Annotated in this window: 51 protein-coding genes and 4 pseudogenes (1 of these 55 only partly in view); 44 read left to right on the forward strand and 11 right to left on the reverse strand. The window is 58.2% G+C overall.

Annotated elements, in window-relative coordinates; translation table 11 throughout:
* Positions 1-873: the 3' portion of a restriction endonuclease gene (locus tag AC4NMM_RS05625; RefSeq protein WP_491923765.1), read on the forward strand. It extends 258 nt beyond the left edge of the window; only the last 873 of its 1,131 coding nucleotides appear in the window; its start codon lies off the left edge, out of view; it ends in the stop codon at positions 871-873.
* 27 nt (positions 874-900) lie between these two features.
* Here AC4NMM_RS05625 and AC4NMM_RS05630 read toward each other — a convergent pair whose 3' ends face one another.
* Both AC4NMM_RS05630 and AC4NMM_RS05635 read right to left on the reverse strand, forming a co-directional pair.
* Positions 901-1,881: a hypothetical protein gene (locus tag AC4NMM_RS05630; protein ID WP_491923766.1), complete on the reverse strand. Its 981-nt coding sequence runs from the start codon at positions 1,879-1,881 to the stop codon at positions 901-903.
* A 125-nt stretch (positions 1,882-2,006) separates the two neighbouring features.
* Positions 2,007-2,639 carry an SIR2 family protein gene (locus AC4NMM_RS05635; RefSeq protein ID WP_491923767.1) on the reverse strand — a complete coding sequence of 211 codons (633 nt, stop codon included), beginning with the start codon at positions 2,637-2,639 and terminating at the stop codon, positions 2,007-2,009.
* 192 nt (positions 2,640-2,831) lie between these two features.
* Here AC4NMM_RS05635 and AC4NMM_RS05640 point away from each other — a divergent pair, with 192 nt between their 5' ends.
* Entirely contained in the window at positions 2,832-4,052 is a 1,221-nt protein-coding gene (locus AC4NMM_RS05640; protein ID WP_491923768.1) for a competence protein CoiA, read from the forward strand.
* Positions 4,053-4,083: 31 nt separating this feature from the next.
* Here the strand turns inward: AC4NMM_RS05640 and AC4NMM_RS05645 are convergent, their stop codons facing one another.
* A complete protein-coding gene (locus AC4NMM_RS05645) occupies positions 4,084-5,016 on the reverse strand; it encodes a hypothetical protein (RefSeq protein WP_491923769.1) in 933 nt (310 codons plus the stop codon).
* A 72-nt stretch (positions 5,017-5,088) separates the two neighbouring features.
* Between AC4NMM_RS05645 and AC4NMM_RS05650 the strand changes: the two genes are divergently transcribed.
* The 13 genes from AC4NMM_RS05650 (at position 5,089) to AC4NMM_RS05710 (ending at position 20,720) form a co-directional block, all read left to right on the forward strand.
* Complete coding sequence (locus AC4NMM_RS05650) at positions 5,089-5,256, forward strand: DNA-binding protein (protein WP_004048632.1); 168 nt, start codon at positions 5,089-5,091, stop codon at positions 5,254-5,256.
* 75 nt (positions 5,257-5,331) lie between these two features.
* Positions 5,332-6,387 carry an exodeoxyribonuclease VII large subunit gene (gene xseA, locus AC4NMM_RS05655; RefSeq protein WP_491923770.1) on the forward strand — a complete coding sequence of 352 codons (1,056 nt, stop codon included), beginning with the start codon at positions 5,332-5,334 and terminating at the stop codon, positions 6,385-6,387.
* 2 nt (positions 6,388-6,389) lie between these two features.
* Positions 6,390-6,572 (forward strand): exodeoxyribonuclease VII small subunit, encoded by a 183-nt coding sequence (gene xseB / locus AC4NMM_RS05660; RefSeq protein WP_491923771.1) that lies wholly within the window; start codon positions 6,390-6,392, stop codon positions 6,570-6,572.
* A gap of 203 nt (positions 6,573-6,775) precedes the next feature.
* Positions 6,776-7,054, forward strand: coding sequence for a hypothetical protein (locus AC4NMM_RS05665; protein WP_008458695.1), 279 nt, complete (start codon positions 6,776-6,778; stop codon positions 7,052-7,054).
* 6 nt (positions 7,055-7,060) lie between these two features.
* Positions 7,061-7,480 (forward strand): DUF7985 family protein, encoded by a 420-nt coding sequence (locus tag AC4NMM_RS05670; protein ID WP_491923772.1) that lies wholly within the window; start codon positions 7,061-7,063, stop codon positions 7,478-7,480.
* A gap of 27 nt (positions 7,481-7,507) precedes the next feature.
* The gene (locus AC4NMM_RS05675) at positions 7,508-9,244 is read left to right on the forward strand and encodes a DUF8186 domain-containing protein (protein ID WP_491923773.1); all 1,737 of its coding nucleotides are present in this window, start codon (positions 7,508-7,510) and stop codon (positions 9,242-9,244) included.
* The gene (locus tag AC4NMM_RS05680; protein ID WP_491923774.1) at positions 9,241-10,098 is read left to right on the forward strand and encodes a hypothetical protein; all 858 of its coding nucleotides are present in this window, start codon (positions 9,241-9,243) and stop codon (positions 10,096-10,098) included. Before AC4NMM_RS05675 ends, AC4NMM_RS05680 begins: the two co-directional genes overlap by 4 nt.
* Before the next feature lie 2 nt (positions 10,099-10,100).
* On the forward strand, positions 10,101-11,162 hold the full coding sequence (locus AC4NMM_RS05685) for a TrbL/VirB6 family protein (RefSeq protein ID WP_008458701.1): 1,062 nt from the start codon (positions 10,101-10,103) through the stop codon (positions 11,160-11,162).
* Positions 11,163-11,168: 6 nt separating this feature from the next.
* The gene (locus AC4NMM_RS05690; RefSeq protein ID WP_491923775.1) at positions 11,169-12,290 is read left to right on the forward strand and encodes a TraC-like domain-containing protein; all 1,122 of its coding nucleotides are present in this window, start codon (positions 11,169-11,171) and stop codon (positions 12,288-12,290) included.
* Positions 12,283-14,508: a VirB4 family type IV secretion system protein gene (locus tag AC4NMM_RS05695; RefSeq protein WP_491923776.1), complete on the forward strand. Its 2,226-nt coding sequence runs from the start codon at positions 12,283-12,285 to the stop codon at positions 14,506-14,508. Before AC4NMM_RS05690 ends, AC4NMM_RS05695 begins: the two co-directional genes overlap by 8 nt.
* Positions 14,501-18,322 carry an ATP-binding protein gene (locus tag AC4NMM_RS05700; RefSeq protein ID WP_491923777.1) on the forward strand — a complete coding sequence of 1,274 codons (3,822 nt, stop codon included), beginning with the start codon at positions 14,501-14,503 and terminating at the stop codon, positions 18,320-18,322. Before AC4NMM_RS05695 ends, AC4NMM_RS05700 begins: the two co-directional genes overlap by 8 nt.
* A complete protein-coding gene (locus AC4NMM_RS05705; protein WP_204749970.1) occupies positions 18,319-19,203 on the forward strand; it encodes a bifunctional DNA primase/polymerase in 885 nt (294 codons plus the stop codon). The genes AC4NMM_RS05700 and AC4NMM_RS05705 overlap by 4 nt, the downstream gene beginning before the upstream one ends.
* Positions 19,200-20,720, forward strand: coding sequence for a primase-associated protein (locus AC4NMM_RS05710; protein ID WP_491923778.1), 1,521 nt, complete (start codon positions 19,200-19,202; stop codon positions 20,718-20,720). The genes AC4NMM_RS05705 and AC4NMM_RS05710 overlap by 4 nt, the downstream gene beginning before the upstream one ends.
* Before the next feature lie 77 nt (positions 20,721-20,797).
* On the opposite strand, the gene AC4NMM_RS05715 is transcribed toward AC4NMM_RS05710, so the two are convergent.
* Together AC4NMM_RS05715 and AC4NMM_RS05720 are read right to left on the reverse strand one after the other, a co-directional pair.
* Positions 20,798-22,267: a hypothetical protein gene (locus AC4NMM_RS05715; RefSeq protein WP_204749968.1), complete on the reverse strand. Its 1,470-nt coding sequence runs from the start codon at positions 22,265-22,267 to the stop codon at positions 20,798-20,800.
* Entirely contained in the window at positions 22,260-23,543 is a 1,284-nt protein-coding gene (locus tag AC4NMM_RS05720) for a hypothetical protein (protein ID WP_204749967.1), read from the reverse strand. The genes AC4NMM_RS05715 and AC4NMM_RS05720 overlap by 8 nt, the downstream gene beginning before the upstream one ends.
* Positions 23,544-24,200: 657 nt before the next feature.
* On the opposite strand from AC4NMM_RS05720, the gene AC4NMM_RS05725 reads away from it, so the two are divergent.
* The 6 genes from AC4NMM_RS05725 (at position 24,201) to AC4NMM_RS05750 (ending at position 27,223) form a co-directional block, all read left to right on the forward strand.
* Positions 24,201-24,641, forward strand: a complete 441-nt coding sequence (locus AC4NMM_RS05725; RefSeq protein ID WP_204749966.1) for a DUF8030 family protein — start codon at positions 24,201-24,203, stop codon at positions 24,639-24,641.
* 182 nt (positions 24,642-24,823) lie between these two features.
* Positions 24,824-25,369 (forward strand): hypothetical protein, encoded by a 546-nt coding sequence (locus tag AC4NMM_RS05730; protein ID WP_204749965.1) that lies wholly within the window; start codon positions 24,824-24,826, stop codon positions 25,367-25,369.
* Between the two features lie 73 nt (positions 25,370-25,442).
* The gene (locus tag AC4NMM_RS05735) at positions 25,443-25,697 is read left to right on the forward strand and encodes a DUF8069 family protein (RefSeq protein ID WP_491923779.1); all 255 of its coding nucleotides are present in this window, start codon (positions 25,443-25,445) and stop codon (positions 25,695-25,697) included.
* A gap of 35 nt (positions 25,698-25,732) precedes the next feature.
* Positions 25,733-26,068 carry a DUF7558 family protein gene (locus AC4NMM_RS05740; RefSeq protein WP_204749963.1) on the forward strand — a complete coding sequence of 112 codons (336 nt, stop codon included), beginning with the start codon at positions 25,733-25,735 and terminating at the stop codon, positions 26,066-26,068.
* 49 nt (positions 26,069-26,117) lie between these two features.
* Positions 26,118-26,717: a DUF7437 domain-containing protein gene (locus AC4NMM_RS05745; protein ID WP_491923780.1), complete on the forward strand. Its 600-nt coding sequence runs from the start codon at positions 26,118-26,120 to the stop codon at positions 26,715-26,717.
* A complete protein-coding gene (locus tag AC4NMM_RS05750) occupies positions 26,714-27,223 on the forward strand; it encodes a PIN domain-containing protein (protein WP_491923781.1) in 510 nt (169 codons plus the stop codon). The genes AC4NMM_RS05745 and AC4NMM_RS05750 overlap by 4 nt, the downstream gene beginning before the upstream one ends.
* 2 nt (positions 27,224-27,225) lie before the next feature.
* Here the strand turns inward: AC4NMM_RS05750 and AC4NMM_RS05755 are convergent, their stop codons facing one another.
* A complete protein-coding gene (locus AC4NMM_RS05755; protein ID WP_004048617.1) occupies positions 27,226-27,486 on the reverse strand; it encodes a MarR family transcriptional regulator in 261 nt (86 codons plus the stop codon).
* A 121-nt stretch (positions 27,487-27,607) separates the two neighbouring features.
* Here AC4NMM_RS05755 and AC4NMM_RS05760 point away from each other — a divergent pair, with 121 nt between their 5' ends.
* The 15 genes from AC4NMM_RS05760 to AC4NMM_RS05830 all read left to right on the forward strand — a co-directional run bounded on the left by AC4NMM_RS05760 (position 27,608) and on the right by AC4NMM_RS05830 (position 40,319).
* Positions 27,608-27,868, forward strand: a complete 261-nt coding sequence (locus AC4NMM_RS05760) for a HalOD1 output domain-containing protein (RefSeq protein WP_017342075.1) — start codon at positions 27,608-27,610, stop codon at positions 27,866-27,868.
* Between the two features lie 583 nt (positions 27,869-28,451).
* Positions 28,452-29,318 (forward strand): DNA-binding protein, encoded by an 867-nt coding sequence (locus AC4NMM_RS05765; protein WP_491923782.1) that lies wholly within the window; start codon positions 28,452-28,454, stop codon positions 29,316-29,318.
* A gap of 261 nt (positions 29,319-29,579) precedes the next feature.
* Positions 29,580-30,692, forward strand: a complete 1,113-nt coding sequence (locus AC4NMM_RS05770; RefSeq protein WP_491923783.1) for a winged helix DNA-binding protein — start codon at positions 29,580-29,582, stop codon at positions 30,690-30,692.
* Entirely contained in the window at positions 30,685-31,398 is a 714-nt protein-coding gene (locus AC4NMM_RS05775; RefSeq protein WP_491923784.1) for a hypothetical protein, read from the forward strand. The genes AC4NMM_RS05770 and AC4NMM_RS05775 overlap by 8 nt, the downstream gene beginning before the upstream one ends.
* An 8-nt stretch (positions 31,399-31,406) precedes the next feature.
* On the forward strand, positions 31,407-32,252 hold the full coding sequence (locus AC4NMM_RS05780) for a hypothetical protein (protein ID WP_491923785.1): 846 nt from the start codon (positions 31,407-31,409) through the stop codon (positions 32,250-32,252).
* Complete coding sequence (locus AC4NMM_RS05785) at positions 32,252-33,337, forward strand: CBASS oligonucleotide cyclase (protein ID WP_491923786.1); 1,086 nt, start codon at positions 32,252-32,254, stop codon at positions 33,335-33,337. The genes AC4NMM_RS05780 and AC4NMM_RS05785 overlap by 1 nt, the downstream gene beginning before the upstream one ends.
* 23 nt (positions 33,338-33,360) lie before the next feature.
* Positions 33,361-34,005 carry an SLATT domain-containing protein gene (locus tag AC4NMM_RS05790; RefSeq protein WP_491923787.1) on the forward strand — a complete coding sequence of 215 codons (645 nt, stop codon included), beginning with the start codon at positions 33,361-33,363 and terminating at the stop codon, positions 34,003-34,005.
* A gap of 52 nt (positions 34,006-34,057) precedes the next feature.
* Positions 34,058-34,879: an IS5 family transposase gene (locus AC4NMM_RS05795; protein WP_491923788.1), complete on the forward strand. Its 822-nt coding sequence runs from the start codon at positions 34,058-34,060 to the stop codon at positions 34,877-34,879.
* Between the two features lie 296 nt (positions 34,880-35,175).
* Positions 35,176-35,715, forward strand: a complete 540-nt coding sequence (locus AC4NMM_RS05800; protein ID WP_491923789.1) for a hypothetical protein — start codon at positions 35,176-35,178, stop codon at positions 35,713-35,715.
* 79 nt (positions 35,716-35,794) lie between these two features.
* Positions 35,795-36,703 (forward strand): nucleotidyltransferase domain-containing protein, encoded by a 909-nt coding sequence (locus AC4NMM_RS05805; protein ID WP_491923790.1) that lies wholly within the window; start codon positions 35,795-35,797, stop codon positions 36,701-36,703.
* Positions 36,704-36,892: 189 nt separating this feature from the next.
* Positions 36,893-37,819, forward strand: coding sequence for a transcription initiation factor IIB (locus AC4NMM_RS05810; RefSeq protein ID WP_491923791.1), 927 nt, complete (start codon positions 36,893-36,895; stop codon positions 37,817-37,819).
* 94 nt (positions 37,820-37,913) lie between these two features.
* Complete coding sequence (locus AC4NMM_RS05815; protein WP_491923803.1) at positions 37,914-38,795, forward strand: biosurfactant protein 1; 882 nt, start codon at positions 37,914-37,916, stop codon at positions 38,793-38,795.
* 132 nt (positions 38,796-38,927) lie between these two features.
* The gene (locus AC4NMM_RS05820) at positions 38,928-39,116 is read left to right on the forward strand and encodes a DUF8012 family protein (RefSeq protein WP_491923792.1); all 189 of its coding nucleotides are present in this window, start codon (positions 38,928-38,930) and stop codon (positions 39,114-39,116) included.
* A gap of 92 nt (positions 39,117-39,208) precedes the next feature.
* Complete coding sequence (locus tag AC4NMM_RS05825; RefSeq protein WP_491923793.1) at positions 39,209-39,589, forward strand: hypothetical protein; 381 nt, start codon at positions 39,209-39,211, stop codon at positions 39,587-39,589.
* Positions 39,590-39,656: 67 nt separating this feature from the next.
* Complete coding sequence (locus AC4NMM_RS05830; protein ID WP_491923794.1) at positions 39,657-40,319, forward strand: DUF6735 family protein; 663 nt, start codon at positions 39,657-39,659, stop codon at positions 40,317-40,319.
* Positions 40,320-40,465: 146 nt separating this feature from the next.
* Here AC4NMM_RS05830 and AC4NMM_RS05835 read toward each other — a convergent pair whose 3' ends face one another.
* Positions 40,466-45,370, reverse strand: a complete 4,905-nt coding sequence (locus AC4NMM_RS05835; RefSeq protein ID WP_491923795.1) for a sacsin N-terminal ATP-binding-like domain-containing protein — start codon at positions 45,368-45,370, stop codon at positions 40,466-40,468.
* Positions 45,371-45,539: 169 nt separating this feature from the next.
* On the opposite strand from AC4NMM_RS05835, the gene AC4NMM_RS05840 reads away from it, so the two are divergent.
* The 6 genes and pseudogenes from AC4NMM_RS05840 to AC4NMM_RS05865 form a co-directional block, all read left to right on the forward strand.
* Positions 45,540-45,956, forward strand: a complete 417-nt coding sequence (locus AC4NMM_RS05840) for a DUF8025 family protein (protein ID WP_204749952.1) — start codon at positions 45,540-45,542, stop codon at positions 45,954-45,956.
* A 104-nt stretch (positions 45,957-46,060) separates the two neighbouring features.
* Positions 46,061-46,552 carry a DUF7995 family protein gene (locus AC4NMM_RS05845; RefSeq protein ID WP_204749985.1) on the forward strand — a complete coding sequence of 164 codons (492 nt, stop codon included), beginning with the start codon at positions 46,061-46,063 and terminating at the stop codon, positions 46,550-46,552.
* Positions 46,553-46,555: 3 nt separating this feature from the next.
* The gene (locus AC4NMM_RS05850) at positions 46,556-46,921 is read left to right on the forward strand and encodes a DUF7568 family protein (RefSeq protein WP_204749951.1); all 366 of its coding nucleotides are present in this window, start codon (positions 46,556-46,558) and stop codon (positions 46,919-46,921) included.
* 71 nt (positions 46,922-46,992) lie between these two features.
* Positions 46,993-47,388, forward strand: a complete 396-nt coding sequence (locus AC4NMM_RS05855; protein ID WP_491923796.1) for a DUF7567 family protein — start codon at positions 46,993-46,995, stop codon at positions 47,386-47,388.
* Between the two features lie 121 nt (positions 47,389-47,509).
* Positions 47,510-49,072, forward strand: coding sequence for an ATP-binding protein (locus tag AC4NMM_RS05860; protein WP_491923797.1), 1,563 nt, complete (start codon positions 47,510-47,512; stop codon positions 49,070-49,072).
* Between the two features lie 202 nt (positions 49,073-49,274).
* Positions 49,275-49,463: pseudogene (locus AC4NMM_RS05865) on the forward strand (hypothetical protein); the annotation flags it as partial.
* Positions 49,464-49,598: 135 nt separating this feature from the next.
* Here AC4NMM_RS05865 and AC4NMM_RS05870 read toward each other — a convergent pair.
* Together AC4NMM_RS05870 and AC4NMM_RS05875 are read right to left on the reverse strand one after the other, a co-directional pair.
* Complete coding sequence (locus AC4NMM_RS05870; RefSeq protein ID WP_491923798.1) at positions 49,599-49,862, reverse strand: MTH865 family protein; 264 nt, start codon at positions 49,860-49,862, stop codon at positions 49,599-49,601.
* Positions 49,859-51,457 carry a globin-coupled sensor protein gene (locus AC4NMM_RS05875; RefSeq protein WP_491923799.1) on the reverse strand — a complete coding sequence of 533 codons (1,599 nt, stop codon included), beginning with the start codon at positions 51,455-51,457 and terminating at the stop codon, positions 49,859-49,861. Before AC4NMM_RS05875 ends, AC4NMM_RS05870 begins: the two co-directional genes overlap by 4 nt.
* A 108-nt stretch (positions 51,458-51,565) precedes the next feature.
* Between AC4NMM_RS05875 and AC4NMM_RS05880 the strand changes: the two are divergent.
* Positions 51,566-51,724: pseudogene (locus AC4NMM_RS05880) on the forward strand (IS5/IS1182 family transposase); the annotation flags it as partial.
* A 43-nt stretch (positions 51,725-51,767) separates the two neighbouring features.
* On the opposite strand, the pseudogene AC4NMM_RS05885 reads toward AC4NMM_RS05880, so the two are convergent.
* Positions 51,768-52,502: pseudogene (locus AC4NMM_RS05885) on the reverse strand (arsenic resistance protein); the annotation flags it as partial.
* Here AC4NMM_RS05885 and AC4NMM_RS05890 point away from each other — a divergent pair.
* Entirely contained in the window at positions 52,439-53,014 is a 576-nt protein-coding gene (locus tag AC4NMM_RS05890; RefSeq protein WP_491923800.1) for a hypothetical protein, read from the forward strand. The pseudogene AC4NMM_RS05885 and the gene AC4NMM_RS05890 overlap by 64 nt on opposite strands.
* Before the next feature lie 13 nt (positions 53,015-53,027).
* Here AC4NMM_RS05890 and AC4NMM_RS05895 read toward each other — a convergent pair.
* A pseudogene (locus AC4NMM_RS05895) lies at positions 53,028-53,426 on the reverse strand (restriction endonuclease); the annotation flags it as partial.

Raw genomic sequence — 53,426 nt, forward strand, 5'->3', positions numbered from 1 at the left:
GTGGTATTCGTAGTAAACCAGCTCCCGGAACCACCGCGCGTCATTGATGAAGTCCGAGATCGACTCCAAGAGGAGTTCGGCTTTCCCACAACAGTTCTTACACGAGCCGACCTCCGTACACAGCTGACGACCCGTAACCCGTATCTCGCTGAAGAACACCTCGGCATCGATGCCGCGAAGCCCACGACTGATCCCGTGGAGGAGATGGAGGCCCTCAAGGACGAACGCCTCTCGATGATAGCGTCGCGGTCCAATTCCCTCCCGAATGCACTGCCAGGCGGTCCCTGTGCAGTCCTCCATTTGTTCCCGGTGGGGATGTTCAGCACAGATTATGGGGTGTCTCCATCTAAGCTTCCATCACCGCCACTATTTGGGGGTGGCCGAAGTCACCTAGCCGGGAGACCAGTTGGTGATGGGGTCGTCTCCATCAATAATCGAATACAGGAAGAGCACCCGGAGTACGTGTTTCTGGCAGAAGACGGCTACATCGAGGCCGTCACCACCCTTACATTCGAGCGGACTACCGTAGATGCGTTCACCCCAACCGAACCGAACCGCGTCGACCCCGAAGTTGGGAAGCATCTGATGCAGATTGTTCCAGGGTCACTTGAGGTACTGGCTGAATTGGGGGCACAGCCACCTGTATACGCGTTCGTCACGCTCCTCGGGGTGGAAGACTACCAATTCCCCACTTCATATGCTGGAGTCTCGCTGGCCGCATCACTCCGACCGTTCAGCGACCGTGAAGAACCAAAACACAGCATCCTCGAGACGATGGACGACGATGGAACCGGGCTACGACCGAGTTTAGATCGGCTATGGCAACGCGCTGGCCGACAGAAAGGTTCCCCTCACTTCTCAAACGACACCTGACGTTCATAGACATCCAACGTCGCCCGTTCAGTGCAGATCCTCTCGAATAGTATCCAGCACCTCTATGGCTTCACCGTGGTCTATCTCTAAAACCCCTTCTCGGATTAACGGCCACTCTGTTCCTTGTTGCTCGATCTCAGCTTCGAGCTCATCGATGCTTTCCCCCCAATACGTGGTACCAAGGGAAACAACATCCTCGCCATTACCTTGAGCATACCAGAGTAAATCCAGGATCACTTCGAAGCGCTTGAATTCTCGTTCATACATGGGTTCTGACGTAAAGAACTCTAGTGCTGGCTCACGGAGCGTTTCATTCATTGAGGAACGCAACGACTCCTCAGCACTTTCTCGATCAAAACCACGTCCCCATTCACGGGTTAGATAGCGAGGATGGAGAGCTTCAACGGGATTCTTCTCGACGGGGCGTCGTCCCCTTGAACGAGAGACTTCGATAGGCTGGGTCAACAAGTGAGAGATTAATGACCAATTTTCAGCCGCTATGCTGGTGAGCCCGACACCATACAGTCCGAGAGTGGCAGGATAACGGCGTAGATCTCTCAGGTGCTTATTCGAGCCACCATCTGGACTCTGACTGGGAGCAAGTGTAGAAAGAGCATTTGAGACGGGTTTCTCCCCTGAATTAACTGTATCATCACCCCAATACGCACAAGTCATCAATACCGTAATTATCGTCGGCATCAAGTTCCCATACTCTCGAAACCGATCATCTGCAGTGAAATCATCCGCTAAATCTTCGCCGTAGAGTGGCAACCGGTCTTCATCGAAAATGTCCTCTCTTGTCTGTTGTGCCGTTTGGCGAATGAGATCAGAGAGATCGATTTTGTGCTCTTCTCGGGTAAGATATCGCTTGACGCGTTCGCGAGCGATTGGGGTTGTTAATGGTTCGCCGTCTTCAGCATCCTCGAGTGCTCGCACCCGATCTCGGAGGTCGGCAAACAGCGAGGTTGCGCCGTCATGATGAACGGTAAAGCCGCCGCGAGCAGCCACGATCTCTTGAGCGGCGTCTCCGAGGTCACTATAGTACGTCCAGTATGTCGAGTACCGATGTGTTTCGCATTCCTGAAGGGATATTCGGAGGCGCGTATCGTACTCCCCAGACCATCCACAAATGATCAATCCGTACTCGTGGAAGACACGGTCGATGATCTGTTGTATCGGGTCAGAATACGATTCAAGTTCCGAACTGAGGTTCTTGACGTTTGTCTCCTTGTGTCCCCATTTACTTTGACGACGACCGCGTCCTGGTGTTGTAGCGGTTCAGCACCTCGGGCTGATTCAGGCCCCGAAATCACGACAGGATTAACGCCTTGATCGCGAAGGGCCTTCTCGATGAGCTTATCAAAATTTGTCGTTAGGATGACGTCAACGTATCCATTATCAACCAGCCATGCGATACTTTCGTGTGCGTCGGTGGGCTGCTTTTCACCGCGTTCAGCTTCCTGATCTGAGGGCTCGAAGAATTCTTCGAGCAGTTTCCTTCGTTCGGTCTGCGTCTTCGCGAGTCCTTCGATGAGGTTCTCGTATGTTGCTGGCTCATCGTAGGTTTCTTCGTACCATTCGATGGGGTCAGTATCTTCCTCGATCGATGTATCCTCAGCAGTGGCAACCCGTTTCACGAGTTCATTGACAACCGCCCAGCCGGTCGGAATCTCCGCCTCCGTGGAGACCCCCGACCCAAGGAGAAGTGCATAGCGGCCTGGATTGTTACGGACAGAGAACGTCATCGACATTCGCTCATCTACCATATTGGACCCTCCGCCCGAAGATATCGAGACATGAATCAACCTTGTCGGCAAACCGAACTAAATGTTGTCGTGGGAAAGACTAGTCCGAGACGGGCGCTTTCCGTTTATGAGCGAATCGCAGCGGAATGGTCGGATCTGAACGGTATAATAGCGGTGCGTTCAAGCGACTAAAGTGTCTCGATAAACTGGACCATGCCGTTCCGAGCACTGGACGACGGGAAGGTTGTCACCCCTACACAGGTCGACGATCAGCAACCCGTTGAATGTCCTGAGTGCCGAGGTATCCTTTATCCTCGCGACGGCAACCACCGTGCCCGTCACTTCTTTCACGCTGCCGACGACGCAGCTGAGTCCTGTTCAACGGCGAGCCAGGGAGAATCAGATACCCACGCTCGCTGTACGGCACTGGCGGTCGCTACGCTTGCTGACCAATATCCGAATGCAGCACGCGTCGGGGCTGAAATCACAATAGACGCGACAGGGACGCCGACAACTCCCGAGACCCGACGTGCCGACGCCCTCGTTGAGTTCGATGAGGAAAACCCCTTCTTCGGACGCGGCCTTATCATCGAGGTTCAACACAAGCACCACAGCAAGGACATCGAAGGAACCACCCACGATTATCTTTCAGTGGGGTACTCAGTCGCGTGGTTAGAGTCTGAGGACTTTGGTGACGAGCAACTGGACTATCAGGTCGTCGATGAGGCGTTTCAAGCCGACAACGGTCGTGCTTTCAGCATCCGTGAGTATGACCCGTCGGAGTTCGACACTCGTGTTGAAGCGAATCTCGACTGGGAGGAAAAACCTCGAGGCTGCCATTTCGTCGAAGAATACGGGAGCCACAATTGGAGCCAAGTCCCAGGATATGCGCATCCGGACGGGTACGAATACGAATACTGCTGGTGGTGCGGATCACGCCGGCGCTACGATCACGAACTAACTAGGTTCGTGTACGACTACGAGGGGGTGCTCGCACCAGAGATCGACATCGAAGTTCTTCGTGACGCTGTTATCCCCTATCCAGATGTTGCGGACGATTTTGACGACTGGAAGAACGGCGACTCGTTTGGTCGTGAACGGTCGTTTGAGGGAGCATTAGCAAACCGTACTGATGTCGCACCGTGTCGCGGACCACACGGCATTCACGAATGGACGAGAAAGGAAGTCATCAAACGAAGGTACGATGATCGCGTCGACGTCGCGCTCTGGGAATGCCAGCACTGCCCTGTTCACCTTCTTACGAACCATACCAGGCAGGGGGAGACGGAGGCGGCAATTCTGTTCGGAAAAGCTCCAAACCCGGATTGGGGATTGGACCACCTAAACGGAAATCCGCGAAAGTGTAACAACCGCTCTCACCACGAACAGGCGGACTGGGACTATTGCCCGGACTGCTTTCAGATAGATCCATAGAGGCTGGATATCGAGAGCTCCAAAATAGAACTCACGTAGGCTTCTCTACCTGGAGACTCATCGTAATTAGATGCTCTAAGGTCTGAATTGAGTAGACATCTGTAGAACTGGACTGCTCTATTGCCTCTGACATCGGTTCTACTATAGTTTGTCCGCCTTCTCGTCCCATAATCAGGTTGTAGATAAGATTCAAAATCACCTTCGACATCTGCTTGCACACCTCACTGTTCACATGGTAGAGGTTCAACTCAGCGTCGTAATGTCGGTTCCCCAGCGACTCCGTTTGGAGTCTAAGGAAAAAGAAGCCCCATTGGTCCTGCTGTACAGCTTCCATGTCGTCTATTAGGTCTTCAACTTCGGTATCCAGCTGTCCGAAAAGCCCCTCTTCCCAAAGCCACTCGATATCCGCGATCGTGACTGGTAGAACACGAAAACCGTGCTTCAAATCATTCAGTAGCGGTCGGAATCCTCGCCAAAAATTGAGGGCGGCATTCGCAGCTGCGATATGTAGGTCGGGATCTTCAACGAAGTCTAATTCATTTGTTTCCTCGTCGTAGACTGCGGAACACCCCAAGAACTCTCGTGCGATCATCTCCCGGTCTGTTGCATCTATTTCGTCGATGACCTGCTCAAACTCAATTAGATCCTCCGGCTCCTCCGCTAAGCGGCTAACTGAAACCATCTCGCCGTCATCCATTTCGACTGTAAGCTCATCAAGGACACTGGCGATATCCCGTGTATAGGTATCCTCTTTCACCATCATCCAGGGCTGCTCTGGATTCCGAGCATTCACCGCGAACAGGTGGGCATATAGATCGGATAACTGAGCTAGAATATAGAGCGAGTCTATCCCGTCGTAGCGATTGTAGGGGTTGAGTTTCTTGATTCGATTATCCCAGTAGCCAAATGCGAAATTACGACGCCATAAGTCTGCCAAAGGGTTCTCCAAATCGAGTTCTTCCATACTAGTCTCCAAGATGTGTGGTCGACACAAAGAATGACCGTTTATATAGTAGCTGGTGAATCCTATTACGCAATGTCTGACCTCATCGTCAAAGCAGCCGTGAAGGACGCACTCTCGGACCACAACGTCTCGGCAGATTTCTACGACGCCCTCAACGAAGAGGTCGCCGAACTGCTCGACGACGCCGCAGAGCGTGCTGAGGCCAACGACCGGAAGACGGTCCAGCCCCGCGACCTGTAGGCCTGCGTAACGGAGCCAACCCCGGCACTCGAACGTAGCTTTTTGAGGTTCCTGTTCAGAAGTTAGGAAACGGGAATGGCGGACGCACCGGATACCGAACGGCAGGCGGTCGAACCCGATGCGAGAGAGGTCCTTAGCGTGTCACAACTGAACGACCGGATCGCGTCGGTCGTCCAGGACACGCCTGCCCTCAACGGCGTCCGCTGTATTGGCGAAGTCACTGACCTCCACCAGAACAGTACGGCGCTCTACTTCACACTCACCGACGGCGACGCCGAGCTCCCCTGTATGATCTGGGCGAACCGTTACCGGGAGATGGACGTCGACCTCGAGGACGGGACCGAAGTCATCCTCGAGGGCGATATCGATTACTGGGTCGAAGGTGGGAAAATCGACCTCAAACCGTGGGAGGTGATCGTCGTCGGCGACGGCGACCAGGCGGCCGCCGTCGAGCGACTGCGAAGCGAACTCGAAGAACGTGGTTGGTTCGACGATGAGCAGAAACAGCAACCGCCGGCGTTCCCGGAGCGGGTCGGTGTCGTCACGTCCCTTCGAGGAGACGCCCGGTACGACATCCAGAACGCGATTCACGGACAGGACCCCACCGTCGACATCCTGGTGAAGGACGTAACCGTCCAGGGGTCGAACGCGCCGCCGTCCATCGCGAACGGCATCCACCATCTCGACCGCTCGGAGGACGTCGACGCCATCATCGTCGGCCGCGGCGGTGGGAGTGATTCGAACCTCCAAGCGTTCAACACCGAACGGGTCGCGGAGGCGATCTTCACCGCCAATACCCCGGTGGTCACCGCGATTGGCCACACCGATGACCGGCTCATCGCAGATCAGGTGGCGGACGTCGCGACGATCACGCCGACAGCCGCCGGCGAGTATATCGTAAACTCTCGCCAAGAGTTCCTTGCGAGCGAGATCGAGCCGCTGGAGCAACAGCTCGACGCCGCGTACGAGACCTTCCAGCAGGAACACGAACACGAACGGGAGCTCGCCGAAGCAGTCGGCGAGGCGGCCGCTCCCGAGGGTCTTCCGCCGATCTACTATAAGGCCGCCATCGGTGTATTGCTGTTCTTGCTGCTGTTAATCATCACTGCGTTGTGGCTTGGGGTGATCTAAGCGTGGCAAACGATTCAGCGATCCACGACCGCTTGAGCCGCGTCGAGGAGATAATCGAGCAACTCGATGCGGACGAGTGTGACCTCGAGGAGGGTACGCGGCTACACGACGAGGGTCAGGAACTCTTGGCCGAGGTGCGGGAAATCCTCGACGAGGGTAGTGGGGACGTCGTCGAAATCGAGTAGAAATTCGCACCAACCTTAACCAACACTCTGTTCGCACCATCCGCTTTTGTTGGTTAAAATCATTTTTCCTGGTGAACGAGTCTATCGATTATAATTTACTTTAAATTATTGCGCCCGTGTTGGCCAGAAAGTATTTACTAGCGTTCCAGCTATCGTGTCAACATGTACCGGGATTCAGCCGGTGCATACCCATACCCGCACGTATGATTACACGGTCAGTCACCATCGAGGAAATCGATGACCTGTACCTGATGTGGAACGACCACATCAACGCCTCTGCCCTCTATCGTCGCGCCCTCCGCGAGGAAATGGACGTCCGCGGTGTCGACCCTGATGAACTCCGCGACCTCCTCGACCGGGCCCGCGAACAGGGCTACACACTCGAAGAGATCGCAGAGGAGACGAACCGCTTCGATGATCTCCAGTCGCTCGTCGAGGAGCCACGGGGCTGCTCACCGGCTGGAGAAGCTTCCAACGACTAACCCGCTATGACACAGGATAGTACTCCCTCCGACCCTGAGCGTAGCTCCGAAACAGACTCGTCGTCGGGAAGCAGGCTTCACAGGCAAGCCGTACTTACGGTTGTCCTCCTGAGCCTGTTCGCCGTCCAACCCGCTGCCGCACAGACCAACGCGGTCTGCAGCGCGGATAACCTCCCGAGTATGATTGAGGGATTCTTCCAGCTCACCACCGCGCTGGGGATCGTCGGCCTCGCCATCGTCTGGCAGGCTGACTCTCTCATCGAGATGTTCACCCTCAATCCTGAACAGAAGAAAGGCCTCAAGCGCCACAAACGCTCCGCGATGAAGTCCGCGGTCGTCCTCGTGGTGCTCGGCCCGCTGTACACCGTCGCCGGGTCGATGATGGGCCTCCCGCTGGCTCAGTGTGTCGACCTCGTCCCCTGGTAAACCGCTCCCACCCCCGCTGTGAGCCCTATGGAACGTCGAGAGCTCTCCATAATCATGGCCGCGCTGTGCGTGACGAGTGTAGTCACGGGTATCGTCACGGCTGCCCCACCACGGCCAGGAACGGAGGATAACGGGCTCACAGAGAACGAATCGGCGACGCTGTGGTCTCGCGACGCGGACGACTACATCAGCCAAGAGGCGTACCAAGAGCGGTATGGTGAGTCTCGGACTGCGATGCAACAGCTCGCAAACGGGACGGACATTACGTTCAAGCGCCCGCCTGCGACTGCGGCCACGTGGACCCAGAACGACTTCGAGGACCTAAACGCCGGCGGGTCGGACACCTCAGTTCACCCACCTCACGCCTCGCTGGAGGACGGCATCTACATCGAGGATGCACACGCCACGATATTCGCCGTCCAACCATCGACACGAGGCCACCTGGAGTCGGGTGAAACTCCGCTCTACATCGCCCCGAACGGGACGATGCGTGGGTTCGTCGACTACCGTGTTCGTGTCCCGAATGGGAGTTCGTCCGGCAATCGGACGGTCGAGTGGTCGCTGACGAGCCACGAGGTCGACGCGGTCCGACTCATCAATGATGGATCGACCATTGTCGAGAAGGGCGGCTCGCACACCCCTGCATTGGAGTACCAGATCGAGGACGACTGGAGTACGACACTCACCCTCGAGGCTGAGATAGACGTTCGGTTGAAGAAGACCGTCCGGATCGACCGAGGTGATGAGACGGATGTCGATGTCACGTACCAGACCGAGTCGCTCAACGTCACGGACTCGATCGATGTCGAGATCTACGATCTTACGGCGTACCCCTACTACGCCGAATACCCGAACGGCGATGCCGGGGTGGCGATCTTCCAGTCCCGCCCCTGGCAGGGCTACACGCTAACCGAGAACGGGAGTGCTCGCGTTCGCGGTGTCTGGCGGTTCTACACCGCACGGAACACGAACTGGGATACGCTCGTACAGTCCAGCCGGACGGGGAGCTCGACCGTCGAGTCCGATGCGATTCCCGTCTACGTCCACGCGTATCCCTCCCGGATCGGGCCCCGTGCTGAGCCAGTCCGTGATGGGCCCGAGATCATCGATACCTGGGGGACGGACCGTCCGTCGCCAGTAGGAACCCTCGGCGAGAACATCAACATCGAGATCGTCAACCAGTCGTACACGACGACGTATGGTCTCGCCGTCCGCGCCGAGACAGTCGACCGTGAGGACCTCCACGTTTCAGGCATCGTCCGCGGTGTGAACGCCTCTATCGTCGCCCCTGACGCCGGTTCTGAGCGACAGCTCCGGCGCAGTAACCTCACCGTCGAGGTCATCCAGCAAAATAAGTCACAGGCGACGCTCCGTATCGAGCTTCGAGATAACCAGACGGGGACTCCGATTGGACTCGGCGGAGGCGGTCGTCGGTATCCGATCGGTGGTGGGGCCCGGAACGGATACATCACCATCGCGGACCAGCGGGTCGAAACGAACGCGTCTGGCGTGGCAATTGTGACGGTGGAGCAGCCGGGGATCTACACTGCCCGGTATCACCCTGGGTCGTGGCTTGGCCACAATCCGGCCTACGTGAGTGATACGGCGACGGCCCGCTGGCATCCACTCGGGACGATCGAGGGCTGGTTTGCCCTCTTCGTCGAGGTCGGATGGCAGCTGCTCCCCTTCTTCGTGATGTTCTACGCCGGGAAGCGGCTCCTGCGAATGCTCGGCCCCGAAGACATCTTCCAGAACAATCCATGACTCGAGACAATCACCACCTCAGCAGACGGACCGCCCTCCGAACAGTCGCCGGCGCCGCGCTCGCGAGTGTGGCCGGGTGCCTGGACAGTAACGGAAGCACCACTCCGAATGGGAGCGAGAACCCCGCAGATGGGTCGGGAGTGTTCCAGCAGGTGACCGTCGATGGAACAGCACTCGTCGTCGAGTTCGCCGCCGACTCAGAGTTCGACCAGATCAACCTCATTCAGCCGAATGGGGAGCTGTTCGGTCAGCGGGAAGTCGCTGCGGGGTCACAACAGGTGTCCTTCGATCTCGGAACGAGCTACGCACCCGGCGAGTACGAGGTTGTTGCTCTCAACGGTGAGGAGACGGTTGGTGAGAGTTCCCTCTCTGTCCAGCCGAACTTAGAAATCGTCGAGATGGGAATTGGGAGAAACCAACCCGATGAGATGTGGGATGGATCAGAAGACAAGATCGAAGAAGAGGCCTTTGTCACCGTCGCAAATCGGGGAAGTGGACCTGACGCGGTAACGAAACTACTCTTCATCGGTGATGTTCCCTACCCATCTGACGAGGAGGGTACGAACTACGCAGACGATGAAGATGTGAGCGGGATCTACGACCCTGAATCAGATTCGGAGGTCGAACAGGTCACTATCGCTCCAGGGGCCCAAGTCACGATTTACAGTTCACGCTCGCCATTCGCCTTCGTTCCTGGAGCAGGAAGTTCCTGCTCGGACGAGGCGAAGTCTGGCAAGTTTGAGCTGATCCTGGAAACACGGGTGGGTGGAGATCGGATTACGAAAACGTACAGCATCCAGTACTCAGCGTCTCAGGACTCAGATAGCTGTGATATTTCCATCAGTGAGGCCTAATCATGGTTGATCTAATCGACGTCGTACTGGAGGGGTTCAAAGAGGTCGTCGATTGGTTTGTCGGCCTCTTCATGGACGGTCTCCGCTCTGGCTACGAGACCCTCACTGAGGAAATGTTTGGAACACCGACACCAGACACCAACGGAGCGTTCGTCTTCGGTGAACCCCAAAATGCTCCCTGGCCTGCAATTCAGGATGCACTAGTCGGGGGTGAGATCATGTTGATCTCACTTCTCCTCCTCGTAATGTGCGTCCAAGGCCGACACACGGTTCGAATCTTCAATATCGGTAGTGCATACGAGGCCAGGCGCACCAAGAAAACCGCTTGGGTCGGTGCGTTCCTAATCATCACCTGGTACTGGGTGAGTATCCTCGGCCTCTACATCGTTGATGGGTTCACCGTCGCCCTGATGCCGAGTCTGAGTTCTTTGGGAGAGGCGATGCTAAACTTCCTCGAAGTCTCCCTTACGAACCCCGGACTTTCGCTCGTCTTCGCCCTGATCGGTGGTCTTTCGATGTGGGCCTTGGAGGCTCTCTACTACATTCGAGAGGTTCTACTCTACGTCTACGTGTACGGAATGCCGATTGCGTTCGCTCTTGCATATGGCAATATTCCGGTTCTCTCCGATATCGCGATGGGATTCAGCAAGCGATTCGTGCCATTAGCCGTCCTGCCTCTGCCGGCAGCGGTGGTTTTCAAAGGATACGATCTACTGTACTCGCAGAACGCTATCGCCCCGAGTAGCCCATTTTTACGCTACTTGGTCGCAGCGTCACTCCCCCTGATTGCGCTGTATCTGACTTGGAAGACGTTCAAGTACGCAACCCCACTGACAGCGAAGGTTCTGGGTGGCGCCACGAAGGGTGCGGCTCTCATCGGCGGCGTAGCTGCCGGGGCCTACGTTGGTGGGGCTGGCGTCGCGACGACCGCAGCCCGATGGGGGCCCAAGGCCGCCGCAGGGCACGCGGTCGCCCAGAAAGCAGCAGCTCGAGGGACGAACGGTGACGAAGACAACGGGACGCCGTCCTACCGGCGGACCGAGAACGACCCTGGAAGCTACTAACAACCCATGTCGATAGATCAAGACGCAGCCGCACGGCGCATCATGGACCAGTTCGGTGAGGAGAGTCGTATCCCCTACCTCAATATCGAGGAGGGCGACGTGGGCGTCCTGATCGCCTTCCCGATCGTCGGCCTGTTCATCGCTGGCCTCACGGGAATCGAATCGCTTGCGCTTCCGTTCGTCGCCGGCGGCTTCGGCTTCGGCGTCGCCATCGTCTACGTCTCTCCCGATCACCTGAATGCGTGGACGTGGACCAAGGACGTCTATCGGTACGTCAAGCGGCCGCAGATTACGTTCAGTGCTCCCGAAGACGCCGACGGGAGCACCAACGAAACAGAGCGCAACGAGGGCGGCCTGTCGAACTACACGCCCTTCAAGCCGGACGAGCGAACGCAGGACCTCACGAACATCGAGCGGGCGTGGACGGGCGCAGGAGCCATTCAGCGGGACGACGGGACGATGGAGGCGTTCATCGAGATCGACCCCGACAACATGGACTTCGCGATGTCCGACGACTGGGCCCAGCTCCAAGACGCTGGCGAGGACTTCGCCAACAAAGAGCTGGACTCGAAGCTCAAACTCCACGCGACGACCCGCTCGTTCCCGGTCAAACAGATTACGGAGAACATCGAAGACCGCCTCAACGACGAAGACGTCACGGAGAACCCGATCTTCAAGGAACTCCTCGAGGAGTACCGGGAGACCCGACCGAAGGAGATGCGGGAGCGCGGCATCCAGCAGGTGCGATACTACATCGGCGTCCAGGTCAGCCCGTTGGAGGTCTACGACCGCTTCCGCGACGAGGGCACGCCCGCCGAGAAGCTGACGCAGTTCCCCGTCATCGGCTTCCTGTTCAACCCGTTCGTCACCCGCCGCGAGGACCTCACCGACGTCGAGCGGCGCGCGCAGATGTTCGAGAAGCTCGACAGTCGGGTGAACGACGTGCGATCCGAGTTCATCCAGCAGGCGTCCGGATGGTCCGCACGGCGGCTCAGCACGGTCGAACTGTTCGTCCTGAATATGGACTTCTGGAACGGTCGCGAACACGACTACGACGAGGCAGAGCGTGTCGTTCGCGAACAACCGATCATCGGCCAATCGCGCCGGGAGGATGCGTTCGATGCGTAGCGCGATCCTTCAAGCGGGAGGCGGCGTGGGCAGTCAGCTCGTCAGGTGGCTCTCCAGTCCGACCTCTACGGAGGGCGCAGCGCTCTATCTCCTCATCGTTGGCCTGCTCGGTATCGGTGGGAAACTCCTCTGGGACTGGTACACCGAAGACGACACGGAAGAAGTCGAGTTCTCCGACGTACTCGACGAGGAGACACTCGAACAGGGCGAGGCCGAACGCCAGCTCCTCGACGACATCGCCGAGTCTCACAAGACGGTGACCGCGCCGGCTGCCGCCGAGTGGGAAACGCGAGCCGCACGAGTCGGCGAGCAGTGGACGACGACGCTGTACATCGCCGACTACCCGGACTACCCCAACGACGGCTACCTCAGCGATCTCTTCGAGATGACCGACGTGCAGTTCGACCTGACGGCCCACATCACGCCGAAAAACCAGGAGCGGGCCCGGAACGAACTGCAGGACATCGCTGACGACCTCCAGGTCGACGCTGACCTTGAACAGAGCGTCCGGAGTGCCTACCTCCAAGAGCGGGCCAACGAGGCTGCAGCGACCTACACAGCTGTCGAGAACGGCGCGAGCGTTTTCGACCAGGGGATGTTCATCACCGTTCGGGCCGACGAGAAGGACGACCTCAGAGACGCCGTCCAGAAGGTCAAGAGTGCGCTTCGTGACGATCCGGCGAACCTCACGCCGAAGACCGCAATCTGTCGGCAGGACCTCGCCCTTCAGTCTGCCGCGCCCATCGGCGACAACGAGTTCGGCCGAACGTCAATCGCGCTCGGCGGCGCCGTCGGCGCGCTGCTGTCCTCGCCGCACAACGCGACGATCCTCGAGGAGGGCGGCGTCGAGTTCGGGATTCACAAGGACAACCAGAGCCCTGTGGTCATCGACCCGTTCGCCCGAGACAACGGGTACGCGATGTTCACTGTCGGCGACACGGGCTCGGGGAAGTCGTTCAGTTCCAAGCAGAACTTCATCCGGTCCATCGAACAGAGCAAGGACCGTATCGGCATCATCCTCGAGCCGCTGAACAACTGGGCCGGTGTCTCGGAAGCCCTCGACGCCAAACGGATCACGGTCGGCGGGACGCTCGGTCTGAATCCGCTGGAAATCCGAGAGACGCCGGAGCACGTCCAGCGGGCGATGGGTGAGGACGCGAGCCCGTTCAACGAGAAGCTCGACGACGCGATGAGCTTCCTCACGAACTTCTTCGCCCTCCGCGGTATCTCGCTGGGCGACCGGCGGACGACGCTCGAACTCGGGCTCAAGCGCGCCTACAAGCGCCAGGACATTACGGACGACATCTCCACGCACAGCAACCCGAGCCCGACCATCCGCGACATGATGGACGTCTTCGAGGATATGGTCGACGACCCCGAGGAGTTCGTCGTGCGGTCCGACGAGGAAGCCGGGAAGATCAAGGAGGACGCAACGTGGCTGCTCGATCAGCTCCGCCCCTTCGAGGACGACGGTCGCCACGCGAATCTCGGGCAGGAATCCGATTTCGACATCCGGGACGAGAAGGTCATCTATCTCGATCTCGCCCAGCAGGAAGGGAGCGTCGACAGCAGCACGGCGCTGACGATGCAGCTCCTCATCTCGCTTGTGTACGAGCGAGCGAAGGTCTCGGACAAGGAGGTCGTGTTCTACATCGACGAGGCGCGCTACATTATGCAGGACGCCGCCAGTCTGGCGTTCCTAGAGACTGTCTTCCGGCACCACCGTCACCACGACCTCTCGATCCGGCTGGTCACCCAGACGGTCGACGAGTTCTTCGAGCACGCCGAATCCGAAGCGATCCTTGATCAGTGTGCCGTCAAGCAATTCCACCGCCTCGATGGGATGGACGAGGAGTGGGCCGACGAGTTCGGTCTGAACTACGCACAGATGCGGTTCGTCCAGGATGCGGTGCCCGGCAACGAGGACGCTGGCTTCTCCGAGGCACTGGTCGGCGTCGACGGCGAGTGGCGCGGCATTCAGGTCAAAGCGATGCCCAAGGAGAAACAGGTCATCGACTTCGACCCGACTGCCCAGGTCCGCTCCTCGCTCCCCGGCGCCGGCGACAGCGCAGTCGATAGTGAGATGGAGGAATTCCAAGCGGACCTAGAAGAGCAAGTAACGAACGGAACGAGCGAAACGAACACCACCAAGGATGAATCCGACGCCGTCGCAGCCGAGCCAGACGGCGGGTCAACGGAGGGAACCGACGATGGCTGACTACCTGCGCGTCACCCCGACCTCCGAGCAGCTCGATGCCGAAAGCATCCCCCGCGTCCTCGACAGCCTCCACAAACTGACTACGCCGGGGTCGTCAGGCCTCGGAGCAAAGCTGAACCCGCTCAACAGTGAGACACCACCTCGCTTTGAGTTTCTCGCGATCAGTGATGGGCCGGATGAGCCGGTGGAGTTCTTCTACGGCGCCGATGCTCACCTCGATACTGTCGAAAAGCGGCTCCGCTCGATCTACCCGTCCACGTTCGATATCGAACGCGTCGACATCGACGTCGCCGACCGTCTCATTCAGCCGGTCGAGTTGACACCAGAAGAGTTCGTCGACCACTACGAAGCCGGGCGGCTTCAGTACGAGTTTGGTCCAGGGGAGCAGTACGAGCACGTCGACGAAGGGCCGGCTGACGCCGACGCAGCCAATACGGACCCGGTCGTCGACGGCGGCACGGTATCCGCCACAATTCCCGACCATCACGTTGTCGTCGGCGACTCCGTTCTCGAACTTGCCTCCCCCGAGACACTCCCTGAGGATGAGCAGCAGCCATCGATCGAGAAGCCGACGATGACGCCGAGAGGTACGATCCTGGCACGGCCAGCCGAGGACGCCATCTCCCCGCTCGGTGTCCAGTGGTGTGGGTCCGTGTCTCGGAAGCAGGACTGGATGACGTCGCTGACGCCGTTCACAGCGGACGAGTCAGACGGGAATCTCTCCTCGGTCGACCAACCCGGTGCCGCGCTCGCGACGCTCATCGACCACCTGATGGAGGCGACAGCCCCGACCGCGTTCCAAGTCGTCTTCACACGACGCAGCAGCTGGCAGTCCGACGCGGAAGTACGGAAAGAGGACCTCGTCGACGGCCGAGACACGTTCTTCCAAGAGGTCGTCGGGTCGTTCCTCGAGGTCGAGGACCATCGGAGCGACCAGGACGAACGGCAGATCAGTGAGTCCGTCGAGAAACGGATCGAGTACATCGATGCGAAGAACGCCAGACGGTCGTTCACGGCGAACATCCGCGCCGTCGGCGTCCCTACTGATGGCACTCGCGACGACCTCGATGCTCGCATGGATTCGCTCCTCCCGGTGTTTGACCCACTCGACGGGCCGTTCTACGAGGTCGAGGGACAGCGGTTCCGAGAGAGTGGTTTTCGTGAGGAAACCAAGGAGAAGAACGCACGGGCCGCGCTCCAGCGTTTGCTCAACCGAGAGCTAACGACGGGCCGGGGGAAGACCCGGCCTGAGTTAGTTCTCTGTGGGACGGAACTCGCGAACTTCGTCCTCGTCCCCTCCTCCGAACAGTTGACCGTTGAGGGAACACGGGGGACTCGCGCCGAACAGCAGAGTCGCAATCCGCTCCCGTGGCCGAATCCCGACCTGATCCAGCAGTTCCAGGACGGAATGAAAATCGGGTATGCCCTCGACGATAACGGGGAGCCGCGACCGGATCCGATCCAAATCCCGCCGGACCTGTTGCCCACGCATTACGGGCGGTTCGCGTCGACTGGGGGTGGGAAGTCGAAGGCCATCATCAACGACGCCCTCTCCCTGCGCGAGTCAACTGGTGGGCCCGTCGTCATCGTCGATCCGAAGGGTGACGGGATGTGTGAGAACTACCTGCGCTGCCACTACGAGCGGTTCGGTGGCTTGGACGACGTCTACCACTTCCGCGTCCCGGAGACGATCCCCGCGTTCTCGTTCTTCGACATTCGGCCGGCGCTCGAAGCGGGCCGTAACCGGGAGGACGCGATTCAGGACAAGGTCGACCACTTCCACGACATCCTCCGGATGATCATGGGCCGCGAGCAGTACGGCCAGGCGTTCGTCGCGAACGAGATTCTCAGCTACCTCATCAAGGCGCTGTTCGACGAGGAGTACGGCAGCGACGTGTTTGGCCTGGACGACCTCTTCGCCGCCGCCCTCCGGATGCAACGCGACCAGACGATTCCGCCGGTCTCGGCGGACAACCAGAACATCGAGGAGTCGCTGACGCGCCACTTTGCGAAGGACAACCACCAGTTCCAGGTGTCGATGGACGCCGTCGGGAACCGACTCGACAAGCTCAAAGAGGACGCGCATCTCCGGCGCATCTTCAGTCACGTTCCCGAACAGAACGACGCCGGCGAGTACGTCGACAACCGCTTCGACTTCCGCGAATTCCTCGCTGAAGACGCGACCATCATCTTCGACCTCGGGGACCTCCGTCCGGAGGCCCAGCGGGCGATCACCTTGCTCCTGTTGAGTAACCTCTGGGACGCCGTCCAGGTGCGCCGACGCGACGGCCAGACCGACTACGAGAAGCTCACCAACCTCATCATCGAGGAGGCGGCGCCGGTCGCGTCGACGAAGCTCGTCTCCGAGCAACTACTGCCGCAGGGCCGGTCGTTCGGCCTGAGTATGGGGCTCGTGATGCAGTTCCCCGAGCAGGTGCGGAATCGGAACGAACGGGCCTACGACGAGGTGCTGAACAACATCAAGACGAAGCTCATCGGCAACATCTCGATTGAACGCGATCTCGCGGAGTCGCTCGCCCACGAGGACCTCAGTCCGACCGAACTTCGCAACCGAATCAACACGCTCCCGAGCGGTGAGTGGATCGCCCAGCTCCCGAGCCCCTCGTTCGGGGAAACTGGCCCACCGCCGTTCTCGCTGAAGCCGCTCCCCATCGCGCCGGGGCATCCAGAAAGCGACCAGCCGCTCACAGAGCCGCAGGAAGACCATTTCGAGTCCGTGTCCCGGCCACGGATGGTCGAACGGACACAGGCCCAGTACGGGCTGACAGCGACGACTGAAACGAGCCCTGCCCCGGAGGAGGCGGGCTGGGGAAGTTCAGGAGCCGACACGACGGGCTCATCGGTTGATGGAGAGACGGGGAGCGATCCGACCCAGTCCGCGTTCATCAGCCAAGCGACGACCGAGGACGGGTCGACGTCGACGACTCAACCCGAGACGGACAGCGAGTCAGGTGGAGACCACAGGGAGATCAGTTCGTTGTTCGGGGAACCCGCTGCTAGCGATGGTGACCCAGCTCCCGACCAAGCAGCGCAACCGGCGAACGGATCAACGCCCGTTCAGGACAGCGGTGTACCCGTTCCCGATGACGAGCTTCGAGAACGCGGGCTCAGTCGCGACGATGTCCGATTCCTGAGCCGAGTCCTCGACGTGATGAACAGAGAGGACGACGAGTACACGCTCTTGAAGAGTATGCGCCAGCTGCGGGACGACTACGAGGACCTCAATCTGGAGCGGCTCACGGAACAGGAGCTATTGGACGAGGGATCCGCCGCTGGGCGCAAGTACTACACCGTGCTTCCGGCCGGGCGTGACCTCCTCGGCAAGGAACTGAACGCCGGCCCCGGCGAGGGTGACCTCGGCGAAAAAACCCCGCACAAGGTCGGCGTCCGGCTCCTCGAGTCGTGGCTCCAGCAGCAGGACGACGTCGTTCGCGTCGAACCGTACTACGAATACGACGATGGAACGGTGCTGGATGTAGCCGGGTTCGACGATGAGGGCAATCTGGTCTGGGCAGGTGAAGCGGAGCTCGCGAGTAACAACAGACACGCCCCGGTCGAGGATTACGACAAGCTCAGCGCCGTGGACGGCGACGCAGTTTGGGCGTTCAACACTCGGGAGACAGCCATCGGCGTGCTCGACGCGTTGGCCGACGCCGACAGGATCGACGAGCCTGTCAGTGGGCGGTCGGCGCGGTCGTTCGCGAACATTAGAGACGCTGTCGAGGAACTCAGTGCTGACGGCCTGACCACCGTTCGAGGGTTCAAAAATCTCAAAGAGGAACTCGAGTCATGACGTGGCGACAGGCAACGCGTGAGGAGATCTATGCCTACTACGCTGAGGAATTTCCCCGCTATGTCGACGACCTGCCGGAGTTCATCACGGGGACCGGTCCGAAACAGTACGCTGTCGCCTTCCGCGAGGACCATCCGGTGCGCAACGATGAGGTGCCGGACAAGGACTTCATCCGGCGGGATACGTGGCAAACGAATCCATCAGGCGATCGGACGACGGCGGAGTTCAACAGCTTTGAGGACGTCGTTGAGTTCGTTCGCCATCCCGCACGGAACGACCCGCTGGGCCGAAGCGAATTCGCACTCGCTGATCCAGAAGTCTTGGAGCAACCGGATCCACGCCCCGATGCCGTCTACTACGCACTCGACCACTGGGAGCGGCCGTGGGTCCTCCTCGTCGACATCGATGCCAAGGAGATCGCTCGCGAACGAGCCGCGGATGCTGTCTCGGACAACATCGACGACCGGGACGACGAGGCACTCCTCGACGCCGCCGGCATCCTCGACGCCGAGCCAACCGGGTATCCGTACGCCTTCGAAGACGTCGACCAAGCCATCGAGTACGGGTTCGAGGTGCGCGACATCTTCGAGGACGATTTCGGTGCCGAGGAGACGATGGTGGTGTACAGCGGGCAGGGCGTCCACGTCTACCTGCTGGATACCGACCCGGCTCACCGGTACGACGAGCAGAGTCGCGAGGTGTTGAACGACCTCCTCCTCGAGACGTACGACATTCCCATCGATCCGGTCGTGACGGCCGACCGCCGGCGTGTTGCTCGCCTCCCCTACTCGCTCCACGCCGACGTCTGTAGCATCGTTCAACCAATCGAGAGCCCGGCGTTCGACGTTCGGTCGGCGACACCCGAGGTGATCGACGAATGAGTCCGAGTACGCCCACCGACGACGAAGACATGGCGTATCGAGTTGCGGCACTCCCGCTGGAGTACGGTGAGACCCGCATCAACCAGCTGTTTACGCGTGGCTACAACCGATACGTCGTCGACGGCGAGGACCAACCAGAGGACCTCGTGAACGACGTCGAGCGGTTCGGGACGGCGGCGTTCAAAGAGGAGGTTCGTGCCGATGCCGCCGAGGAGCCGTTCGTCGACGAACCGGGGACGCTCGCTGTCCTCGCGACGTTGAGTGCGATCTGTGTGAAAGAGCACCCGAAGTTCGAGCACGCGTCACCCCGGAACATCCAGGTGCTCTACGACATTCGAGAGCTGTACGTCAACAATCTCGCCTCCCTCATTCGGGCCCACGGCGATGGGTCACTCCAGCAGGACATCGCCGACGTGCTGTACAGCAAGGAGCCCGGTGAGGATGGCCCACATCCGGGTCGGGTCTGTACGGGCATCACAGAGATGCCGGAGTTAGGGGAGGGCCTGTACCTCGAAATCCCGATGGCGGCGGCGTCACGCAAATGCCTTGTTCGGGAGGACGATGCGGCGACGAGGAGTGACGACGGAGAGATACTGACGCGAGTGAAGGACAACAACCAGTACGTCCCAGTGGGTGATTTCGACAGCAAGTATCGGGACTACGCCGAGCGGGCGTTCAAGAAGCTCCTGCGGGTGCAAGAAGACGGGCTCTCCGACGACCAGCTGACGTGGCTGACCACGAACGAGTCGGCGATAACTGAGCGAATCGATCGCTTCCTCGAGACCGGCCATCACGAGCGTATCTGGCGGAACTGGGACCGTGGGGAACGGACGATCCGCGTCCTCCGACGGGCCCTGAGTGACTCGCCCGACGACGTCGCCCAGAAAGGGGAGTTCCACACGGCGAAAGAGCTCTATCGAGCGGTCGAGGCGTACGAGGCCGAGGATGAGTGGGAATCCTCTGTAACGGACTGGATATCGAGTCCGAGCAGTCTTGCGAAGACGCTGGCCGACCACGAGTCCCACTCGGCCGTCACCATCGACCGCGACGGGCGCGTCAATACGTACCGAATCGGACGAGCCGGAACCGGCGCCGAACAGATCGAAGTGCGAGAGATCGAGGACCTCTTTGAACTCCCCTGTATGGCGAATATGGAGGAGCGGCTACACGAGAAGAAGCCGGTGCGAAAGGACCTCTACAACTTCGCGCGGATGGTGATGTGGCTCCCGCAGTACCAAGACAGCAGCCTCGACGAGATCGTTGCGGACCTCAAGGACGTCTTCTCCCGGTGGCCGTGGTATGACGAACAGGAAACCGAGTATCAGGTCCGCTACGAGTTCTCGAACACCATCGACGGCGACACGCCGCTACCGATGAACTGCGATAACGACGATCTACAGCGGTACTGCATCGGCCAAGACCAGTGTCCCTACTCGATCTGGGGCAGTCTCCCGTTCCCGGATGAGATGTACGGGCAAGTTGACGAGGAATCAGCTGGGCCCACTGAGCAGTTCTGACTGGGTAGAATCCGTTGAACCCACTTGATTCGATATTATTGATGCAAAAAAGACAGTAGATTGATGCGGAAGGACTTCTACGCTAATAGATATCCCTCTAATATGTGCTCGATTCGTCCCTTTGTGTCGATAGTGTTCCTAAAGTGAGAATCAACCATATCCCCAGTTACAACGATCAGTTGTTCTTTTTCAATATACTTCTGCACATACTCGTCCCGTAGATGATCTGGGTAGTCTGAATCCACATCAAGCCGAGTCCTTCTCCTGTCGTCAGTCGTGAGGTCTCCATAGAATCTATCTCTGCTGAAGAAGGGCCGAATAACATCCGTGAATTCACCCTCCGCTAGTTCCAACTCGTTCGCTGTGACTGCTGAAAAATACGCTGCTACGATATAGGCTAGAGCTTCGGAAGTGAGGACGACCATTACGGTATCAGCATCGTAGTATTGCTGCATCGCGTTGTAGAACTCAATTTCCTGATGACCATCTACATCAAAGACAACGAAGGTGTGTGCTACGGTATGATCACGGAGAGAGGGCTGACGCTGAACACGCTCAATGTACCCCCTGTGTTTCCGTTCGATTAACTCCTTAGCAAAGTTGGCGTCCGTCCCGGACTTTGTATCAACTAAGGCCAAGATCGGGTCGTAACCCTTCGCCTCGTCCTCTGGCAGGCGGAAAATGTTGTCTGGAAGGGATTCACCTGAGTCATCTTCTCCACCCACACCTGGTAGAACAGTCGCGATGTGCGAGAAAGCGGCTGAACAAATCTCTTCTAACCGAGACCCATCAGCTACCGACAATTCTCCATTTTCGCGAAGTAACCGCATATACGCCAATTCAGTAGCAATGTAGAGGGGGTTTTTATCCCCTTTCTTCAGGAAGCTATCTGCCTCAATACCTCTTTGCTGTTCAATTTGATGAGTGAGATCACGGCTTCGTTTTGCGTTGATAACCGACTCCTTGATCGAATCAGGGCGTTCTAGATTCTCAAAGGGGACTGGACATACCAAAGGGCCGACTGCAAAGACTTCGGTTATCTCGAATATCTCCTTGACCGAAGAACGAGGAGTAAAAAGAAGCGTTACTTGTTCCCGGCGAATGGCCTGGTCAAAAACCTCCTTAATCGTCTTCTCATAACGGTTCTCTGTATGGATTAGGCAGATATCGATGTCTTCTGCTGTGTGCCCGATGAGATATCTTGGGAGTGTACTTCGAGAGTCGAACTCTAAAAACTCCCATCCAAATGATTCACAAATACAGCTGAAGACAGTTTCATAACTAAGTTCATACCGTATCCGTTCTTCACGGGGCGTCCGCTCTATATGCTCCCGTCGCTTCTTACACTTGGTAACAAAGACACCATCACTGTCTTCTGGCCGTCCGATAATTTTGATCGGTCCATCGCATTTCGGACACTGATTTGGATCAGATAAAACCTCTCTGACGAACTCAGTGTTTCCAAGCGGAGTAGGAACCTCCTCCTGCTTTAATCGGAACCCCTTCTTGAGGAACTGATTTACTCCCTCTATTTGTCCTTCATTCATCCCTGATTGTATCGAAGAAGAGTCGGAGAGTCTCTAAGTTCTCTGTGCTCATTTTCCCGTAGAGTGGCGACCACGTATCCCCCTGGATCCTCACTTTCTCGTCCTCAATCTCAACTACCACTTGTACGTTTTCGTCATCAGCTTCCTTTAGATACGCTTCTAGACCATCATCCATACTGTCAACAGAATTTAAGAAACCTGAGAAATTATCCGAGACAAGACGGAAGTCGTCTGTCTGGGTATTTTGATCGTCCGAGATAACGAAGCCGGCTAGACGAACCGTTTCAAGACGCTCCTCTGTCTCTGCAACTTGGTCCTCATCCAAATCCTCATCCTCTCTAAGTTGCTCGACCAATTCCTCTCTTCGGGCACTAAGACTTTCCTCAACCGTTTCAACTGCGTCTTCATCGTTTTCGGCAGCTTCCTTCGCTACCGAACGGATTTCACCAGCGACTTCAGATTCTCTTCTCTCCAAGCGGTCGAAGACATCTGTAATTGAGAACGTTCCTTGAAAGAACTCCTCCAAACGAGTCTTCCAACCATCAAGCGGATCTTTTGAGAACACAACCTCAACCCCTTCGGGGATTTCCCGCAGCTCCAATTGGATGGTTTTGAGTGGGTACGACGGCTTATACTCGACTTCTGGGTCACTCGGCGGACTTTCAGTTCCGTCTTCTCTGAAGCTGAAGCTGACGTATGGTTTTCGACCGTATTCAGAGAATAACTTGATTTGAACTCCTGATTCCTTTGGGTGGACTCGAGCACCCAAGGCATGCCGATGATGATTGTTCGTTTCGGAAAGATGACTCTGGACATCCTCCTCTACATCTTCCAAGTCAATATCCTCCTCTAGAATATAGACCTCCTGGCTCTTTTCCGCAAAGATACTGGAGTAAGCGATTAGAGTAGAAAAGCCCGCAGCATCAATTTCACCGGAGTACTTCAATTCGTACAAGGTAAGAACCAGATCAAGGGTCCCCTCAATTTCTTCGACTGTGTCCCTCTCTAGTCCATAGTGCTCGTGCAGGTGATCTTTAGCCCGGTTCAAACTAAGTCGTTCACTCCGCATTCGCTCCAGATCAATCAAAAACTCTTCAGTCTCCTCTCGGTATTCTCCAGCCAACCATTCAGCCATTCGATCCTTCGTTTCACCCTCTATGGAGTCTCCAGTGAATATCTCGAGAAGCCGCCTCAGTCTCTCGTTTTTGAATTTCTGGGCCTTCAGCTCCTCTTTCATTTCTTGGTTCAGTTTGTAACCAAACTCCTCCGAAGACATAGCAGTTGATTGTGATATGTATTAACACCACTTCAATGTGCGGTAAAAAGGACATCGTGAATCATGATATTTCTAATAAAGAGTATAAATCGATGTCCACACCGATATATCACTCTACGTGAATCATAGTCATCAGTCTTGTTGGCGCCTGTGGATTAAAGCGAAGGTAGTCAGAAGAAGATTCGTCGAGCAATTTTCAGCGGCTAACGCGCCAGGCTTCGTGGTAATAGGGCGATTTCATAACCTAAAGGCAGGCAGGAGAGCATTTCAAGTCTCCTTGTTTAATTGTGGAACTCACCGGATATGAGTCGAGTACGGCCGAAATCAGCCTCATTACCCCTTCGTCGAGCAATTTTTGAGATCACAATCCTGTTCACGAACTCGTCGAGGTACTTTCTACACTCTCAAATCGGCCCGACGGGGTTATTCTTCGATTTGAGGGCGTCATAGTATCTTGCATATCGCGGTTTTCGTCCAAAGAAAGAGGCGATATGCAGTGTGCGAAGGCCGCCGGCTCTCTCAGGCCGAGGGGCCGTCACAGAGGTAGCGGAACTACGGACATGTCAGGTCTAGCTCATAGATTGAACGGGTGCGTTTCGGTGGTGTCTGTTACCCCCGCGAGGGGTGGCGGGGCGCATCACCTGCCCCCGATAGACGATGGCTTCGGAACGACGCAGCGAAACACGAGCAGCGCATCAGGCAGGAACTACCCCCGGCGATGAGGCACCGTGGGCAGACCTCGAGATGACGGTTCCGACCGACCGAGATCACGCGTCGGTTGTCGCGCTCGTGGAGTGTGCTCTCGTCGAGCTCACGCACGAGGCCGTGGGCGCCGTCTTAATCTCCCGGCAGGTCGGGCGGTCGACGCGGACGCAGTACGTTGCCCGCGACGATGTCGGCGAGCAGTTCCAGAAACGGCGCTTCGACGACCGGCTGGGTTGGCAGGAGACCACCATTCCTCGACGAACCGTTCGCGACGAGCTCATCACCCAGCTCACGCGGTCGCCCTCGACGCCGGTGGAGCAGTCAGGTGAGAGAGCAGCCACCGAACCAGACACCTTCGTCGTGAAGCCAGTTCGAGAGCTTCAAACGCCGTAGCGGTTAGGCTTAACCAACATCTTCGGCCGATATCGACACGATGTTGGTTAACGCAGGGGTTGGGTCCACTCCCTCGCCCCCACCCACCGCCCGACTCCTCGAGTGCGTGTATCCTAGCGACCGGTGGGCCCGAACGGCCGTCGCGACGGGTTTTATCGGGCCACTGTTCGTCGAGAGCGAGTATGGTCGTCGTCGAGGAGGTCACAAAACTGAGCGAGCGCCGTACCCAAACCTCGTCCGAGGCGTTTCCGGATGATTCGTTGGCTTCGATTCGGTCGGCCGTCGAGGCCGTCCCAGCAAGCGTCTTCGACGGCTCGACGAAACACACGGAGGTCGGCGGGTTCGATGCTGCAATCGCCGACGGCCTCTCGCAGTACGAGTACGAAGGGGATGCCGCCGGGGGCTACAACCCGAACTGCAAGCTCTGGTCGCATCAAGGGTTTAACTACAGCGTCGACCTCTACGACGCCGACGACCGCATCGCCATCGAGGTCGAGAAGAGCGAGCGGAAGAACGTCAGCGACGACCTCCTCAAGTTCCAGAAGGGGTACCGCACCCAGAAGGACGGCCGGCCGAAGATCGAGTTCGGCTGTCTGGTGGTGCCGGTGAACTATCTCGGCCGGCATAACCTGTACCAGCACAGCCTGACCAAGCTCGACTTCATGAAGGGCGTCTTGTTCATCGACGACGTCGCCGTCATCGGCTATCGCGACCCGCGACCGGACTGACGCTGTCACTCCCGACTGTTTGTCGGCGCCGGGAGGCGTGCAGCGCACAATAGTGTGCGCTGCGTGAATCACCATGCCTGGTCCCGATCCGCACGACGACACGAGTCGCGACTACGAACGGTTTGAGAAGGAACAGCTCGCCCAGGACCGCGACGCCGCCGGCGTCGACACGGCGGACGTCGACGACACGACGGCCCAACGCCTGGTCAGCGACCTCGTCGACGCGGACGTCGTCACTCCGGTTCCCGAGGACCAAGTTCTGGTTCACGAGCCGAGCGGCACCGCGTTCGACTCATCGACGCAGCTGGCCGTCTTCCACCGTGGCTGAACGGCTGGCCGCGACGCCGACACGGAGGGCGAGTGATGCAGCAGACCCTCGTCGGCTGTGCGTTTTGCGACGCCCCGCCCGGTACCGAGACTGGCGAGGCGCATACTTGGGGGCAGGACGAACGGGTCACCCACCCGATCTGCGTCGACTGCGCGATTCAGACGGAGCCGAATCCCGACGAGCGCGATCACGTTGCCTGTGACGGTTGTGGACTGGTCGTCGACACGCTCGCGGCGCTCACGCGATTCCGGGTCGAACTCGGCCATCTGGAAGGCCCGTTACAGTTGTGCGCCCGCTGTAGCCCGGGCGGCCTCGCGACGTACTGGACGCGCGACCTCGAAGAGCATCTCGTCGCGACGCCGGCAGAGTGACCCAAACACTCTTTACTGTTTCGCTGTAAACTGTAATCAAGAACGACCCGTGTCACGCACCTCAAATCGCGCCGACGGCGACATCGTCCAGGACTTCCTCTCGGTCGCGGATCTCCTCGAAGAGCCACAGCTGGCTCAGCTGTACGCGTACCTCGCTCGGGAGGGCGAGGCGACCGTCCAAGACGTAATGGACGACCTCGAGCTCGCCCAGGGGACCGCCTACAGCTACGTGAACCGGCTCGTCGACGCCGGCGTCGTCGACGTCACCGACGACGAGCAGCCACGCCGGTACGCCGCCCGGGAGATCGACCTGACCGTGACGACGGCCGCCGGTGACCGCGAGTACACGATCACGCCGGCGCTCATCGACGCCGTCGGCCGCCGCGAGACGGACGCCGACATCGACACCTACATCGACCGCCACGGCGTCGCCGGCCTCGCGACCGCGCTCACCTACGCGGTCGCCCGCGAGCGCGGCGAGGTGACCCACCGGCTGATGGCGGAGGATCTGGACATCTCGCCGTTGGCTGCGGAGATGATCCTCCAGGCGCTCCGGCCCGTCGTCCACGAGCACTACGACATCGAGGAGGCGGGGGCAGGACTCGACGAGTTGAACATCGACGACGGCGACGCAGCTGACGACGCGTGAGCCGGCTCCACATCGCCGACACCGGCCTGTTCGTCGCGATGGGGCAGCCGTCGAACAGTCGGTACCAGGCCGTTCGGCGGTTCGCTCGCCGGAACGACGTCACCTTCGTACTCCCCGAACGAGTGTACGAGGAGCTGACCGTCGACGACCCCAACGTGGAGGAGGTGCCGATTGACGCCGCGATTGACGAGGGCTGGGCGACAGTCACGCCGTCGCTCGAGTTTTCAGAGCCCATCGTCTCACGGGCGATGGACGGTGTCCAGCGGTTCATCGCGAACGCCGACGACCGACCCGCCGACGAGGTCGAGCGGGCCGACGCCGCCCTCGCCGCCTTAGCTGCCCAGCACCTCAGTGTGGGGACGACGACCGAGGTCTATATCTACACGACCGATGTCGCGGCCGGCGAGGGAGCCGAAACCGTGCTCGCGAGCGAGGGCTACGGTGACTCGGTGACGTTCGTGAACGGGTTCCGGTTTATCGAGGACCTGGTCGACGGCGACAGCTGACGCTATTCGGGGTCGAGGCCACGAGCGTCGAGGTCGCCGGCGAGATACTGCTCTCCCGTTCGCGTGATGTCGTAGACGCCGTTGCCGAGGTGGACGAGAAGGCCGTATTTGACCAGCGTCTTGCAGCGTGCATTGATGTGTTGACGGGAGAATCGGACCCGATCGCTGTCCGCCATCTCCTTCGGGGTGTCGGGGCCGGCTTCAGAGAGATGCTCTAGAATGCGGTCATCGGCGCGAGACATCCAGTCGGCGTCAAAGCGCATAATCGCTTGTGGTTGCGCCGACGCTATCCCGAACGCGCTAAGTCAAGTATCAAAGCGCTGCGCTTCTGTGGTTGACTCCTAACGTTTTAAACGCCTGCCACCCTAACCCCCGAGCGTTCAGATGCATTCCCCTCCATCGGACAGTTCGGGCGGACCGAATGACCTTCTCGTCGAGATAATTGAGACGCTGGAGACGTGTGGACTCGAGGACGATTCCTACCAGCTCCACGATTACGTCGACCCCGATGCGCTCGAACAGGTGATCGCCTCCGCCGATGAGAACATCACCGTTCAGTTCACTGTCGAGGGGATCCCACTCGATGTATCACCGGACGGTGTGGACGTCATCGTCGAGGACGAATCGCAGTCCGTCGGCGAATAACGACGTGCGGGTCCGAGATAGGGATCGTTCCTGAAAGCCCTCGGCCGCTCGACGTCCCGCGACCGCCGCTGCGCGCCTCGTCCCCGCGGTGCTTGCGGGGTCGGGGGATGGCCGAGACGGCCTCGCCCTTTCTGAGTCCGCCAGGAGTGTCGATGGCCCACCCAGCGACGTGATCGGCTGGGCAGGTGTCTACGTGACGGCCCGCCCCGCTCGCCGCTGCCGCCCTCCGCGTCGCTCGCGACCGACCATTCCGGGCGTGCGGGCGCTCTCCGCACCGCCCGCGCCCGTTCCGGGCTAAAGTGAATCTGGTCTCGACGCCAGCGGGTAAGCGCGAGGGGTTGCGCGGCGTGGCTGCTCACCCCCCACGCTTACTCCGCTGGCCGCTCGCTCCGGGCGGGTCGGCGCGCGGTGCTGGTTGGGTGGCCTCCCTATGGCGCGCTCTCGCTCGCGCCCGGTAGGGCGCTCGCGAAGGCGCGAGCGAGAGCGCGCAGATGGTTCTGTCGGTCGTTATCGTCGGAAAACCGCGATGTAGGAGCATCGCGGAGTCGGCGCGTGAGCGCCTTCGGAATCTGGTGTGATTCCAATGTCTAGTAACAACGCTAGCGGAAAGGTCGTTTCGGTCGATGAACAGGCATTCGAAAAAGCGGGCGGTCAGGCGGTCGATGAAGACGGCTTCCCGGTCGTCGACGAGACGCCGGAGTTCGAGGCCGCGGTCGAGCAGGAGACGCAGGCGAAGGTGGATGCGAACCACCCGGACGGGATCGCGGACACGAGCGAGGACCGGATTCACGGTGTCACCCTCGAACAGGAGGAGCGTATTCGGGCGCGGGAAGCCGAACTGGAGCGCATCAGTGCCCAGGCCGAGCTGGGAACGCAGGAGGGCCGGGAGCAGCGCACGCAAGAAGTCGTCAGCGAGCTGTGTGGCCGTGACGAGCCGGCGTCGGTGGAGCGCACGGATCCCCGGGAGAAGCTGACGCAAGACGAACTCGCGGAGGTCAACGAGCAGGCGATGCGGATCAGCGACGAAGTGAAAGGCGGCTGGTCGAGAGCAGTCGTCGCGAAGCAGTTGGCCGAGAAGGTGCAGCGCGGGCGGGACGTCCCGAAGGCGGTGCTGGAGACGCTCGAGGAACTGAAGGCGGCGCCGGGGGCAATCGTGCCCATCGCGGACGTGCCGGACGTCCCGGTCGGTGAGGTGACGGTCGAAGGCACAGTGAGCGAACTCTGGGATCCTAGTTCCCCAGCAATCGCCCAAGTCGGACTCATCGAAGACGAAAGCGGGCAGACGAAATTCACGATTTGGGAGAAGAGCGGAAAGACGGTGGTTCGAGAAGGGCAGACAGTCCGGTTCAGAGCGGTCAAGAAAAATTGGTACCAAGGACGGTGCAGTCTCGCCATCACGGGCTGGAGCAGGATCGAGTTCCCGGAGCGCGGCCGGTGGTGGGAAGAGTAGCCAGCTGACGCAGTCTTCTTTTTTGTGGTCGCCGGACCGGCCCTGACCCCGCCGCCCCACCCTCCGCTCCGTGCTCGCTCCCTACGGTCGCTGCGCGCGCAGCCACAACCGTGGGTTGAATCGGTCCTACTGTGCGAAATTAGGTCTGTAAGGTGGTGTGTTTGCGGAAGGAGTTGTGATTAGACGTGTTATTGACCCTAGTGTTTTATTACTTTGGGGAGAGTACGACAGTTTGAATAGAAGGGGCACTGTACGAAATACATGGTTAATTCCGATAAGCAGCATCGATTCGAAGAAGCATTTGCACGCGGGCAACAGGGCGATATCAGCAACTACGAGGCCTGGCTACAAGACCAGAATATTCGCCCCGACCGTGTGACAGAAGAGTTCGTGTCACGGCATTTCCGGGAGCAACCGGAACACGCGCCCAACCACGACGCTCAGCTTGAGGAGATCGCTGAGTTCCTCGGGTTTTTCTCTCGACGAGAGGGACCTCATCATATCCCCATTGTCGGAGTAACCGGTATCGGGAAAACCCAACTTCTTGCGACAATCCAGCATATGCTGGACCAGTTAGAAACCGGATTACCGTCCCGAGAGTATTCCGCGGCCCAATTCAAGGAGGATACTGAGGAGGGCAAGCCATATTGGGACGGTGTTCTTGCTGAACTCAGCGACTTGGAGAAAGCAATCATCCTATTAGATGATTGTGAGGAAGATAAGCGGATTGAGCATTCGCTGGGAACGATTAGTAGCCGCGTTGCAGATGTGTTCGTCGTCACGACATGGACGCCTGAACGATGGAATATGGTGAAAGACAAGATCAACGACACGCTCACGGTCTCACAGGTGGTGGAGCTTTCACCGCTGGATGAACCGACCACGGTCGCGGCATTGGATGCGACGATGCAGGCGTTCAGTACAGCCCCAATCGAAGTATCCACAGACCTGTACCAACGTATCTACGAGTACAGTTCTGGTATTCCAGGCCTGTTCCACCGACTTCTCCGGAAAACACTAAAAGAGACCTTTCTCAACGACCTGGAACTTGGTGACGTTGGTGCAGTTGATACAGCGGCACAGACGCTCCACCTAGACGGCGCAGCGGAACGTATCTACGAGTTATCGGAAAAACAGGTGCTAATCCTCAAACATGTGCTGTTGGCCCGACATCCGCAGGGACGTCGACCTTCGGAATTGGTCGAACTCCTAGATCGAGACAAGTCCACAATCTCGTACCATCTCCAGAATCTCTTCGATGACTCGTTGTTAGAGAAAGAGAAGTCTGGTCGGTCCGTATTTTACCGGGTGGCTGCCCCGGTGAAACCCTTAGTGCAGCGCCGCATTGCACAGGAGGGCGAATTCCATGCCTAGTTACAAATTGATACCAACACCCCACGACGACCTCGATACGGACGACGTCGAGGATCGAGTTGCACAGCTCTCAGCCCGAGAATCAAACGCGGACTTGGGCCGGGGAACACTTCCGGAGACGTTAGACAGCGTAGCGACTGACGTCTTCTGGTTCGAGTACGCGATTGAACGGGAGTTTAAGTACGAAACACTGGGAGGTGAACACGAAACGAAGATTCTAGAGAAACACCCCGTTGTGTTCCTAGGCGGTGACTTCGTTGCCATCGGTAACTGTAACAAGGAAGTCGAAAGCGAACTCCAGGAGTTCCTTGAAACCAATTTCGTCCCCGGCTACTCCCTCGAAACCCTCAGCTTCGAAGAAAGCACGCTCCAGCAGATCATCGAACAGGCGCCGGACATTGTCAAAGCAGACCTCAACCCGACGCAGACCTCAGAGCCAGAGCAAATCTCAGGTCGAGACCGGCGCAGCCTGAAAGCCACGGACTTCTGGGACCGGTACGAAGGCGAACCCGTCTCCAAAGTCAAGGTCAAGCTGCCGAACGAAGGGACTGAAATCACGGTCGGGTTCGATAAACGCGGCATCGTCATCTTGTATGAACAATCGCTGACCATGCGGGAACAGGTGGAGGCGTTACAGTACGTTGCAGACAACGTCCTCTCCCGGTTCATCGACCCGCATTACCAGACTACGCTCCTCGGAGAGTGATCTAACCAATGACACAACACCAGATCCCCACTGAAAACCACCAGGGATTCAACATCGTATCGACAGACGAAGCACCAACTGGGCCTGTCTTACTCATCGAACGACAGGAAGCCCACGATCGCTTCCACAATGACCACCCCCGCCAGTTGACGGTACTCCTTCGGATAACCGCTGTAAAAACATTAGTCAACAAGGGAGAAACAGCTGAGTCCTATTTCGGAGAGCGTATCACCGTCATTACGACCACGACGATCAACGACCGCCTGCTCTCCGACCTCGGGTGGGACGACGAACTCGCGTTGATCAAGCAATTCCAACCGGACTTTCACATCCCGTGCGACTACCCCGTTTACAAGGAAAACGACCCGCTGATTCGGCGAAAGCACGTGCTCAAATGCCTCAAAGGAACGATCTGGATGGCCAGCAATCTCTACGGCGCTAAAACCCGAGTCATCCCCCTGTTGAAAGGTGAGACGCCGCATGAACGCCGGCTCTGCTACCAGGTCTTCCAGTATCTCGGGGCCCGGTATTGTGTGTTCTACGGTACGCAGTACTTTACGGCGAACATTGGATTCTACCAACTCCAAGAGGATCTGCGAACTGTCGTTTCTGAAGCACCCAATCTCCAAGTGATGCTCATCGGTCTGCAAGCCACGCATCGACTGGAACAGCTTCCCCCACAGATCGTGGCCGCTGCAGGCCAACGCTGGATTGACGAAGTCCAGCTCCGTGACATCCCCTACAAACAATCGCAGGAACGCTACACACAGATGGAGGCCAACATCAACGGTGCACTCGGGCAGGGACAGATGCCGATCATGGCCTGGTCGCGCAGTGAGGAGGTGACGGCCTGATGGGTGGCGGCTACAACTCCACCGGCGGAACGTACTCCCACAGCGACCGTGAGGCTGAGGATAGTGGTGGGGCCGGACAGGTCCTGATGGATGCTATCTCGGACGACGACGTGGTGGAGGAGCAGAAGCCGAAGAAGGATGAGATTGAGGAGAGTTACGAGGACCACGCCGAGAAGACCGAGATTACTGATCGGCAGGCTAAGACGATTTCCGATCGGCGGGACGTCATCGTCGATATCCTCAGCGAGGACATGGAGATTGAGGACAGCCAACTTATCGGTTCCTACACACGTGGCACGATGACGGGCCCGCTCAAGAAGGACTCCGACGCGGACGTGATGATCGTCCTCTCGGCAGAAGAGCACCGGCAGTGGACGGAGCAGAAGAATGGGCCGCAGAACTGTTTGCGGTCGATTAAGCGGCGTATTCAGAACGATCCCCGGTTCTCGCAGACGGAGGTCACGGTTGACCAAAATGTGGTGAAGGTGAAATATCACGATTCGACCATTGAGGTTGCACCTGCCTTCCGGTACGGTGAGGTACCACACGCAAATCACCCAAGCGGTGGTATCTCTGGCCTATTTACCGATGCGAGTGACGGGTATGCGATTCCCGACACGCATGGTAGGCAGTCGTGGCAGGGCACGAATCCGCGTAAGTATAAGCAGATGTTCGAGGCGAGGGATAAAGAACACAACGGGAAGGTGTCGGCCTTGACGCGGACAATGAAGAAGTGGTCGGAGAACAACGACTCGGGTGTCCGGTCGTACCACATGGAGACGATGGTCTACAACTACTTCGAGGAGAAGGCCCGGCGGGGCGAGAAGGTCCCTGATTCCCACGAGGAAGTGACCCGTGACTTTGTCCGTACGCTTCCCCGTCGGATGAAGAAGGGTGGTGCGAAGGAGCCTGTGTACGATGAGAAGGTTAGTAGTGGTATGGGTTGGCGTGAACGTCGTCAGGCCGCGAAGAAGGCGAAGCGGGCGAGAAAGAAGCTTGAGGAGGCGAAGCGGCTGAAAGATGAGGGGCGTACTGAGGATGCTAAGGAGAAGCTGAAAGAGGTCCACGGGGAGAGCTTCAAATGAGGTATTTGGCGGGATAGAAGACTATGACAGACGATTTCGATTACGAAGCACATGAACGATTACGTGAGAGAGTAGCAAATGAGGCGGATAGTGTTCTTTGGACGTTCAAAGCCTACTATGTTGGAGCTGACTGGTACTCTAAATGGAACCGACGTTCGGATTGGGCGGTTTTCGGTATTGCAGGTCTATTGACTATTACTTTGATCTGGGATTCTTTACCGACGATTATCCCGATCGCCTTAGCGATCACTACGGCAGTTATCTCTGGGTATCAGCGAATGGCAAATCCGGGAGATACCGCGGAGAACTATTACCGGGCGGCACACGCCTACCAGCGTCTATTTGACGATTTTCGGGATTTCATCAAGCTAGAGTTGGCGAAGGAAGGGACGGGTCTGGATGAGATGGAGGAGCGATATCATGAGCTTGCGGCGAGGCGCAGGAACCTCAATGAGGATATGCCGGATGTTACCGAAAAATGGTATGACGAATTAGACGATTCCATCTATGATGAAGTAGGAACCCATGAAGAGGCCAAAGAGAGGCTGACCGGGGAAGCAAAATTAATTGGCAAACTACCGAATCGAGATCTGGATGACTCCGTTACCGACCGGATTGCTGGAGAAGCCAAACTCAGCGACGAAGAGGAAGACGACAAGCAAAAATGAGGCTCTGTTGAAATCCTCAGAGCGTTACAGGTTCGCCCGGTAGTTTGACCGAATGCAGGCCCTTCCAAAGTCGCGCTTACTCCGGTTTGTTGAGCAGGCGTATCACTTGGCTCGGCGAGCTGTCGCTCGGTACTCCTCGAAGTTCTCGAAACGCCGGTACACACTCCACCAACACATCGTTCTGCTGTGTCTCAAAGTTCGGAAGAATACGACGTACCGAACGCTTCTCGACGAACTCATCGAGATGCCCCGGATTCGGAGTGCCATCGACCTTGAGGAACTTCCGTCTCCCTCGACGCTGTGTAAGGCGTTCAATCGGCTTGATATGGCGGTTTGGCGTGTCCTACTCAACCTTTCTGTCACACTCCTCCCGACCAACGGTGTCGTTGGTATCGACGCCTCCGGCTTCGACCGGAGTCACGCCTCAAAGCACTACACGAAGCGAACAAAGTTGACGATTCAGCAGTTGAAAGTCACGCTTCTCGTAGACACGAAAGTGAACGCAATTATCGACTTACACGTGACGACCACGCGAAAACACGATTCGCAGATTGCGCCGTCGCTGATCAAGCGAAACACCGGAGAAGTAGCGGTTCTTCTTGGGGATAAGGGATATGACGACCAGAAGATTCGGGCGTTAGCCCGTGAAACCGGTGTTCGTCCGGTCATCAAGCATCGAGAATTTTCGTCGCTTCGCAAGGCGTGGAACGCTCGACTGGACGCCGATCTCTACGGTCAGCGCAGTCAGAACGAGACCGTAAATTCTCGCCTCAAACGCAAGTACGGGGCATTCATCCGCTCACGGCGCTGGTGGAAGCAGTTCCGTGAACTCGTTGTCGGCTGTCTCACTCACAACATCGACAAGGTACCCTGAACGTTAGATACAGACTGGAAATATGTCGATCGAGTTGGCTTCGATCATGCAGCGAGCAGAATTATCCGCCTATCGATGACAACGCCATTTGATATCTGCGTTTACAGCCTTTGGGTTATAACTCAGATCGGTGAACGTCCAGAAACTGGCGTCAGACACCCGTCTCATACTGTTCTGCCCGTTTATCTGGTCTATCCTGTAGCCTATGCTGCCCCAGACCGGGAGATGGACAGCGAGATGCAGTCCAGCCGGCGGACAAAAGTACTTTCAAGTACAAGTTACGAGTGCAGAGCGTCATGGTAGCTAGGCTAGACCGAGTGGTGCGGCTGTACGGTCGATACGGACCGACACGGTTGCCGCTCGGGGACCGACAGGACGTCGGGGCCGGCTACAGTATGGCCGCCGGTGTCCTCGCCGGTGGCATCGTGTTTGCTCCGGTGAGTACGCTGCTTTCGGGTATGGTGGGTTCCGCAGGGGTGATTCTGTCTGCGACCCCGGTGTACCTCGCCACGGGATTCGTGGTCGGGGCGCTCACGTGGCGCTCCCTGCCGTCGAGTGTCCCATACTACAGTGCCGTCGCAGCGTTGGTCACGGTCGCCGGGAACTACCTTGCCGGAACTGGCTTGTGGTTGCTACTGGCTCCGGTGTACGGCTACGAGTTTTCGAACCCATACGGGGGAGTTGACCCGCCGAACTCGCTCACCGAGTTCCTCGGAGCGTTCTTTGAGCTGTACCCCGATACCATCTTGGTAGTGGTAGTGTGGACGGTCTGGATAGCCGTCCCACTCAGCCTCGTTTTCAGCTACGTCTACGAGCGCAGTCGTAGCGGAGAATAGCCGATACATTCGCACACCTACCTAACGGCTATTCCAGCGAGACAAATGTTGGAACGATAGGACTTCAACAGAGCCAAAAATGAGTATCCCAACATCACAGTTAGAAACCTGGAGTAATCCTGGGGCTGACGATTCGGCGATGAAAACCTACAACCGCGTGAAGAATGTCTTAACCGCGGACGACTCCATTCCACAGGAGAAAGGGAAGAATTTTGAGGTTTATCTTCAAGGGTCGTACAAAAATTCGACTAACATCTACGCGGATAGCGACGTTGATCTGGTTATACAGCTGAATTCTACGTGGCGACGAAATCTGACTCGACTTTCAGCCATTCAAACGTCGAAGTATAAGGAGAATTACTCCAGTGCGAGCTATGGGTTGGATGATTTTCACGATGATGTCGTTAGCACTCTTCGGTCCTATTACGGTTGGAGTGCTGTTACCGTTGAGGATCGGGCGCTGGTCTTAGCTAGTGATTCCTTGCCCCTTACTGCCGACATCGTAGTGTGTCTCCAATATCGTCGATACAATCAGTTCAACAGTAAATACGACCAAGATTACGACGAGGGAATTATCTTCCAAGACAGGTCAACTGATAAAGAGATTGTCAGCTACCCGAAAATTCACTATGAGAACGGAGCGGCTATGAATCAATCTGTGTATGGACGGTATCGAGAGACTATTCGTATATTCAAGAATGCCCGCTCTTATCTTGTGAGTAAGGGAGAGATCTCGGCTGAACTCGCACCCTCATTTTGTATTGAATGTCTCCTCTACAACGTTCCGTCGGGTAAGTACAAGAACGACTACCAAGAGAGATACGTCGAAATCGTGAACTGGCTTGTAGAGACCCAACTATCAGAGTTCGATTGCCAAAATGAGATACAGAACTTATTCGGTAGCGACTCAACCCAGTGGTCGACATCTGATGCAGTGAGTTTCATCGCTCAACTCGTGGATCTATGGAATAACTGGTACGACTACTAAACCCATCTCCCATCAGTTTATTCAAATCTGTATAAGCCATCTTTTGGAAGGTCCTCTCGCTCGTTAACGAGGTATAGCACCGTAATTCTCTCCCGTTTCCGGTGAAAGAGCTCTTCTGAGAGTTTATTATCCCCTCAATGGGTGAGGGGCTCGCTGTACTAGGCGAGTTCCCGAAACACGGTGAGAACGATGGCAACCAGAGACATCTACGAAACTGGCTTCGACGAAGACATCCAAACGGAAACGAACGCTAACCAGTGTCCCGAGTGCGACGGCCGGGTCACCACGAACGCGGTCGAAACGGTCTGCGAGGACTGTGGGCTGGTCATCAACGAACAGCGCATCGATCACGGGCCGGAGTGGCGGGCATACGACGACGAGGAGTGCGAACGAACGGGCGCCCCACTCACTGCGGCTCGCCACGATCGCGGCCTGTCGACAGAGATCGGTCGCGGTACTGACGCGAAGGGGAACGAGATCTCTGGGCAGAAGCGACGGCGACTCGCGCGGATGCGCCGTGAGCAGACCCGTGGTCGCTGGCGGTCGAAAGCAGAACGGAATCTCGCCCACGGACTGGGCGAAGTGCGTCGGTTGGCGAGTGCCCTGGAACTCTCCGATTCGGTCCGTGACCAGGCGTGTCAGCTTTTCCGGAGCGCTCAGAACGAGGATCTGCTTCGGGGCAGATCCATCGAGGCCATCGCCGCGGCCAGCGTCTACGGAGCCTGCCGGTGCAACGGCCTCTCGCGGTTGGTGGGCGAGGTCAGTGAGATGGCCCGCGTCGCGGAGTCACGGGTCACGAACGCCTACAAAACGCTGAACGAAGAGCTGGGCCTCCCTGCTGAGCCCGTCTCCCCCAGCATGTTCGTGCCGCGCCTTGCGTCGGACCTCGAGTGTCCAGACGAAATCCGACAGCGGGCCCGAGCCCTCGCGGAACAGGCCGAAGAGCGCGGCGTCACGACGGGCGTCCATCCGGCCGGGTTCGCAGCGGCCTGCCTCTACAAGGCCGGTCGCGAAGAGGGCCGATGGCTGACGCAATCCGAGGCCGCAGATGTGGCGAACGCCTCGAAGGCGACTGTCCGGGCACACCGAGATACGTTGGAGGAACAGGTCGCCTGACGCAGATCACTGTCTCCCCGTCTGTACTGCACATCGGTCTATCCACGCTACAATTTAAACACGAAGACGAGCCATGTTCTCTGTAGACTACTCTATGCACGGTCGTTACTCCGACTTTGAGGAACTGCGGCCGACCGGCGAAGCGTCCCACATTCCGGACACGAGGCTGGACGACGGGTGTGAGGGTGCCCCCCGGCGGCAACGCGTCGCGACGAGCGCTGGTGGCTACCCTGATGCGCCGACGGCCGCCGACGGCGAGTGCCGGTCGTGTGGGGCGGCAGTCCCAGACGGCCAGACGAAATGCCGGTTCTGTCTCACCAACCATCTCGGAAGTGACGCCACCAGCACGAACGAGGCAGCGTCGACGACGTTCCTCGGTATCGTCCACCTGATCGTCGAGTCGACCACGTTCTACGGCGCCGTGGCGAAGGGCGGCGCCGCAGCGAACCTCCTGTCCGCCAACGAGGCGGAGCCGGCCGTCGACGACTACACCCTCATCTACGATCTCGACGAAGCACCGGCGCGCCAGCTGGTCGAACAATGGCCCTCACTCCCCGACGCGGTACAGGTGTCGTCAGCGGAGGGAGAGCGGCTTCTCAGTGCCGCCCGTGACCGCGCTGGATGCCTCGGGCAGGGATCGTCGGAACGTCAGGAGCAGGCCCCGACGCGGCTCTACGACCAGCGTGGGGACGGCATCCGCGACGCGTCGCGTCTCGACGCTGTCCTCGACGACGCCGACGATGCGGTATGGCTGGTTCCAGCGATGGCGCTGACCGAATCTACTGGTGAAGCTGCGGCTGATCGCCAGGCGTCGTCGGTACCGACGACGCAGGAACTCGACTGTCAAACCTGTGGACGGGCGACCGACCATCGGTTCAAGACCCACGAGTCGGTCCCGGATGCGGCGTGGACGGGGCAACCGATCTGGGAGTGCCGGGTGTGTGGCTCGGCTCGCTACGGCCCCATTCTCGAGTAGGGCCAGGCGTCGGTTAACCAACACCCTGCGAGTAAGGTCGAGGTTCGTTGGTTAAGGCCGCGAGCTCCTGCAAGCCCGACGCCAGTCGCGATGAGGAGTCTTTCCGCGCCGGCGAGCAGTGAGGCGCTTCCGATGGAGCAAGAGTTCAAACAGGGCTACCGGATGCATCGTATACTCAGCAATCTCAACCGACTAGACGTCGACCGATTGGACGACGCGGATCGAGAGCGAGTCGAGACCGCGAGAGAGCTCCTGGAAGAGGTGAGCCTTCTCACGAGGCCGGACGATGGAGCCGGGGCGGACGCCCACGCAGACTCCTAACAAGAGTCGTCGGCCACCCCTCGGGAGGCACCACTTGCGTCGGTTTATCGCCCCCGACAAGGGGTGCGGGGGCGACCCCGTGAAGTCCAGACATGGCGACACTACAAGCTGCGACGACGTCGACTGGCGCGATCGTATCGGATCCGCAGGCAGTCCGCGAGCTCTGTGAGAGCTACTGCTTCGGGACGCTCGACTGGGAGGTGACCGAAGACGGAGAGCTCACCATCTGGGGGTACGACAACTTTGAGGTGTACGAGGCGCGGGAGAACGGCCTCCCAGACTACGAGGGCGGCATCGTGACCCACGAATTCCTGCGAGAACTCGCCAACCACCTCGAAGCCGACGAAGAGTTCGATATCCAGACGGCGGGGTTCACCAACTGCCGCTTCCCAGTCCTGGCCAAGCGGTACGTCGTACGAGATGGCGAAGTCCTCCACGCGGACCTCAGTTCCCTCGACCCGATCGACGAGTAGCGTTGTTCGTCCCCCGGGAGGGGTGCGGGGCGATCCAGTCGCGGTCGCCCTGTGAGGTGATTGCTCGATGGGACATCGCGCACTTGTTGCGTACGAACGCACGGACGGACAGTACACGCTCCACTACAGCCATTGGGGCGCAGCGAACCTGAAGCTCAAGCACCGAATCTCGGCTGAGTCGCCGTTCGGTGGCGACGACACCGACTCCAAATGGGCGAAACAGCTCCTCGCAGAGCTGGCCGATGGCCTCGAGGCAGATGCGGTCGACGGCTACCTCGCCGGCGAGGATCGACCGTCGACCATTGTCGAACCGAAGCCCCGCGCCACCGCGCTCACCCTCGACGAGATCGTCGCTGACCATCTCGACTACCTCCACCACGAGGCGTTCTTCGTAGTGTCGACGACGTTCGAAGTGACCGCCTATCGGACGCTGTGGTTCGGCCTGCAGTACGAGTCGAAGACAGTCGAACAGTGTGAGACGGTCGGGAATGGCGCGCTCGCGACGGTGCGCTGGTACGACGGCGAGCCGGTCGGCGATGGCCACCTGCAGGGCCAGTTCGCGGCCCTCAAAGACGTCGTCGGCGACATGATCGACAAGGGTGTCTTCACGCCGTCGGCGGCGAGACAGTACCTGAAGCGGAAGCTCGCTGAGCGGGTCGGAGACCGACAGGAGCTGCTCATTCCGACTGGTGAATCTCCCTTCGAAAAAGCCAATCTCGGCAAGTCGTAGAAAATTTGCTAGAGGGCAGAACAGCTCTCCTCACCTGTTTACAGGTGATTGCTACTCTCGACCGCTACCTTAGCGCTGGGGGGACTTGTCCTATACAAAAGCGGGGCGAGATGGTGTAATTCTACCTTATATAGTGTATCTGAGCGTCACTCCTCCCAGTGAATTGCACGCTCAACAACCTCTTGTTCTTCCGGATGGAACTCGGAAAGCTTCACTTGAACCTCCCTACTCTGTGACCGAACGGTTCGCTCGCGCGAATCGAGCGTTGAGAACGGGTTCGGGACCTGAATCAGTCTCGCATCGCCGCTCTTTCCGGATTCAAGCTCCACTGCGACGTATAGATAGTATGCTTCTCGGAGGTTTTCGTTTCGTGCCGACTTCCACTCGTTCCAGCTGATCGACGGCCGCCGCGTGTTCGATCCAGACGATTTTAGCTCGATACACCGTTCTGGCTCGCTGGTGTCTCGAGCTACCACCAAGAAATCGAATCCTGGATATGGCTTGGATATCACGCCCCGCTCCTCCAATGATTCCAGAACTGGGCCGGCGATGTCGTCATTCCTCGCTTCGAGGTAGAGGTCACGCGTGTGTACGTCGTGGACGTACTTTTCTGGCTCCGGACAGCCCTCTTCGCGAAGACGCTGAAGTTCAGCGTGGTACGTTGCCTCCATCCCAAACTCATCGACTTTGTCGATATAGTTCGCCGTCACCTTGGTCTGTCGCGACGAGGATGCTTTGGAACCTCCACCACTAGTGTTCCCAGATGCTTCCGAGTGTGAACTGCCACCCGTATCCGTGTTCCCAACCGAGAGCGTGGAACTGTCGCCAATTCCGGTCAGCTGTTGAGCTGACGGTACTCGTGACCCATCCCGAACCGTGGTACCAGAGTCCGAGGACTCGGATGAAGGTTCGTCCGAGTTCGTAGACCCAGTAGTGGTCGACTCATTTCTACCCGTCGTGATCTGCTCACCGTCGAATCCGGCGCTGGCGACTGTTTCAATTTGACGTTGTTCTGCTCGTCCCTCGTACGCTGCCCGCCTGGCCTCAAGCTCTCTCCGGCTAGCTGGCGCGCCAGCCGCCTTCAGTTGCGATTGCATCGCTCCTCTGTCGGGCGCTTGTTGCAGGAGTACGTACAGCGACTCCCAGCTCCCCAGGCCGTGATACTCTGCGAATGCTTTCGATATCGATTCCACCGGGGCGTCTCGAACCGGATCGGAGCTGTCCGCAACGACGTACACTCGCGTCCGATTCCCGTGATCGTCCCGCTCGATGAAGTACTCCGCCGGCCGCGTCAAAGGATCCGCTTTCGGACTATCCCGAAGCTCATAACTGACCTTCAGAGAGCCGACAAGGACTATTTGGTCGACGAACCGGGACAGTCCACCTGCGTCCTCCTGTTGGCTGCTCCGCGTCGCTTTTAACCGACAAAGTACGTATGGCGCCGCCACGTCCAGCCATTCCTCTCGGAATCGCTCTGTCACCGCAATGCGTTCCTCGTCGATCTGCGGCGTCTCCTTAACGGCCTCGACCAAGTCGATCATCCCGAAGTGCTTACCGATCGCCGGCGTATCCTCGCGAGTTAACGCGAAGATAGGAATCGCCAGTCCCTCAAACCGTAATGCTTCCTCGTGACTCCGCGTAAAGTATGTCGCTGAAGCCTCGTGGAACTGTATCTCATCACCGGCCATACAGGGGACAGGCACTGAATCGAGGCCGGTTTCAGTCGGCTCCCACCCTGAAGACTGGATCTGACCTTGGTTGTCAAGTGGCGGCAAGTCCTCGCTCAGATTGCTATACGCCGCTTCGATTTCAGAGAGATAATATGCGCTAGGATCAGTCTCGTTCTCCATTTCCGTGAAGACTGATCTGATTCGTTCTGCAACCGTTCTGGCGTCACATGGCGTGAGCGTCCGCGTCTCAACACGCCGCCGAATCGATAGTGCATCGAGTAAATCAGGAGCATTCTCAGCTAGTTCCCCATACACCTCTCGGCGAAGCGTCGGTAAGATCGGATGTCGACTGTCGCCGATGTCAACCGAGTATCGCTGTAAGTCCCTGTCGTTGAGTAACCATGCGTCCTCAGGGGGGACTTGCCCGAGCGTACTCGGCAACCAGGGGGCACGCTGGAGCTGCCAGAGCCAGAGATTCGGTAGGACACCTTCAATCTCATCCTGATCGAACAGGTAGGTCGTCTGATACCGGAGTCGGTTGTTGGAATAGAGCGCTACGGTTGCGTCCGCGTGCTCCGAGATCTTCCCCCACCATGTGTACAGGTGCCCCATCAGCAGTTTGCCGAACTCCGGATCCTTCCCTGCCTCGAGTAGTGCGTGATCGTACTCTAGTCCGTTGACTTGCCAGATGTACGGTCGCTCCCCGTCATCTTCGCTCACCGCCTCGTATGCAGCAGACTCCAGCTTCGTCAGGTACGTATCGAGGTCGCCTTCGGAGAGCGTACTTGGACTGAACTGGCTCTCCGGATCAAGCGTGGAATTAGACCCAGGATCGATGTGTTCCGTGGCGCTGTAGCGGTGTGACTGGGTGGGATGGAAGAACGGTGTGATACGAATATGCTCGCAGACCCCGATCCACTGGAAGAACTCACGCCACTTCGACCAGTCGTCAGAATCGTCTAGCCCGAATTCCCTCGGCGGTGCCAGCACCGGTGGCGATACCCCTGCCGTCTGGAGGAGTTGCTCTACTCGGCCCGCAGTGGGCTTGTTACGCTGCCAGCTCGCACCGAAGTATACCTCATAGGCACGCGCCCACTCACCATCCGCCGTTGGGACCGGAAGCATACATAAGTCGTAGTAAGGGTCGTTGCTGCGGTACGTGTACGGTAGCGGCTCCTTTGGGGAGGCTGGCGGTTTCCCAGTCGTGCTGCTCGTCGCCAATCGCTGGACGAACTCGAGTACCTCGGGGTCACGTAGTGGGCTGTCGTCGACGTCGCCGGATGATGGCCCCGGGAGGAGTGGGAATACACCCTTTTCGGCAATATCCTGGAACCCGAAGTCGTTGATGTCCCAAAGTGCATCCAGAACGTTCTCGTACTCCCCACCGTCAAGGAGCTCAGTCCGAGCATCCGAATCGGCCTGTTGAGAGCCCTCCGTGTAATAGAGTTCATTCGGGAACAGACGAATTCCCGAGAGTGCATCCGTCGGGACACTCTGTTGTGGTGGGAAGAAGCATTCGACCGACTCCGGCGTCGGCTCGTGTTTGTAGTACTCGCCGTGCGTTCCAACCAAAGGATCGCCGACCGGGAACACCGCTTCCGCCCGAGCAGCCTCAGCGAGCCGTCGCTTATCCGTACTATCAGTAAGCGTTAGCCACGTTTCCGCCAGCGCGAACACGATAGGGTCGACTGTAAGTTGCTCAGGCGCGTCTCGATACTGAAGAATGGCATTTTCGTCCGGAGCGGCACCGAGAACAGCGGGGGTGTGATGAGGCCTGAGTCGAGTTGCCCCCAGCTCTTCAAGGATCGCAGCGACATCGTGTTCGAGCAGTGGTGTTGCGGGGAACCAGCCTCCTATTTCAGCCTCATCGTTCACCAGCTCAAAACGGTCCTGCCCGTACACCATCGCCGTAAGAGGACCGACTCGTGCTGCGTCCGGATGCGTGTATGGAAGAACAATTTCAGAAAGTGGCCGCCGATCAGCGTCGGACGTCGAAGCGCCAGACGCCACTTGTTCTAACCGAGGAACAAAGGCCACTCCTTCGAAGGCATCCTGAAGTGCCTCCACAAAGCAACGGTTCACCGGGTTTGTCCGCGTCGTCTCGTCGGCGTTTACTGCCGTAAAGTCGATCGTCCGGAGGAACTCGTCGAGCGCCGTATCGGTCTCTTTTACGAAGGATAGGACGTCGGCGGCGAGGAGGTCGGCCACCCGCTGGAACAGCCAGCCATTCAACCCCATGACGGCACCAGTTTCCGGGTTTGTCGGCATATTTAGACTTCTTCGAGAGGTGCTCACCTGGAATGTCCCATTCAGCAGCGCGGGAATAGGGCTTCGCTCCTCGGTCGGCAAGAAAACGTGGACGAACGGGCGCTCATTCGCGTCGTCGCCGACAAACAACGGTCTAAGAGATGTATTGTCGTCATCCTCGAGTCTGAACGCGACACTCAACCGTAATTTACCGATATCGTCGAGAATAGCCGAGTCGATTCCTGCAAACGACCGATCCGGAACATCGTACTCGCGGGCGAATGAGATGAGTTCTTCCGAGATCTCTTCAGGAGTGTCCGGATCAAGATCACCACGTCGTTCGATCCCGATAACGGATGCTGCAGTCTTTCCTCGCCAGTCCCGCCGAGTCTTCTCCCAGACACGTTGACGGTTACCGACGGCGAACTCGACACGATCCGTTTTCGGAAGCAACGCAACAGTCTCTCGCGTGACCTGCTCCTTGAACGTCGACTCAATCGTCTCGAAGATCCGTTCTTGATTCTCGTCTTTGAGCGGTAGTCGAAACACCGTCGAATATCCCGTTTTGAGTAGTTCCGACACGCGAGTACCGGGTTCACTTGGGAACGGAATCGACATCAGCGGGACGTTGTCAATCTCTCCGTCGGTCTCGACGCCCTCCTTACGCAGTTTCTTCTCGATTACGTCACGTGTCTTTTCCCGGTCGAACTCGGCAGCAAGCAGCCCGCCACCATTCTGCGAAAAAATCGCCGGGTTCGATGTGATATCCAGAATCGACGTAAAACCCCTCCCCTTGTGCCCGATAGTGGCTTCATCACCTTCGTCACCTTTCGTTGTCTGGGTGAGCGTCGTAATTGCATCCAGATCCGCAGCATCGAATGGCCGCCCAGTGTTGGCAACAAGCAGACTGTCTCCGCGCAGTTCGAATCGAACCTTTCGTGGCTTGTCGCTGTCTTCCGGCATCTCGTCATCCGCATTCTGCAAGAGTTCGAACACAAACCGTCGACTATAGTCTGCACTGTCCGCCGCCTCCAGTTTGAAGTCCTTACTCACCAACGGCGGTTCATTCGCATACGTTCCCAGCTTCGTTTCTCGTATATCCTGCAGATTAGTGATAGCCCGTTGTTCTGCCATTATCCCCCATTCAAACACGTCACACGCATAACGTTGAGGCACTAGCGAACCGGCAATCAAGAGGCATCATTTGAGTGCAGATTGCAGAAGAACCGTTTTCAGGCACCATTCACAGGAGCTGTTTTTCAGGGGTCGGAATGGGTGAGCCCCGCCATAGGCTCGTGATTCGATGACCTCAGACGACGACCCGTTTCACGACTGCGAGTTGGATTCCGAGGCGATTCTCGGAACACACACGTTCGAAGACGTCCTGTTCACCGATGAGACGGAAACCCCGGTGAACGTGCTCACCGGCGAGACACCGGCGCATTCGCAAGCAACTGTCGAGGAAGCGAAAGAGTTCGCTGCGAGTATCGACACGGCGACGCCCCAGATCGCGCTCCCCGCATCCGTCGAGTCGCAGGTCGAAACACAGAGCAAGCCCTACACGGCGGCCGCGTTCTTCCACTTCAAGGCGACTGGCTCACTCGAACGGCACCGCGCCTACCACGCCGCCTACGAGGCGGACGCGTTCCTGGTCGACTTCGAGGCAGACTACGCGTCGGGCGACCTGACCATCACTGTCGAACGAGCGGACGAATCCTGAGAATCCGCCGTCACGAGGAGAGTTTTTCGAGCGCCGGCGATGGGTGCCGGCGCAGCTGGAGCGAGCAACGACACCCGGTGCGTCGGTGTTTCGAGGTGTTCGAGATGCACATGGTGATTTACGCTCTGGTAGAGGCATCGACGCACGACGACGCCCTGGCCACCGGAAAGTCAGTGTTCGACCGCCTGGTCGGCGCGGACCCACACGCCGGCGCCGTCTTCGATTACTATGTGACCTTCGACGAGGAGGACACGTCCGTTGCGGGGAAGGCGCGATGGGGTGAGTTGCCGACTGCAGCCCCTGTCGACTCTGATGACGGCGAAGACCTGCTCGAGCGTGGCTGGGAGGCGACGAAGAAGGAATTCGAGCGGAATCTCGACCGGGTGAAAGAGGCCATCGAGGAGCTCTCCGACGAGGAGATCATGCGTGACGAGGACCTCGCCCGGCACGCCTTCCACAAGGTCGGTGCGTACGATGGCCCGACGGTCTTCCTGTACACCGAACACGGAACCGGCATTCGTCACCGTGGACAGCTGGATCGACTCCTCGAGGAGAGTGAAGAGCTCTGGATCGTACCCGCTGACGTCCACTTCTGAATAATGCCTCCCATCACTAATTGGCGACGCGAGAGCCGATCGCCAACGCTCGCGTATCGGAACACCGAGACCAGTGCGCGAGCTGTCCTGCATCGAACTCCGGACTCCTACCGGTACAAGTGGCGCGGGGCAATCCTCGTCGACGGCTACCCGGTGTGGTCGCGGGGATACGAGACGAAGGACGCGACGCCGTTCCGTGACGAACTCCGGGAGCGGCCGGCTCCGGCCCTCCGCTGTCCGGAGTGTCCCAACGACGACGTTCGCGTCGGCGAGAAGGCAGCAGACGGGGCGAAAATCCAGCGGTGGTACGACTGCCCCGACTGTGGATACGAAGCCCCCTCACACATCGTCTACGGTGCCGAACGGTGAGTGAGTGAGCGCTGGGCGCTGTTTTTCGGCCGGCACGAGGTGGTGGCCCGGTACGACCGGGTAGTCAACCAATGACTCTCGAAGTACTTGACCGACACAGTGAGGCATTGTTCGAATTCCTCTGGTGCCCCGTCTGCGGGCAGGAGGTCTTCACTCTCATCCCCTTCGAGGGGGTGTTCTGCAAGAACTGCAACACCCAGGTCGAACTCCAGGAATCCCGAGAGACGCGCGGCTACGAGGAGGCCGTGCTCGCCTGCTTCGATTCTACCACGACTTGGAACCTCCACGTCGACGAGAAACTGCGCCGCGACCTGCCTGATGGGTCGGCGCACGTGAAGATCCTCGGCGCACCGGGCGCCTACAAGGTCGACTGGTGGAGTCCAGAGCCAGATGTTGAATGGCAGCCAGTCGATCGAGGCGAGTTCGACGACGTCGAGGAGCCAGATGAGGGGTCACATCTCGCGTAATGGTCAGTTGGTGTTGGACCCATTGCGTCTCTTAGACACAGGGGACGAAAGAGCCTATTCAGAACCACCGTAGAAATGTTCTGACCAAACCTTCATACAAGTAGACTGTGGAATTCCGCCTATGGGGGCTGTTTCGTATCGGAACCAAATCTACGAGATATTCGCTGATCCAAACAAAGCGCTCGAGAACCAGATCGAGCAGGCCCTCGACATCGGGACGGAGTATCTCGGCCTCTCGATCGGGTTTTTCACACGCATCTCAGATGGGACGCAGAAGATACTTCAGGCGACCGGAGAGCACCCACTGATACAACCAGGTGAGAGCTGCCCGCTCGATGAGGCCTACTGTCGGCGGACCATCGAAATCGATAGCCAGGTCGCGATCGAGGATGCAACTGCATCCGCAGAGATCTCCGATACTGCTGTTCAGACATTCGGCCTAGGAGCGTATATTGGTGCGAAAATCCTCGTCGACGGCGAGGTGTATGGGACTGTGTGCTTCGCCGATACCGAGCCACGGGAGGACACCTTTGTCGACGAGGAGCGGTTCTTCGTCGAACTGGTTGGCAGACTCTGTGGCCAAGCCATCGAACGACGAAACTACAAAGGGGAGCTCTCACAGCGTGAAAGGCGATTGGACAAGCAGCAAGAGATCTACCGAGCCGTCATTGAGGCCAATTTCGACTCCGTCTTCCGGTTCGGTACGGATGGAACGTTCACGTATGCGTCCGAAAGCGCCCGGGACCTCTTAGGATATGCCCCAACTGAACTGGAAGGACAACCGATAACGGTCGCCCATCCCGATGCACAGACGACGGAGTGGGCGTGGGAGAACCTCTCCCGGATACTGAACGGAGAGTCGGCCGAAGCGCGGGATTTCCCTCTTGAAACAAAATCAGGAGAGATCATCTATACGGACATTCGCGGCGTTCCGATTTACGATGTGAGTGTGCCGGACGCAGCACGCTCCGCGGACGATATCGTTGGGATACAAGTGATGGTACGTGATGCGAGTGATCGACGCCAGCGAGAAGGGCTCATCAGCGTTATCAACCGTGTCCTTCGGCACAACGTGCGAAACGAGATGTCTGTTGTTCGCGGGTGGGCAGATATGCTCGCGGAGGAGCTGGATGCGGACAGTGCGAAGAAAGCGACGGTGATCAGAGCAGCTGCGACACGGTTACTCGATTTGACCGAAGCGGCGCAGAAGATCGAGGATAACCGTGAGGTCTCCCCCGAGTTAGAGTCGACAGACATCATTCCACTGGTCGATCGGATCGTCACGGAGTGTGAAACCCGATACCCAGACGTCTCAATTTCAGTTGACGCGCCAGACGAAGCGATTGCGGAGACGCTTCCACGCGTTGAAGTGGCGCTATTTGAACTCATCGACAACGCTGTCAAATATGGGAGTGAGCCCGCGTCCGTCGAGATTGATGTGGATGTATCCGATGTTCACATCACCTGCCGAGTGAGCGATAACGGTCCAGGGCTTCCGGATACGGAACGAGGTGTTTTACAGTCCGGTCTGGAGACACCACTCGTCCATGGGCAGGGACTTGGGCTGTGGTTGAGTTATTGGATTATCACGACCTTAGATGGGGAGATTGAAGTCATCGAATCCAACGGCGGAACGACAATTGAAATTCGGCTCCCGACACCAGCAGCGGAAGACGTGCAGTGACGGTCTACTGAAGATGTTTCGCCCGGAAATTATGTAATCGCAAGTAGCGTCCAAAGAAGCTCCAAACACACCGTACTGCCTAAGCATCGAGTTTCAATCTCGAACATCGTAGTGTAGTTTTCTGTACCGGCGATGGGTGCCGGCACACTCGTGCCGATAGTGATCGATGTCAACACGAAGTCAGCTCTGATTCGTCCAACGAATCGAACAGCCCAGTGGAACGGATGGCGACGCCGAGCGCGTCGCACAGGTATACCGGCATTCAGACGGTTACCCAGGTAGCGTTTTGCGGGATCTCTCCCAGCTAAAGGAACTTCTCGGTGCGACTCGCGCCGAGCGCGGACCGAGATACACAGCAGCGACATTCGTGTTCCTCGAAAAGCCCACGACTTCAGTCGTGGTCAATGACTCGCGACTACGATACCGTAACTGTACCACAGGGTCACTGAAAACCCCGTTTGTAGCCAAGCCGCATCCAAACAGAGAAACCAGCATCTTGTGGGGCTGGCCAACTGTCGGGGTGGGTTCAGTCCTTGACTGGGAGAACGGCATCTGCCCGCAATGCTGCCATAACATCCTCGACCAACGCGTCCACTGACTGGTAGGGAAACGTGAGATGGTGGCCGTGGACCAAGCCGAGATCGGTTGCCGGAACTCGGACGCCGTTGGCTTCAAACACAGTTTCTGGCCCGTCCGGCAGCGCGGGAATCAGCTCGAACGGCGACGCAAGTGGATACGTCGCTCGACTAAATACAGCCTCAAATTGCTCACGCAGTGAATGGACACTCATCGGTTTTCACCCGTTCGCGTGTCCATTCCATTTTCGACAAGATCTCCAACGGTGACAGAGATCTCTTCGACACGCTCCGCCTGACGTTCGTTGGTTGCTGCGACGTCGGCGATTTCCTCACTGACTTTACGAGACTGATCAAGTGTGTCATCAACCATCTGCGAGACCTCTTCGGTACTCGCCGCTTGGTCATCGGTTGCTCTGGCGACCTCGTCGACCCCTTGGGCAGCGTCCGTGACGGCGTCGGCGATTTCTCTAAAATTGTCCATTGCAGAGTCGACGCTTTCGACGCCGTCATCAACTTGGTCGGTTACCTCATTCAAACTCGTTACAGTTTCTCGAGTATCGGCTTGGATAGTGCTGACAGTTTCTTCGATCTGGCTGGCTTGCTCCTGAGACTCCTCTGCCAAGGACTTCACCTCATCCGCAACGACCGCGAAGCCAGAGCCGGCATCGCCCGCCCGCGCAGCTTCGATGGACGCGTTCAGCGCAAGCAGGTTCGTTTGATCGGCGATGTCGTCGATGATCTCAACGATTTCGTCGATCTCGTTGATGCGCTTTTGAAGTCGATCAACGTCTTGGGCGACAGATTTGGTTGCGGCGGCGACTTCCTCCATAGTGTCCATAGCCTCTTCAGCCGATTCTCGGCCATCGGTTGCGTGGGATTCAGCTTCGGCGCTTGTCGTTGCCACCTCGTCGGCGGTTGAGGCGACCTCTTCGACAGTCGCACTCAGGTTAGACACCTCACTGGCGACCTGTTCCATATTATTGAGTTGTTCGGTCGCGACATCGGTGATCTCCTGGGTGCTAATTGCGACCTGGTTCGTTGAGTCGCGCAGTTCATCGATAGAGGTGTTGACGTTATCAGCAACCGATCGTTGCCGCTCCAATTCGGATTCGATTTGAGAGCTATACGAATGGATGTACGTATCCATCGCGACTTGCTGATCGAGATTGATGATTTTGAGTGCCGACAGCGCTCTCTCGATAGTTTCGTCAACCGCTTCCTCCACCGAGGTTAGTTGCTCGGTGCCGTCAGAGTCTGTGGATGGTGTCGAGTCGTTATCATGGCGGACTGTCGTCCCGTCGCGGGCAGCAACGGCGCCGTCGGTCTGGACTGTCCGTCGCTTGACGTCCTCGGCGATAGCCTCAAAAATGCCCTCATAATAGATTGAATACGCCCCAAAGTACACTTTCGGGCCCAAGTCGAGCATGTCGTGGATCTTTCCGATTCTAGCTCGGCCGTCGAAGTACGACTGATCGTACTGCCCTCGTCCGAGATCTTTAAGATACTCACTTTGGCTTCGTTTTAACGCCTCGACCGACTTCGTCGACGAGTCGAGGATCGCTATCGACTCCGAGTAGTTCTGTAGATGCGCGTAAAACTCCTCGACAATGTCGTCAGCGATATCGTTAATTAACGGAGCCATATCATTCAGCCGCTCGACATCATCTGAATCGAACTGGGTGAAGTCCTTTCGCCACTCAATTTCGCGGCTATCAATCCCGATCTGCTCTGTAAGCCGCTTCCCACTCACGTTCCGCCTATCCTGTTCATCAACTCTGTACGCGTCCGAAGACTGCCGTTTGGCCATATGTTGTTGGCTAAGAACTATCATAAAAACGATTGGCATCAATTATCATTTTGGAGAGTGCCATAGAACGATTAGCACACCAAAGAGCAGAGGGGATGCTGAGATGGTATGGCCTTAACGACCCTGCAAGATGATCCTTCGGTAGAGTCGTTCTTCAATATCGTGGAGACAGAGACGCTCGCCCTGTTTGAGCATCTATCCTTCGAGTTTCTCGACGAATTCGACGTGTTCGCCCCGTCTCTGCCGGGGCGAACACGAGACCACGAACTCCGCTGACCGAAGTACCTAGTCTGGATCGAAGGAGCGTCGCTCAGTCACCTTGCTCAAGATCAAGAAGTGGGTTGGGCGACTCCGGCACTAACCACGCCGGGGCGACTCGTGTGAGGGCGACCGTCCCCGTCAGTCCGACGAGCGTCTGGGTGACGACGACGGCTGGTGCGAGCGCATAGCCCGACGGCAGCGCGAGTGCCAGCGGAAGAATGACCAGCGAATTCCGCGTGACAGAAGGGAACACGAGCGCCCGACTCTCGCCTGCCTCCTTCCAGAGCACTCCCGCTACGAATCGGCCGAACAGTGGCATAATGACCAAGAACGCCACGTAGACAGGGACAGCCGAGGCAATCTGTCCGATCGAATCCTACACGCGCGGCAGTTGGGAGGCGATCACGACAAACAGCGTCGCCCCCATCATCGGAACCGGCAGCCAGCCCATCGTATCCTGCCACTGAGCGCCGCGTTCGGAGCGCTCTGCCCAGTACTCAGTCGCCCCTGCGAGGGTCAGCGGCAGCGCGATAATTACGATAAACGGCTCGATGAACGGTCCGGCCTCGATGAACTCGGCGACCTGCTGGCCCATGAACAACCAGAGATACAGCGGGAGCAACAACAGCTGGATGAGCATCAGCGCCGGCGTCGCGGCCGTGATCTGTTCGACGTCACCGCCGGCGATGGGTGCCGGCGCACACGCGCCGGGAAGTATCGATGTCGACACGGAGCCAACTCCGATTCGTCCAACGAGTCGAACAGACTGATGAAACAGATGGCGGCACCGATCGCGTCGCACAGGTGTACCGACATTCAGACGGCTACCCGGCGAGCGTACTTCGCGATCTCCATCAGCTGAAGGGTCTTCTCGATGCGACCGGTGCCGAGCGGGGACCGGGTTACACGGTGGCAGTTCTCGTGTTCCTCGACAAGCTCTCGACGGTCGGCCTTTACCTCGATGGCAACCCAGAACGAACGATCGACGCGGCCCAGCCAGCGGATCTCCTCGAGCCGGACAATATGGAGCACCTCAACCAGCCGCTGTTCCTGCTCGGACACGGTGTCGAGAATCGGGCCGACAGCATCCACGGCGACGAAGAGTACCTCTACGTCCTCGAACTCCCAACCCGGAACCCGTTCGAGGACCCCTCCGAGTGGACCGTCAAGGTGAGTGGTCACTCTGCGTTCCCGCGCTGGGATGGGCCGACAGACGAGGCCTTCGATCGGGCTAGCTGGCAGTTCCATGGCCCGCTTGAGCACGCGCTCGAAGAGATGGTCGCTGAGCCGGCGTGAACACCTTACCCGCTCAGATGATGCCGCCGATGACGAGGAGTCCGACGATAAGTAGCAGCGTCGCGACAACGCTTCCCCCGGCCAGCCACTTGTTCTCCATCGCCTTCTCGTGAAGCGGCATCGCGGCGTACTCCTCGCGGAACGCCTCGAGGTTCTGGTCGTCGTAGAAGTACTTCGTCTTCAGCGCGAACCGTTCCGTCACCGCACAGCCCGTACAGATCGGCTCACCTTCCAGCCGCTCCGTTTTGATGTGACTGGAGCAGGCGATGGCCCCGCAGTTCGGGCAGTAGGTGTACGTCCCGTCACCGCCGGTCGTGTCACAGTGGACACACTGATGAATGCCGTCCTCGGCGGTCACCCGTGACGGGCCTGCCGCGTAGTACTCGTAGGGATAGGTGTATTCCTGGATGTC

The sequence above is a fragment of the Halorubrum sp. SD41 genome (assembly GCF_058630335.1).

Excerpts from the sequence above, each read along its gene's own strand:
- AC4NMM_RS05755 (WP_004048617.1), bottom strand. The coding sequence starts at position 27,486 with ATGCGCTTTGACGCCGACTGGATGTCTCGCGCCGATGACCGCATTCTA.
- AC4NMM_RS05875 (WP_491923799.1), bottom strand. The coding sequence starts at position 51,457 with ATGGCCAAACGGCAGTCTTCGGACGCGTACAGAGTTGATGAACAGGAT.
- AC4NMM_RS05760 (WP_017342075.1), top strand. The coding sequence starts at position 27,608 with ATGCATTCCCCTCCATCGGACAGTTCGGGCGGACCGAATGACCTTCTC.
- AC4NMM_RS05795 (WP_491923788.1), top strand. The coding sequence starts at position 34,058 with ATGCAGGCCCTTCCAAAGTCGCGCTTACTCCGGTTTGTTGAGCAGGCG.
- AC4NMM_RS05840 (WP_204749952.1), top strand. The coding sequence starts at position 45,540 with ATGACCTCAGACGACGACCCGTTTCACGACTGCGAGTTGGATTCCGAG.
- AC4NMM_RS05780 (WP_491923785.1), top strand. The coding sequence starts at position 31,407 with ATGACACAACACCAGATCCCCACTGAAAACCACCAGGGATTCAACATC.
- AC4NMM_RS05680 (WP_491923774.1), top strand. The coding sequence starts at position 9,241 with ATGACTCGAGACAATCACCACCTCAGCAGACGGACCGCCCTCCGAACA.
- AC4NMM_RS05685 (WP_008458701.1), top strand. The coding sequence starts at position 10,101 with ATGGTTGATCTAATCGACGTCGTACTGGAGGGGTTCAAAGAGGTCGTC.
- AC4NMM_RS05850 (WP_204749951.1), top strand. The coding sequence starts at position 46,556 with ATGCCTCCCATCACTAATTGGCGACGCGAGAGCCGATCGCCAACGCTC.
- xseA (WP_491923770.1), top strand. The coding sequence starts at position 5,332 with ATGGCGGACGCACCGGATACCGAACGGCAGGCGGTCGAACCCGATGCG.
- AC4NMM_RS05820 (WP_491923792.1), top strand. The coding sequence starts at position 38,928 with ATGGAGCAAGAGTTCAAACAGGGCTACCGGATGCATCGTATACTCAGC.
- AC4NMM_RS05860 (WP_491923797.1), top strand. The coding sequence starts at position 47,510 with ATGGGGGCTGTTTCGTATCGGAACCAAATCTACGAGATATTCGCTGAT.
- AC4NMM_RS05695 (WP_491923776.1), top strand. The coding sequence starts at position 12,283 with ATGCGTAGCGCGATCCTTCAAGCGGGAGGCGGCGTGGGCAGTCAGCTC.
- AC4NMM_RS05675 (WP_491923773.1), top strand. The coding sequence starts at position 7,508 with ATGGAACGTCGAGAGCTCTCCATAATCATGGCCGCGCTGTGCGTGACG.
- AC4NMM_RS05725 (WP_204749966.1), top strand. The coding sequence starts at position 24,201 with ATGGCTTCGGAACGACGCAGCGAAACACGAGCAGCGCATCAGGCAGGA.
- AC4NMM_RS05665 (WP_008458695.1), top strand. The coding sequence starts at position 6,776 with ATGATTACACGGTCAGTCACCATCGAGGAAATCGATGACCTGTACCTG.
- AC4NMM_RS05765 (WP_491923782.1), top strand. The coding sequence starts at position 28,452 with ATGTCTAGTAACAACGCTAGCGGAAAGGTCGTTTCGGTCGATGAACAG.
- AC4NMM_RS05815 (WP_491923803.1), top strand. The coding sequence starts at position 37,914 with ATGCACGGTCGTTACTCCGACTTTGAGGAACTGCGGCCGACCGGCGAA.
- AC4NMM_RS05800 (WP_491923789.1), top strand. The coding sequence starts at position 35,176 with ATGGTAGCTAGGCTAGACCGAGTGGTGCGGCTGTACGGTCGATACGGA.
- AC4NMM_RS05635 (WP_491923767.1), bottom strand. The coding sequence starts at position 2,639 with ATGGTAGATGAGCGAATGTCGATGACGTTCTCTGTCCGTAACAATCCA.
- AC4NMM_RS05690 (WP_491923775.1), top strand. The coding sequence starts at position 11,169 with ATGTCGATAGATCAAGACGCAGCCGCACGGCGCATCATGGACCAGTTC.
- AC4NMM_RS05715 (WP_204749968.1), bottom strand. The coding sequence starts at position 22,267 with ATGAATGAAGGACAAATAGAGGGAGTAAATCAGTTCCTCAAGAAGGGG.
- AC4NMM_RS05835 (WP_491923795.1), bottom strand. The coding sequence starts at position 45,370 with ATGGCAGAACAACGGGCTATCACTAATCTGCAGGATATACGAGAAACG.
- AC4NMM_RS05805 (WP_491923790.1), top strand. The coding sequence starts at position 35,795 with ATGAGTATCCCAACATCACAGTTAGAAACCTGGAGTAATCCTGGGGCT.
- AC4NMM_RS05830 (WP_491923794.1), top strand. The coding sequence starts at position 39,657 with ATGGGACATCGCGCACTTGTTGCGTACGAACGCACGGACGGACAGTAC.
- AC4NMM_RS05705 (WP_204749970.1), top strand. The coding sequence starts at position 18,319 with ATGACGTGGCGACAGGCAACGCGTGAGGAGATCTATGCCTACTACGCT.
- AC4NMM_RS05890 (WP_491923800.1), top strand. The coding sequence starts at position 52,439 with ATGTCGACACGGAGCCAACTCCGATTCGTCCAACGAGTCGAACAGACT.
- AC4NMM_RS05870 (WP_491923798.1), bottom strand. The coding sequence starts at position 49,862 with ATGAGTGTCCATTCACTGCGTGAGCAATTTGAGGCTGTATTTAGTCGA.
- AC4NMM_RS05740 (WP_204749963.1), top strand. The coding sequence starts at position 25,733 with ATGCAGCAGACCCTCGTCGGCTGTGCGTTTTGCGACGCCCCGCCCGGT.
- AC4NMM_RS05770 (WP_491923783.1), top strand. The coding sequence starts at position 29,580 with ATGGTTAATTCCGATAAGCAGCATCGATTCGAAGAAGCATTTGCACGC.
- AC4NMM_RS05650 (WP_004048632.1), top strand. The coding sequence starts at position 5,089 with ATGTCTGACCTCATCGTCAAAGCAGCCGTGAAGGACGCACTCTCGGAC.
- AC4NMM_RS05645 (WP_491923769.1), bottom strand. The coding sequence starts at position 5,016 with ATGGAAGAACTCGATTTGGAGAACCCTTTGGCAGACTTATGGCGTCGT.
- AC4NMM_RS05775 (WP_491923784.1), top strand. The coding sequence starts at position 30,685 with ATGCCTAGTTACAAATTGATACCAACACCCCACGACGACCTCGATACG.
- AC4NMM_RS05730 (WP_204749965.1), top strand. The coding sequence starts at position 24,824 with ATGGTCGTCGTCGAGGAGGTCACAAAACTGAGCGAGCGCCGTACCCAA.
- AC4NMM_RS05825 (WP_491923793.1), top strand. The coding sequence starts at position 39,209 with ATGGCGACACTACAAGCTGCGACGACGTCGACTGGCGCGATCGTATCG.
- AC4NMM_RS05735 (WP_491923779.1), top strand. The coding sequence starts at position 25,443 with ATGCCTGGTCCCGATCCGCACGACGACACGAGTCGCGACTACGAACGG.
- AC4NMM_RS05710 (WP_491923778.1), top strand. The coding sequence starts at position 19,200 with ATGAGTCCGAGTACGCCCACCGACGACGAAGACATGGCGTATCGAGTT.
- AC4NMM_RS05810 (WP_491923791.1), top strand. The coding sequence starts at position 36,893 with ATGGCAACCAGAGACATCTACGAAACTGGCTTCGACGAAGACATCCAA.
- AC4NMM_RS05785 (WP_491923786.1), top strand. The coding sequence starts at position 32,252 with ATGGGTGGCGGCTACAACTCCACCGGCGGAACGTACTCCCACAGCGAC.
- AC4NMM_RS05670 (WP_491923772.1), top strand. The coding sequence starts at position 7,061 with ATGACACAGGATAGTACTCCCTCCGACCCTGAGCGTAGCTCCGAAACA.
- AC4NMM_RS05700 (WP_491923777.1), top strand. The coding sequence starts at position 14,501 with ATGGCTGACTACCTGCGCGTCACCCCGACCTCCGAGCAGCTCGATGCC.
- AC4NMM_RS05855 (WP_491923796.1), top strand. The coding sequence starts at position 46,993 with ATGACTCTCGAAGTACTTGACCGACACAGTGAGGCATTGTTCGAATTC.
- AC4NMM_RS05640 (WP_491923768.1), top strand. The coding sequence starts at position 2,832 with ATGCCGTTCCGAGCACTGGACGACGGGAAGGTTGTCACCCCTACACAG.
- AC4NMM_RS05845 (WP_204749985.1), top strand. The coding sequence starts at position 46,061 with ATGCACATGGTGATTTACGCTCTGGTAGAGGCATCGACGCACGACGAC.
- AC4NMM_RS05720 (WP_204749967.1), bottom strand. The coding sequence starts at position 23,543 with ATGTCTTCGGAGGAGTTTGGTTACAAACTGAACCAAGAAATGAAAGAG.
- AC4NMM_RS05790 (WP_491923787.1), top strand. The coding sequence starts at position 33,361 with ATGACAGACGATTTCGATTACGAAGCACATGAACGATTACGTGAGAGA.